Origin of the sequence: Mycobacterium gordonae (assembly GCF_001417955.2) — a bacterium.
GTDB lineage: Bacteria > Actinomycetota > Actinomycetes > Mycobacteriales > Mycobacteriaceae > Mycobacterium > Mycobacterium gordonae_B.
On the sequence record NZ_LKTM01000276.1, the window covers coordinates 1 to 55,811 of the forward strand.

Genomic DNA, 55,811 nt, shown 5'->3' on the forward strand with positions numbered 1-55,811 from the left:
GCCGGTGCCACCGGCGCCACCGATTCCGCCGGTACCGATCAGGCCGGCCGCCCCGCCCGCGCCACCCGCCTGTCCGGCAGCCCCGGACCCGCCGTTGCCGCCGTTGCCGAACAAAATCCCGCCGGCCCCGCCGGCGGCTCCGCTGCCCGGTGCTCCACTGACGCCGTCCCCGATCAGCGGGCGCTGAAACAGTGTTTGGGTGGGCGAGTTGATTGCACCCAGGATGTTCTGTCCGATCGACTGTAACGGCGCCGCGTTAGTCGCTTCTGCCAGCGCATACGCTGCGTCGGCCGTCCGCAGCGAAGCCACCAGCTGGTGGTGGAACTGCGTTGCCTGCGCGCTCAGCGCCTGATACTCGCTGCCAAACCCGCCGAACAACTCCGCGATCGCGAGAGACACCTCGTCTGCGGCTGCGGTCGCGATCCGAGTCGTCACGCCCGCGGCTGCTACGTTGGCCGCCCGCACCGCTGAGGCGATTCCGTTCAGATCGGCGGAGGCGGTGCCAAGGACTTCGGGCGCGAGGAAGACGAACGATGACAATTGGGGGCTCCAATACACGGCTGACCCCGGCAGGATCCTCGGGGTGATTGACCCGCAACGATATCGGGCCGCATTAGCAGCGCCGCCCCAATTTCTGCATGCTGATTCTATGGATCCTCATAAATTGCACCCTGATTTTATTGACGGTAACCGCGGTGAAACACGCTGTTAGAGAAGCATGTTGACCTTGCCGACCAAGACGCGCGATTGTCGCGGCAGATATGGTCGTAGGCCTTCTTCGATAAATGGGTTTTTACTCGGTGAATTGCTGGGCGGCCGGGTATTAGCGAGCTTTATTTCTTTCGATGAATTTTTGTCCGGGATCGGGGCTCCGGGGCGCGCCGTCGGGCCGGTGCGCGGATCGCCCGGGCGTCAGGGTCGGCCGATGGGTCCGGTCAATGACCGGCGAGCCCGAAGGGGGTTCAGGCGTTCCCCATTTCGCTGTGCGCGTAGAAGCACCGGGGCACCCTTGAGTGCTAGCACTCTCATGTATAGAGTGCTAGGTGGCATTCGGACGACCCCTGTGTCGGCACCCGCGACGACGGCGCGAGGGACCCGGACGATTGCCGAATCACCTGGTAATTCGGACGGTGCGGGGCAGCCCGGACCGACCGCCAACTCCGGTCAGGGCATACGCTCCGGACCCGATTCAACTAGTGGAGGGCTCCAATCGTGGCGAAGGTCAACATCAAGCCACTCGAGGACAAGATTCTCGTACAGGCCAACGAGGCCGAGACCACGACCGCATCCGGTCTGGTCATTCCCGACACCGCCAAGGAGAAGCCCCAGGAGGGCACCGTCGTCGCAGTCGGCCCCGGCCGTTGGGACGAGGATGGCGAAAAGCGGATCCCGCTCGACGTCGCTGAGGGTGACACCGTCATCTACAGCAAGTACGGCGGCACCGAGATCAAGTACGGCGGCGAGGAATACCTGATCCTGTCGGCACGCGACGTGCTGGCTGTCGTTTCCAAGTAACACTGGTCGTTTCCAAGTAACGCAACGTGTTCCGCCCCGGCGATCCCCGCACGCAAGCGCGGGTGATTTCCGGGGCGGCATGCGTTAGGCAGTTTGGCGAAGGAGCCTCATGAGCAAAATTATTGAGTACGACGCGACCGCGCGTCGCGCGATGGAAGCGGGCGTGAACAAGCTCGCGGACGCGGTCAAGGTGACGCTCGGACCCGGTGGCCGCCACGTGGTGCTGGCCAAGGCGTTCGGCGGACCGCAGGTGACCAACGACGGTGTCACCGTCGCACGCGAGATCGACCTGGAAGACCCCTTCGAGAATCTCGGTGCGCAGCTGGTGAAGTCGGTCGCCACCAAGACCAACGACGTCGCCGGTGACGGCACCACCACCGCGACCGTGCTGGCCCAGGCCCTGGTCAAGGGCGGGCTGCGGCTCGTCGCCGCCGGTGTCAACCCGATCGCCCTGGGTTCGGGCATCAGCAAGGCCGCCGACGCGGTATCCGAGGCGCTGCTGGCCGCGGCCACCCCGGTGTCGGGCAAAGAGGCCATCGCCCAGGTGGCGACGGTCTCCTCGCGTGACGAGCGGCTGGGCGACCTGGTCGGCGAGGCGATGAGCAAGGTCGGCCACGACGGCGTGGTCAGCGTGGAGGAGTCCTCGACGCTGGACACCCAGCTGGAGTTCACCGAAGGCGTGGGCTTCGACAAGGGCTTCCTGTCGGCCTACTTCGTCACCGACTTCGACGCCCAGCAGGCGGTGCTCGAAGACCCGCTGATCCTGCTCCACCAGGACAAGATCAGCTCGCTGCCCGACCTGCTGCCGTTGCTGGAGAAGGTCGCCGAATCGGGCAAGCCACTGCTGATCATCGCCGAGGACGTCGAGGGTGAGGCGCTGGCGACGCTGGTCGTCAACTCCATCCGCAAGACGCTCAAGGCCGTCGCGGTCAAGGCGCCGTTCTTCGGCGACCGCCGCAAGGCATTCCTGCAGGACCTGGCCATCGTGACCGGCGGCGAGGTGGTCAATCCCGACACCGGACTGCTGCTGCGCGAGGTGGGTCTCGAGGTGCTGGGGTCGGCCCGCCGTGTCGTGGTCAGCAAGGACGACACGATCATCGTCGACGGTGCCGGCTCCAAGGACGCGGTGCAAAACCGGGTCAAGCAGCTGCGCGGCGAGATCGAAGCCAGCGACTCCGACTGGGACCGGGAGAAGCTGCAGGAGCGGGTTGCCAAGCTGGCCGGCGGAGTGGCCGTCATCCAGGTCGGCGCCGCCACCGAGACCGCGCTCAAGGAGCGCAAGGAAAGTGTCGAGGACGCCGTCGCGGCGGCCAAGGCCGCGGTCGAGGAGGGCATCGTCCCCGGTGGTGGCTCGGCGCTGATTCAGGCACGGCACGTGCTGGAGTCGCTGCGCAATGAACTCAGCGGCGACGAGAAGCTCGGAGTCGACGTGTTCTCCGAGGCGCTGGCCGCTCCGCTTTACTGGATCGCCACCAACGCCGGTATGGATGGCGCGGTCGCGGTCAACAAGGTCAGCGAACTGCCCACCGGGCAGGGCCTCAACGCCGCCACCCGGACCTACGAGGACCTGGGTGCCGCCGGCATCGTCGACCCGGTGAAGGTGACCCGTTCGGCCGTGCTGAACGCCTCGTCGGTGGCGCGGATGGTGCTCAGCACCGAGACCGCCGTCGTCGAGAAGCCGGCCGAGGACGAAGACGACCACGGCCACGGTCATCACCACCACTGAGCAGTTCGACGAAACACCCCCGGCCCTGTTGGTCCGGGGGTGTTTTCGTCGCGGCAACTGTGCTCGCTTTCGCGAGACATAAACCACGCACACATTTCCCGGCGTGTCGTGTGCGTGGAGTCAGTGTCGCGCCCGGCTGTCGTGACCACAGCCGCGGAAGGCCCGGCTGACGCTTAGATCACTGCGACGTCGGCTGAATGGATACCAGTCGGAACCAGCTGGGGTACTCGTCGTCGGGTGTGAACCGCACGACCAGGACGTTCGGCGGGAACTGGGCGGCCAGGTCATTGAGAGTCCGGGGCAGGAACGCCCTGGACTTGGCGTCGCCGTACCAGTTGGGATTGTTCGGGTCGTAGGGTCCGACACTGTCGATCGCGGAATCCCAGCGCTGGATCGGGCCCGGGGGCGCAGCCCCGAATCCGGTCGACTTCAGGTACGCGTCGGCTTGTCCCGAGAGGGTGATCGCGGTCCCGCCGCCGACCGGCTTCCCGGTGATCGTTCCGTCGGTGACATTGGCCGTCACCGATGCCAACCGCACGGTACAGACGTTGTCGGCCACCGCCGGTGGCGTGCAGAAACCGGGTAGCGGTGCGCCGTGGGCTTCGGCGGTGTTCAGCACGGCCGGAACCGACAGGACAGATAGGGCGGCGGCGACGGTGGCTGCTGCACGACTGCGAGTCGACATCCCTGCACTGTATATAGGCTGCGGGCATGCAGTCATTGCCGCAGGCGCGCGAGGCGGCGGGTGCGCGATCGGCATCACTGTCACAGGGAGTCACCGCCTACCACGTCGACGGTGCCGACGGTCCATGGGTCGTGCTGGTGCACGGCCTGGTCACCCCGAGCTATGCCTGGGAGCCGCTCGCGGAAGTCATTGCGGCTCAGGGGTTTCGCGTCCTGCGCTTTGACCAGTACGGTCGGGGGCTCTCCGACCGGCCACCGATCAGGTATGACCTCGACGTGTATGTGCGGCAACTGCGTGAGTTGGTGGACACGCTGGGGATCGACAGCATGCATCTCGTCGGCTGGTCGATGGGTGCTCTCGTCGTGACTCGTTTCGCAGCCGAATCTGCCGACCGGGCCGCAAGCATCGCGCTGATTTCGCCCGGTCTTTATGCGGCAGGGTCACTGAAAATCCTCGCCCAGCGGTTGTTGCGCCTGCCCGGCGGCCAGAAGCTCATCGCCTCCCGCATCGGCGACGTAGTAGACCAGCTGGAAAACCAGCACCTGAGTCGTCCGGAACGATTCCCCGATTACAACCGACGCGCACGAGAACAGCTCCGGTTTCCGGGCATGGCAGAGTCTTTCGCATCGACCGTCGCACACTTCCCTGCCCGCGCCGGCGACCAGTGGGCCGCTGTCGGACGCCATCGACGTCCGGTGCTCGTGGTGTGGGGCACCGAGGACAATGTCACCCCCTACGCAAACAGGGAGCGCGTCTTGCAGTTGTATCCCCGCGCGGAGTTGCTGACGGTCCAAGGTGCTAAGCATGCTCCACATCTCGACCATGCTGAGGTCGTCCATCCGGCGATTCTGCGGCTGCTGGCGGCGGGAGAGCAGGAAAACCAGATCGGTTGAGGCGCCCGATGAATTTTCTTGTCGGGACGTGTCATATCCAGCGTGCCGTCTTCGTAGACATCATGACGGGCAGCCAGACCGGGCCGCCCGCGGAGTTCAAGGAGCATGTGATGCCGCAGTACTTCCTCGCCGTCAACCACGACGCCGCCGACACCGCCGCCATGGCGGAGATGACCATCGAACAGATGCAGCCGATCTTCGAGGCCGTCGACACCTTCAACAACAAGTTGCAGGCCGAAGGCGCCTGGGTATTCGCCGGTGGCCTGACCGCACCTGAGTCGGCCACCACCGTCGACAACACCGGCGAGAAGCCGATCATCACCGACGGCCCTTACGCCGAGTCCAAGGAGTACCTCGGCGGTTTCTGGATCATCGAGGCCGCCGACCTCGATGCCGCCCTGGACTGGGCGAAGCAGGGGTCCAAGGCCTGCCAGGGCCGGGTCGAGGTGCGGCCGTTCCAGGAGGGTTAGGCGGACGGGTGAACCCGATCGAGCGGGTGTACCGCGAAGAGTACGGGCGGGTGGTCGCCTCGCTGGTGCGCCGCTTCGGCGACATCGACGTCGCCGAAGAGGCGGCCGGCGAGGCGCTGGTGGTCGCCCTGCAGCGGTGGCCACAGGACGGGGTTCCACCCAACCCGGCCGGCTGGCTGACGCGGACCGCGGCCAACAAGGCCGTCGACCGGCTTCGGCGTGAATCGCTTCGACCTTCAAAACATCTGGCAGCAGACATGATTCGTGATGACACTGCGCACGAGCCGACGGGGCCCGTCGAGGATGACCGGCTGCGGTTGATTTTCACTTGTTGTCATCCGGCGCTCGCACCTGAGTCGCGGGTGGCGCTGACGTTGCGACTCCTCGGCGGGCTCACCGTCGCCGAGATCGCCGCGGCCTTCCTGGTGACCGAGACGACGATGGCGCAGCGGATCAGCCGGGCGAAAAAGAAGATCGCGGACGCGCACATCCCTTATCGCGTACCCGCGACCGACGACCTCGGCGAGCGGGTCGCCGCTGTGCTGGCCGTGATCTATCTGGTCTTCAATGAGGGTTACCTGGCGACCGGGGGATCAGAGGTGCGCGACGACCTGACGGCCGAGGCGATCCGGCTCGCCCGTATCCTCCGCGGGTTACTGCCTGAGGTACCGGAGGTGACGGGCCTGCTGGCGCTGATGCTGCTCATCCAGGCCCGCCGGGCGAGCCGGATCGTCAACGGTGAACTGGTGCCACTGCACGAACAGGACCGCGGTGGATGGGACCCGGCATTGATCGCCGAGGGGCATGCCCTGGTCCGCAACTGCCTGTCTATCAACAGGCCTGGCCGTTACCAACTGCTGGCCGCGATCAACGCGGTGCACACCGATGCACCGACTGCGGCCGATACCGACTGGTCCCAGATCGCGGCGTTGTACCGCCAGCTGCTGGCGTTTGATTCCGGCCCCGTGGTCGAACTCAACTACGCGATCGCCGTCGCCGAGCTCGACGGACCCGCTGTCGCCCTGGCCCGGGTCGACCGACTGCCGCCGGCTGCCATGCAGCGCTATCACCCGTTTCATGTCACCCGCGCCGAGTTGCTCAGGCGCCTCGGACGATCGGATGAGGCCCGCGCCGCCTACGAGGCGGCTCTCGCCCTCGTCGACAACCCGGCCGAACATGCCTACCTGGCACGCCGCCGGGATCAATTAGGTTCCCGCACCCGCTGATTCGGTTCAGAGTCCGACGGCCTGTTCCAGATCTTTGAGGGAGGTCTCCAGATGACCCAGCAGTCGCTGCAGGTGTGGGACCGCACGGCGGCACCCCACCAGGCCGAAGTCGAGGCTGTCGCCACTACCGACCAGAGTGATGTTCAGCGCCTGACCGTTGGCGGCGATGGACATCGGATAGCTGCCTTGCAGGCGGGCGCCATTGGCGTACAACGGGTTCCGTGCGCCCGGCACATTGGAGACGCACACGTTGAACGGCGGCGGTGTGGCCATGCCACCGGTCACGCCGCCCAGTACAACGGGCGACAGCAGCATCATGCCCATGGCGATCGCCTGGGCCCGGGGCAGGCCGGCCAGGACGGCCTTGCTCTTGCGCATGGATGAGTTGATCGTCGCGAGACGCAGTGCCGGATCGTCGACGTGCGTCGCCAGGTTTGCCAGCACGGCGGTGACCGCATTTCCTCCAGGACCTTCGTCGGCGGTGCGCAAGCTGACCGGAACCATTGCCACCAAGGGCTTTTCGGGGAGCGCGTGCTGTTCGCAGAGGTAAGCGCGCAATGCGCCGGCGCACATCGCCAGTACGACGTCGTTCACAGTGACGCCGGCGGCGTTCTTGACATCCTTGATCCGTTGCATCGGCCATGATTGCGCAGCACATCGTCGGGCACCGCCGATCGGAACGTTGAACATGGTGCGCGGCGCCCGGAACGGCAGCGTCAGCTGTTGTTCGAACAGCGCGGACCGGGCCAGTCCCAGCGTCGAGGAGCCAAGGCGCGGAATGGATCTGACTGCTTGAGCCAGCGCCTGCAATCGCGACGGCCCGTCGGCGTGATCCTCAGCGCCGGCCACCGTTGACCAGGGCGCCCGGATGTGTTCGTCGAGTGCGTCCGCGCTCAGTGCGCCCTGGAGCAGGTTGATCGCCGAGACCCCGTCGACGAGGGCGTGATGGATCTTGGTGTAGACGGCGAAGCGTCCGTCGGCCAGCCCCTCGATGACGTGGGTCTCCCACAGCGGCCGGTGCCGGTCGAGCATGGTGGAATGCAGCCGGGACGTCAATTCCAGCAGTTCCCGCACCCGGCCGGGACCGGGCAGTGCCGAGTGGCGCACGTGGTAGTCGAGGTCGATGTCTCCGGCGGAAGACCAGCCGAGGTTCAGTCCCGTCGGCAGGCTTGCCGGGTACCTGCTGAACAGGGGCGCTACGTCATCCCTGGACCGCAGTGACCGGTAGTAGTCGCCGGCGAACTCCGGCCCGGCGCCATCCGGTGTCTGGAACAGCTGCAGTCCGGCGACGTGCATCGGGTGTCCGGGTGACTCGGCAAGCAGCATCATCGATTCGATGGGTGACATCAGGTCCATGGCTTGTCCTCTGGTGCGTAGTTGTGTTCTGAGCGGTGTCGTCCCGCCGATCACCGCAAAAGCTAGGCGCTCAGCATCGGTCAGCGCTCGTCTCCGCGTGCCAAGGTCTAGTCCGGCGGTTGTGACGTGATCACAAATGCCCGCCGCCAAAATGGCCGATCCCGGTGGTTGCGGCGTCGCGACGGAGTATGTTCAGCCGCCATGAAACCCAGCTGGGAATCCTTTCGTGAGCCCGGCGCCGAGCGGCTCTGGGAGACGTTTCTGCGCCCTCTCGCCATCGAATTACGATCGTGTGCAACCGAATTCGCTGAACAGGCGGTGGCCCGCGTACAACACGAGATGCCGCTGCTGTTTCCGGACCCGCAGTCGGTGAAGGAAAACGTCGTCAGCACCGCGGCCAGCCTGCGCAATGTTGCCGACCTCCTCGACATCGGTGGCGACCCTCGCGAGGCCGAGTTGTCTGCGCCGACCCGGGCCGTTGCGCGTGCCGGGGTGAATCGTCAGATCCCGCTGGCCAGCCTGATGCGTTTCTATCGCGTGACCCACGAGCTGCTATGGCAGTGGATGTGGGACCGCATCACGTCCACCGGGGTGGATCAGGCGCAGCAGGCCGCGACGTTGCGACTGGCCACCAGCTGGATGTTCGGTTATGTCGATGCCGCCCAGAACCGCGCGGAGGAAGCCTACGAATCCGAACGGGAAGTCTGGCTGCGCAACGCGGCGGCCGCTCGGACCGGGGCCATCGAGGAGATCCTGACGCAGCGCGAACGTGACCCGCAGCGGGCCTCGAAAAGCTTGCGCTACGACGTCAACCGCCATCACGTCGGGGCGGTGGCATGGCTGGAAACGTTGGACGAGGACGTCGACGCGCAGTCGGTCTTGAGTGAGGCGCTGACCACGGTTTCACACGGGGTCGGTGGTGAAACCACCCTGATCCACCCGGCCGGCTCGCTGGTGGCATTCGGTTGGTTCAGTCGTCAAAGTGTTTTCAGCACAACTGATCTCGATGCGCCCGCGCTGAAGCTTGCGGCCGGCGTACGGGTCGGCATCGGTGAGCCGGGCTTCGGCCTGAAAGCTTTCCGCTGTAGTCATCTGGAAGCCTCGAATGCGCGCCGGGTCGCGGCGTTGCTCGTGTCCTCCGGCGGCACGGTGACCCGCTATCGCGATGTTGCGGTTGCCGCGCTGGCCAGTTGCAACGCCGAACTCGCTGAAGCGTTCGTTCACCGGGTGCTGGGCCCGCTGGCGGCCGACGACGAGGCGACGTTCCGGGTCGCCACGACCTTATCCGTTTACCTGCAGGAGAATCGGAGCCGGACCCGGACCGCGCGGCGACTCACCGTGCATCCCAACACCGTCAGCTACCGCGTCGATCAGGCGCAGACGATCCTCGGTCGCAGCATCGACACCGACAGCATCGACCTCGCGGTGGCACTGGCACTGCTGCCCACGTTGCCGGGTCTGACCCGGCAGTTGTGATCTCAGTACAAGCGGGGTGGCCAAGTCTGGTATCGGGCGCCAAGTAAATCGCGGGATTCCTCCCTACCGTCTCAGGCAGTTGGTCAACCGGCCATCAACCTGAAGAAGGAGACCCCGATGCAGACGATGCAAGAACTCGACGTCAACTACATGAGCGGCGCCGACAATCCCTGGATTCCGTTCACCCCGCTCAGCGACCAGGTCTTTCTGAAGTACTGGAAGGTCGATCCGGTCCGGGCCGAGATCGTCGTCTCGATGAAGTTCCCGGCCGGCCTGGAGCTGCCCCCGCACTACCACACGGGCATCGTGGTTGGGCACACCGTCAGCGGCGCGTGGCGCTACCAGGAGAACAACTGGGTCTCGCGCGCCGGTGACACCGTCTACGAGGTCGCCGGTTCCCGGCACACCCCGGAGAGCGTGGAGGACACCGAGGTGTTCTTCTTCATCGTCGGCGAGTTGCTGTTCATTGACGAGAACAACACCATCTTGTGGCAGGAAAACCACAAGACATCGGTTGAGCGCTACACGAATTACTGCGCCAGTCAGGGCATTCCGGCTCGCGACCTGACGAGTTGGGACGCGTAGCCGGCATTCGGCCCCAGGTTGAGAACCGTTCAAGATACGCGGTAAATGGTGCAAAACTGTCCACCGTCCGCATCGGCGGACTTAACCTGGGGACCGTGGTCTGGCAACGCCCGTCGCCGCGGGTGCGGGAACTGATCCGGCAGGGCGCCCGGATCGTCCTGGATGCACCCGCGGAGTGGCTCGAGGAATTCGATCGGGCGACGATGGCGGCCAACCCGTCGGTGGCCGAGGACCCTGTCCTCGCCGAAGCGGCCCGTCGCAGCGTCCGGTCCAGCCTGATGCACTGGGCCGCAGCGAATGTGAGCGATCCCGGTGCTCCGGTGCCGGCCAACCTCGGTGCGGAGCCGCTGAGCATCGCTCGTGACATGGTGCGCCGCGGCCTGGAGCCGTTCACCTATCGGCCCGCGCAGAGCGTCGGCTGGCAGATCTGGATGGACACCGTCTTCCGGCTCACGTCCGACGCCGAGGAGTTGCGCGAGTTGTTCGAGGTGTCGTTTCGGTCCATCAGCGAATTCCTCGACGCCACGTCCGACGGCATTGCCGACCGGATTCGGCAGGAGCGGGAGGAATTGCTGCGCGGCACCCACGCCGAACGCCGCGAAGTCACCGCCCTCATCCTCGATGGCGCCCCGATCAGCCGCTCGCGCGCCGAAAGCAGGCTGGGTTACGCCATGAACCGCAGTCACACGGGCGCTGTCATCTGGTGCGACGAACCCGACGGTGACCTCGGCCGGCTCGACCAACTCGCCGACGCGCTCGGCCGTGCCGCCGGGTTCGCGCGTCCACTCACCGTGACCGCTGCCGCGGCCAGCCGCTGGGTGTGGATTCCCGACGCGACCGTGGACATCGAGCGCGTTCAGCGGGCGGTGGAAGCTGTCCCGGGAACGCGAATCGCCATCGGCACCGCTGCTGTCGGGATCGACGGCTTCCGGCGCACCCACCTCGAAGCGCTCACCGCGCAGCGCATGGTGGCCGGGTTGCGTTCGGCGCAGCGGGTGGCGTTCTTCGCCGAGGTGCAGTTGATCGCGCTGATCAGCCAAAACCCGCAAGCTGCAGACGATTTCATCAAGAACGTGTTGGGCGATTTCGAGTCGGCCAGCCCGGAGTTGCAACACACGGTACTGACCTTCATCAACGAACAGTGCAGCATCGGACGTACCACCAAACGCCTTTACGCGCACCGCAATACGCTGCTGCGCCGGCTCGACCGGGCCCAACAGCTGCTTCCGCGACCCCTCGAGCACAGCAGCGTGCACGTGGCCGTCGCGCTCGAGGCCCTGCAGTGGCGCGGCAGGCCGACCAGCTAACCGCGTCCCATCCCGCCCATGTGGCCACTGGCCATGCTGGGTCCGCCGAATCCACCCGGTCCGCCGATGCCACCGATCTGGCCGGGTGAGCCGATGCCGCCCGGGGTTCCGGGAGCTCCGGACTGGGGTCCGAACGGGCCGTACAGTTGGCCGGGTGCCGGAGGTCCGCCCGGTCCACCTGGCCCACCCAATCCGCCAGGTCCGTAGAGTCCGCCCGGCGTGCCGGGTGCCGGGGGCAGGGCGGGTGCAGAAGGTGTGGCGGGGCTCTCGACGCACTGCTCCAGTACGGCGTTCCAGACCGTGTCAATAGGGCAGGGCTCGTCCGCGTGGCTGATTGCCGGCAGCCCGATTCCGATCGCGGGCATCAACTCGAGCCCGAGCGCGACCGCGGCGGCTGCGGCGCCGTTCCGGAGCAGGTTCCTCATCGTCAGACCTCTTTCTGTGGAGTGGGGTAGCTCCATAGTCGAGGCCGAGGCAACCCTTCCCAAGGGCGTATTTGCCCATATATGCGGACAAAGTGGTGCAGAAGTGTGCAGCTCTGAGCTCAGCCGCCGGGCGCAGTGGTCACCGTCTTGGGTGCCGTCGACGTCGTGGTCGGCGTGCTGCTGACCGTCACGGTGCTGGTGCTGGTGCTCGTGCTGGTAACCGGTGGCGGTACGGCGACCGTGGTGGTGACCGTGCTGACGCTCGTCGTCGTCGTGGACGAGGTGGTCGACGACGTCGTCGTGGCGGACGCCGCTGCGATGACGCCGCACGCCACCCGCTTGCCGGTCTCTTCCGCCGAACTCTCGCCGAAGCTGCCCGGGTCTGCGGAGATGACCAGCGAGGTGCCGGAACTGTTTCTCAGGTCGGCGGCGGTGAACCCGCTGGTCGTGGTGACCAGTTTGGCCGAGCCGTCGGGCCGCACCTGCAAGGCGGTCAACTGGCCGCTGGCGGGATAACCGGTGTGGCCGGACGCCTGGTACACGCTGCCGGCGGACTCGAAGGCGGCCGGCTCGCAGCTGCCCACCGCGTGGACCGCAAGGCCGTGAAAACCAGGCGTCAAGACCGAATTCGGGCCGGCCTCCACCGTCACCGTCGCAAAACCGTTCGCGAAATCGAAGGTAGCCGTGGCGATTTGGCTGCCGTCGGTGCCCTTGAGCTGAGTGGTCATCTTCTCCGCGCCACTCTGCCCGCCGGACGTGGACGAGGTGCCACTCTGGCCGCCCTGCTGCGTCGAGCAGGCGGCTAACGGTGCAATGGTCGTGGCCAGTGCCGCGACAGCGAAGGTTACGCCCTTGTTCATGACGCGTACCTACCCCGATTCATCCAGGTCAAAACGCTCCGGATGCGGGGTGCGGCGCGGCATGTGTCAATGGGAGGGCGCATTACCGCGGATAGCCGAAAAAGGAGCATCCCGTGTCCGAAAAGACGCCCGACGACATCTTCAAACTCGCCAAGGACGAGAACATCGAATATGTCGATGTCCGATTCTGTGACCTGCCAGGCACCATGCAGCACTTCACAATTCCGATGTACGCCTTCGACGAGAACGTGTTCGAGGAGGGCCTGGCCTTTGACGGATCCTCGATTCGCGGATTCCAGTCGATTCACGAGTCCGACATGCTGTTGCTTCCGGATCCGGAGACCGCGACCATCGATCCGTTCCGCAAGGCCCCCACGCTGAACGTGAATTTCCACGTGCACGACCCGTTCACGCTGGAGCCCTACTCCCGCGATCCCCGTAACGTCGCCCGCAAGGCCGAGAATTACCTGATTTCTTCGGGTATCGCCGACACCGCCTATTTCGGACCCGAGGCCGAGTTCTACATTTTCGATTCGGTGAGCTTCGATTCGCGCACCGACGGCGCGTTCTACAAGGTGGACGCGACGTCGGGTTGGTGGAACACCGGGGCCGCGACGGAGGTCGACGGCAGCCCGAATCTCGGCTACAAGGTCCGTCCCAAGGGTGGGTACTTCCCGGTCGCTCCGACCGACCACTACGTAGACCTCCGCGACGAGATGCTCAGCCATCTGACCAACGCCGGCTTCGCCCTGGAGAAGGGCCACCACGAGGTGGGCAGCGGCGGCCAGGCCGAGATCAACTACCGGTTCAACACGCTGCTGCACGCGGCCGACGACCATCAGATGTACAAGTACATCGTCAAGCAAACCGCTTGGCAGGCAGGCAAAACCGTGACGTTCATGCCCAAGCCGTTGTTTGGCGACAACGGCTCCGGCATGCACTGCCACCAGTCGTTGTGGAAGGACGGCGTTCCGCTGATGTACGAGGAGGACGGTTACGCCGGGTTGTCTGACATCGCCCGCCACTACATCGGCGGGTTGCTGTATCACGCCCCTTCGCTGCTGGCCTTCACCAACCCCACCATCAACTCCTACAAGCGACTGGTGCCCGGCTACGAGGCGCCCATCAACCTGGTCTACAGCCAGCGCAATCGCTCTGCGTGCGTGCGCATCCCGATCACCGGCAACAACCCGAAGGCCAAACGGCTGGAGTTCCGCTGTCCGGACGCGTCGGGCAACCCGTACCTGTCGTTCGCCGCCATGCTGATGGCCGGCCTGGACGGCATCAGGAACAAGATCGAGCCGCCCCCGCCGATCGACAAGGACCTCTACGACCTGCCTCCCGAGGAGGCCGCGGACATCGCGCAGGCCCCCACGTCGTTAGCCGCGGTGATCGACCGACTGGAGGAAGACAGCGAATACCTCACCGAGGGAGGCGTTTTCACCCCCGACCTGATCGAGACGTGGATCAACTACAAGCGCGACTATGAACTGGCGCCGTTCAACCTGCGGCCCACGGCTTTCGAGTTCGCGCTGTATTACGACGTCTAGACTTCGACGTCCTGTGCCCACCGTGGTGGGCGGACGTCCGGCCTGCGCGCGGAGGCCAACGTCGTCGTCCGCTCGCCGTTGATGGCGGTCAGCGGGGGCGGCTGGCCCTTGCGCAGCGTCGCGATCAGCTCCCGGTAAGGGCCGATGAGGTAGACGGTGTCGCCGGCCTTGAGACGGGCATCGCGCCGTGGGCGCAGCCGTATCGGACCCTCCGGGCGGATGATCGCGATGACGCGGGTCTGGGTGGACAGCTCCAGCATCAGCAGTCCGTCCAACTCGCTGCCGGCCGCCACCAGCATCGCGCCGACCATGAAGGAGCGCTGACCGACCCAGAACGTGCCCAGCACCTGCAGGCCCATCGCCGCCCCGATAAACCACGGAGCCGCCAGGTCGACGATCGACCGCACATTCTCGAAGCCGAATCGCCGGTTGATCGCGGTGCCCAGCGCGCGCCCCTGCACACGCATCACGATCGGCACCTTGGTGTCGGAACCCAGGATCTCGAGCAGCACGATCCCGGTCTCGATGTTCTCCATGTCGTCCTTGGTCACCACTGCCACTCCGCGGGCGTGATCGACCCGCGCGGACTCCAGCGTCTGGCGCATCGTCGAATCACCGAAGATCACCGGCACGTCCAGCTCGGCCACCGTCTGCAGGAACGGGTTGTTCTCGTTCTGCTCCACCACCAGGACGTCGTAACCCGCGGCGGTCAGATCGGTGACCACACGGACGCCGATCGAACCGAGTCCGATTACAACGACGTGGCCGCGCATGTGCCGGGCCCGCAGCCGTCCGGTGGTGTTGACGAAACGCCGCGACAGCAGCAGGTCCGCGAGGAACGCGGTGAGGACCGCGGTGATGATCACGCCGCCGAACATCAGGCCGACGGCGAACAGTCGCAGGAAGGGGGATTGGTAGGCGAAGCTGAAATCGCCGTAGCCCACGGTCGTGATGGTCTCCGAGGCGAAGTAGAGGGCGTCGAGCCAGGAAAGTTCCGGGTTGTGATGACCGAGGCGCACCACGACCGTCGAGCCGAGCGTCAGCAGCAGGGTGAACACCAGCGATGGGTACACCATCGGGTTGAGGTCGTCGAGCATGGCGCGCACCGCATCGATCGCGCGGCGCATCCGGGAGTGGCGTGAGCGCGTCGCGTCCGCCGGCGGCGCGGTGATGCCGCGGGCCTCCAACTCGTCTTTGACGCCGATCATCGAGGTCCAGTCGCCGGTGTAGACCTGCTGATCCCGCCCCGGGCATGGCACCACCTCGCCGGGCACGGGCGAGTTCTTGCCGTGCACCACCGCCACCGGTGCCAGGTCGGCGTATATTTCGCGCAGCGTTCCGTCATGCGGCGCCTCGGATCCCCAGACCACGAAATCGATACCGGCGGCGGCGAATTGGTGGGTGTTGCGGGACAGAACCGCCTCGACGATGGAGGGTGTCGCAAGGTCTGCGAGGTCCAGGATGGCGCCAGGGCCGTTGACGCCGGCCACCCCTCTGCGCAGCACCTCGTTGGCCAACCGCGCCACCACACGCACATTCGGGCTGAATTCCCGTGCCAGCAATGCGATTTCGAGGTTCACCGCATCATTGGGCCCGGCGCAGACGACGGCGCGGGCGCGATGCACGCCTGCGGCCCGCAGATCGGCGGCGGTGTTGATCTTGATGATCCGCGCGCCGGCGCCCCTGAGTTCCTCGGCGATCGTCTTCGACAGCGGGTCGTCACCGCTGACGATGATCTCACGATGAAACTGAAAAACCTCACCCATGCCCATTCCTATGCAGTCCCTATGACTATCGGTCACGGGATCAATAAGTGCCACCGGAAGCGGACGTCCTGTTTCGCGAATAGCTCTGGCGCGCAAGCACTGTCGCGAAAGTGCAACGAGATCGACTTGAGCCGGTCACGCACCCGCAACGTTCGCGGAGACAATGCCCCGGGCCCCAGCGAATCCGGTGAGTCCGGGATTTAATCGCGGCCCGCCGTGGTTACACCACAACATGACCATTCGACTCGGATTGCAGATTCCCAACTTCTCCTACGGCACCCCGGTCGCCGAACTCTTTCCCGCCGTGAAAGCCCAGGCCCAGGAGGCCGAGAGCGCCGGCTTCGACACCGTGCTGCTGATGGATCACTTCTACCAATTGCCCGGACTGGGCGAGCCCGACGAACCCATGCTGGAGGCCTACACCGCGCTGGGTGCCCTGGCCACCGCCACCGAGCGCGTCCAGTTGTCGACGCTGGTGACCGGCAACACCTACCGCAATCCCACGTTGCTCGCCAAAGAGGTCACGACGCTGGACGTGGTGAGCGCCGGCCGCGCCATCCTGGGCATCGGGGCCGGCTGGTTCGAGCTGGAACACCGGCAGCTGGGCTTCGACTTCGACACGTTCACCGAGCGGTTCGAGAAGCTCGAAGAGGCCTTGCAGATCATCCTCCCCATGTTCCACGGTGAACGGCCCAGCTTCTCGGGTAAGTGGTACCGCACCGAGAACGCGGTCAACGAGCCCCGCTACCGCGACCACATCCCGGTCATGCTCGGGGGCAGCGGCGAGAAGAAGACGTTCCGGCTGGCCGCCCGGTACGCCGACCACCTCAACATCATCGCCGACATCGACGACCTGCCGGCCAAGCTGGATGTGTTGCGCCGGCGCTGCGCCGAAATCGACCGCGACCCGGCCACATTGGAGACCAGCTGTCTGTTGACGGTGGTGCTCGACGGCTACGGCGCGTCGAGCGACATCGGCGAGGCGCGTGGTGGGCGGGCCGTCACCGGGACGGTCGAGCAGGTAGCCGACGAGATCAAGCGCCGGGTGCTCGACGCCGGCATCGACGGTGTGATCGTCAATCTGCCGACCCACCGGTACACCCCCGGGGTCATCACGGCGGTGGGCGAGGCGCTCGGGCAGCTGGTTGACGCCGGCTGATTCGTGCGGAAGTAGCTGGATCAGGGGCACCGACAGAACACAGGCCCGGGGTACTCCACCCGGGCCTGCGTCGTCTCGAGTAATCAGGCCGAGCGGCGGATTCCGCGGTTGCGTCCGAGCGAGCCCTTGAGCAGCATGTCGCGCTCGGACTCTGAAAGGCCACCCCACACCCCGTACGGCTCGCCGACGTCCAACGCGTGGGTCCGGCACTCCTCGATCACCGGGCAACGCCGGCACATCTCCTTGGCCCGCTGTTCGCGCTGCATCCGCGCACGGCCACGCTCTCCGTCGGGATGGAAGAACATCGACGAGTCGACACCGCGGCACAACCCCTGCAACTGCCAGTTCCAGATGTCGGCGTTGGGTCCAGGTAGCTGTTCCGGCTGTGGCATTGCTGATTCCCTCTCTGCACGGCACACCTGAGTGGGCAGGCTCGCGAACGAGGCGAGTTGTGCAACTGAATGGCAGTGGCGTCACCGATGACTACACCGAACACGGTAGACGCTAGGTGGGCTATCGAAATTCAGTCAATAGGCGCACGGTGTGGCGAAATACGTGCCTGTTGTTTGAGAATTAACTCCGCGTTCATCTGTGACGCTATTGCCGAAGGCTAGATGTGCTAACCGGATCGCCATGCTCTGCCAAACTCCCAGTTCAGAGGGGTGATGTGAGCTACCTGTAATTGGCGTCAAAGCCACTGTGGGTAATATTTCGGTAACACACAGCGCACAAACTTTTTACCAACTGCGCGCAGATATCACGATGATTGAAACCCGCCTCCGGGTGCGAGTTCGTGAGGAGTCCCACGACCGGTCCGGGCGCATCCGCCGACCGGCCCGACGGCTCGGCCGGTCGCGGTCGCCGCCCGACCCGGCTCCGCGTTGCGTGCCGGAGTCGCAGTTTGCTGTCACCTTCACCCGCGCCGTCTCGTTGGCGTGAGAATTCGAATAAGTTTTTTGGTGGCGTGCCGCCGCCGCCACTGCGCGGGAAGCGGGGAATTCTCGCGGTGTCGATGGCGTCGACAATTGCGGTGAGTTGATTCAGTCGAATCCCTGTACAAAATCGAAGCTGGGAAACCGGCTGTGCAACCACGGGCACGGCGGCCACCGGAGACACTGCGTCAGGCCGGGTTTGACACTGATCGGGACGGCGCGCCCAGTTGTTCGAGGGATGTGGGCATCGATCCGATCGCACCGAAATCACGGCGGCTGAGCGTTGTCGAATGCGCCAATTTCAATTTCAGTCCTCGGCGCAGCTCAGGAGATTCACCCGTAGCGTGCAGTAATCTTTCGGCAAGATTTGTCGAAGCATCGGCCGGCGGGGGCGAAACGATCACTGTGAGCGAGGCTGCGGACGTTGCTGCTCTCGACAAGGCATTCGAAGATGCCGCGTTCGGAGGTCGCTCGGCGGACTGGCCGTTGGCGACGGCGACGGCACCGCGTCAGCTGTGGCTACGAGCCGTCGCCGCCGGGGGACAGGGCCGCTACGCCAGCGCCTACGCCGACCTGGCCACGCTGCGCCGGCGGGTCGGCGCCGGACCGCTGGCATCGCTGGCGCACAGCACCCACGGATCCTTTCTGCGCCAGCTGGGTTGGCACACTCTGGCGCGCGGCTGGGACGGGCGGGCTTTCGCGCTGGCGGGCGACGACCCGGAGGCCCGGGCCGACGCGCTGGTCGGACTGGCCGCCGACGCGCTCGGCGTCGGTCGTTTTGCTGCGGCGGCGACGCTGCTGACCCGCGCGGACGCCGCGCTGGACGGGGCCCCGTTGGCGGCGCCGACGGCGGACCGGCTCGCGGTGCGCCGGGGCTGGGTCGGCGCCGAGCTGGCGATGGCCTCCGGCGACGGCTCGACCGCGGTGCGCCGCGCGGAAGAGGCGGTCGAAAAGGCGCGCGACATGGCCGGCGGATCGGCGCGGCACCGCGTCAAGAGCGATGTGGTGCTGGCCGCCGCCCTGTGCAGCGCAGGGGCCGTCGAGCGGGCCCGGGCCGTCGCGCAAGCGGCATTCGAGACCGCCGCGCCGTTGCGGCTCATCCCGCTGCGCTGGGCCCTCGCTTGCTTGCTGATTGATACCGGAAGCGTCACGGTTAAAGCACAGGGGCTGCCCGAACTCGTTCAAATCCGGGATATTTGCGCAGGTGAGGTACAACGCGCCGGTGGGACCTGGCGCACCGCCTGAGATCCTGTCCGCCCGTTATTGTCGCTCAGCGAGTTAGCCCGGGATGAGTCCCGTCCGTGACTTTGGAGAAACCACCGTCGATGACAATGCAGGGAGAACGTCTCGACGCTGTGGTCGTGGAGGCCGCCGCAGGGGACCGGAACGCGCTTCGGGAGGTGCTGGAGACCATCCGTCCGATCGTCGTCCGATACTGCCGAGCGCGAGTCGGCACCGTCGAACGGGGCGGACTGTCCGCAGATGACGTGGCCCAGGAGGTGTGCTTGGCGACCATAACGGCGTTGCCGCGCTACCGGGACCGTGGGCGCCCTTTCCTGGCCTTTCTGTACGGCATCGCGGCACACAAAGTGGCGGACGCCCATCGTGCCGCCGGCCGCGACCTGGCTTACCCGGCCGAAGAGGTGCCGGAGCGCCGGTCATCGGACGCGGGGCCGGAGCAGCGGGCCATCGAGGCCGACTCGGTGACCCGGATGAACGAATTGCTTGAGATCTTGCCGGCCAAACAACGCGAGATCCTGATCCTGCGCGTGGTGGTGGGTCTGAGCGCCGAGGAGACCGCTGCGGCTGTGGGCAGCACGACGGGCGCGGTTCGGGTGGCCCAGCACCGCGCACTTCAACGGTTGAGAGACGAGATCGTCGCGGCAGGTGAATATGCGTAGTTCTGATTTCGGTAATGATCGGCCGGCCCTGGACGAGGTGGCCCGCACCGACCTGCTGCTCGACGCGCTGGCAGCACGCACCGAGGGCGCGTTCGGCGATCCCATCGGGTTCGAAGACGAGGCGCTGACGGCGCTGCTGGGCGAGTGGCGCGACGACCTGCGCTGGCCGCCGGCGAGTGCGCTGGTGTCGCAGGACGAAGCCGAGGATGCGCTGCGCGAGGGGATGATGGACAACAACCGCGGCCGGCGCGGCCTGGCCGCGGTCGGCTCGGTGGCCGCGACCCTGCTGATGCTCAGCGGCTTCGGTGCGGTGGTGGGCGACGCCCGGCCGGGCGACCTGTTGTACGGCCTGCACGCCATGATGTTCAACGAACCGAGGGTCAGCGACGACCAGATCATGTTGTCCGCGAAGGCGGATCTGGCCAAGGTGGAGCAGATGATCGCGCAGGGCAAATGGGACCAGGCGCAGACCCAGCTGGCCGAGGTCAGCAGCACGCTGCAGGCCGTCAACGACGGTGGCCGCCGGCAGGGCCTGCTCGACGAGGTGAACCAGCTCAACACCAAGGTGGAAAAGCGCGATCCCAATGCCATGACGCGGCCCGCCTCGCCACCCACCACCGAGCTGGCGGTCCCCAGTGCCCCGGCGAACTCGCGGACTCCGCAACCGCTGGCGCCCGCCACCGAACCTTCACCTCCGGTGGCGGTCGAAGCGTCGACGTCCCCGGAGACACCCGAACCGGTCGATTCCACCACCCCGACACCGACTCCCACGACCACGCCACCGGCGTCCACCACCACGGCGACCAGCACGTCCCCGACTCCGTCGACCACCAGGCCCAAGGCGTCCACCACCACGCCGACCACGAAACCCGGAACCACCACGCCGACCACCACGGCCAAGCCCAAGTCGAGTACGTCGGTGTCGCCCAACTCACCGGCCGCGGGACCGGGTTCGCGGGCGCCGTCGACATCGTCGGGGCAATTGTGGGACACGACATCCGGGCCGGCTACGCCGCGAACATCGTTCCCGACCAGCACCCGGCCTTAAATCAGGCCCTTAAATCAGAGATCGCGCCTCAGAGGTGGCGACGGAACCCGTCCGCGTCTGACGTCGCTTCGTTCAGCGAGGCGTCGGCATACCCGCGGCAGTAGTCCCACGTGACGTAGGCGTCCGGCTCGGGGTCGTAGGCCGGCTCGTGCGGACGTACGGTGCCGTCGATGAGCAGCTGCAGCAGGTTCGCCCGCAGCATGTCCCAGTCGTGGTAGTGATCCTGCTGGCACTCGTCACAACAGACCACCAGGCCGCGGATCCCGCGGTGTGCCAGCAACGCCTCGTAGACCGCCAGGTCGGCCAGGTCCGCTTCGACGGCCATCCGTTCCTGCTGATCCAGCGGCTGCCCGGGCTCGACGGCCTCCAGAGCCGCCGACGGGTCCATGGGGTCGTCGGCGAAGGGATCGGGCGGCAAACCCGGCGGGAGGTGGTCACGCACCCCCATAGCCTACGCAGCCCGGCAGCGATAACGCCAGAAATTGCCGGGGCGCGCCCCGCTCCACCGCGATGACACCGTGGCGCGTATGCGCCACTACCGCGATGACACCGTGGCGCGTATGCGCCACTACCGCGATGACACCGTGGCGCGGCTGCGCCACTACCGCGATGACACCGTGGCGCGGCTGCGCCACAACCCAGAGGACACGGCGAAGTCGCGAGTCGGGCTGTCCCCGGAAGCCGATAGGATGATCTTTCTTACCCCAGCCTGCATTTGGAGGGCCCCGCCGATGTCCCGTGGCATGTCCGGCCTCGAAGACAGCTCCGACCTGGTCGGCAGCCCGTACGTGCGCGTGGGCGGCCTGTCCGAGGACCCGGTGCCCACCGGAGGCGACGACCCGCACAAGATCGCGATGCTGGGCCTGACCTTCGACGACGTGCTGCTGCTGCCCGCTGCCTCCGACGTGGTACCGGCCACCGCGGACACCTCCAGTCAGCTCACCAAGCGGGTACGCCTGAAGGTGCCGCTGGTCAGTTCGGCGATGGACACGGTCACCGAGTCCCGGATGGCGATCGCGATGGCCCGTGCCGGTGGCATGGGCGTGCTGCACCGCAACCTGCCGGTCGCCGAGCAGGCCGGTCAGGTGGAGATGGTGAAGCGCTCGGAGGCCGGCATGGTCACCGATCCGGTCACCTGCCGCCCGGACAACACGCTGGCCCAGGTCGACGCGCTGTGTGCGCGGTTCCGGATCTCCGGTCTTCCCGTCGTCGACGACGACGGTGCGCTGGTCGGCATCATCACCAACCGCGACATGCGGTTCGAGGTTGACCAGAACCGGCAGGTCGCCGAGGTGATGACCAAGTCGCCGCTGATCACCGCCCAGGAGGGCGTCAGCGCATCGGCGGCGCTGGGCCTGTTGCGCCGCAACAAGATCGAGAAGCTGCCCATCGTGGACGGCCACGGCCGGCTGACCGGGCTGATCACCGTCAAGGACTTCGTCAAGACCGAGCAGCACCCGCTGGCCACCAAGGACAGCGACGGCCGGCTGCTGGTGGGGGCGGCCGTCGGCGTCGGCGGCGATGCGTGGGTGCGCGCGATGATGCTGGTCGACGCCGGGGTGGACGTGCTGGTGGTCGACACCGCCCACGCGCACAACCGCCTGGTGCTGGACATGGTCAACAAGCTCAAGCTCGAGGTCGGCGACCGGGTCGACGTGGTCGGCGGCAACGTGGCAACCCGCTCGGCGGCCGCCGCCCTGGTCGACGCCGGAGCCGACGCGGTGAAGGTGGGCGTCGGGCCCGGTTCGATCTGCACCACCCGGGTGGTCGCCGGTGTCGGAGCACCGCAGATCACGGCGATCCTGGAAGCAGTGGCGGTCTGTCGTCCTCATGGCGTGCCGGTGATCGCCGACGGCGGGTTGCAGTACTCCGGTGACATCGCCAAGGCGCTGGCCGCGGGCGCGTCGGCCGCCATGCTCGGCTCGCTGCTGGCCGGCACCGCCGAAGCGCCCGGTGAGCTGATCTTCGTCAACGGCAAGCAGTACAAGAGCTACCGGGGCATGGGGTCGCTGGGCGCCATGCAAGGTAGAGGGGGAGCCAAGTCCTACTCCAAGGACCGCTACTTCGCCGATGACGCGCTCTCCGAGGACAAGCTGGTGCCCGAGGGCATCGAAGGCCGGGTGCCGTTCCGCGGCCCGCTCGGTTCGGTGATCCACCAACTGACCGGCGGTCTGCGAGCCGCGATGGGGTACACCGGTTCGCCCACGATCGAGGTGCTGCAGCAGGCGCAGTTCGTCCGGATCACCCCCGCTGGTCTCAAGGAAAGCCACCCCCACGACGTCGCGATGACCGTCGAAGCACCGAACTACTACGCGCGCTGACGGTGACCATGGTTGAGATCGGCATGGGCCGCAGCGCCCGTCGTACCTATGAACTCAGCGAGATCAACATCGTGCCGTCGCGGCGCACCCGCTCGTCGCAGGATGTGTCGACGGCGTGGCAGCTGGACGCCTACCGGTTCGAGATCCCGCTGCTGGCCCACCCGACCGACGCCCTGGTGTCCCCGGAGTTCGCCATCGAGTTCGGCCGGCTGGGCGGGCTGGCGGTGCTCAACGGGGAAGGGCTGATCGGCCGGCACGCCGATGTGCAGGGCAAGATCACCCAGCTGATCGAAGCCGCGACCAAGGAGCCCGAACCCTCGGCGGCCATCCGGCTGCTGCAGGAGTTGCACGCGGCCCCCCTGAACCCTGACCTGCTCGGCGCGGCGGTGGCCCGCATCCGCGAGGCGGGCGTCACCACCGCGGTACGGCTCAGCCCGCAGAACGCTCAGGCGCTCACCCCGGTGCTGCTGCAGGCGGGCGTGGACCTGCTGGTCATTCAGGGCACCATCGTCTCGGCCGAGCGGGTCGCCAGCAACGGCGAGCCGCTGAACCTCAAGACCTTCATCTCCGAGCTGGACATCCCCGTCGTCGCCGGCGGCGTGCAGGACCACCGCACCGCGCTGCACCTGATGCGCACCGGCGCGGCCGGCGTCATCGTCGGCTACGGCTCCACCAGAGGGGTGACCACCACCGACGAGGTGCTGGGCATCAGTGTGGCGATGGCCACGGCGATCGCCGACGCCGCCGCCGCCCGGCGCGAATACCTCGACGAAACCGGCGGCCGCTACGTGCACGTGCTGGCCGACGGCGACATCCACACCTCCGGTGAGCTGGCCAAGGCCATCGCGTGCGGGGCCGACGCGGTGATGCTGGGCACGCCGCTGGCCGAATCGGCCGAGGCACTGGGCGAGGGCTGGTTCTGGCCGTCGGCCGCCGCGCACCCGTCGTTGCCCCGCGGAGCACTGCTGCAGATCGCCGTCGGCGAGCGCCCGCCGCTGCAGCGGGTTCTCAATGGCCCGTCCGATGACCCGTTCGGCACCCTGAACCTGGTCGGCGGTCTGCGCCGGGCGATGGCCAAGGCCGGGTACTGCGACCTCAAAGAGTTCCAGAAGGTCGGTCTGACGGTCGCCAGCTGAGGGGCCCGGTTCTGTCGCGAGCAGACATGAAATCGCACGGTATAGCGCCAAAACACGCGATTTTGCGTCTGCTCGGCAGACTGCTTGACGTGCCCGATGTAAAGCGGGTCATACTGCTCCGATGAAACCGGACTTTGACGTCTTGATTATCGGTTCAGGCTTCGGCGGCAGTGTCAGCGCGCTGCGCCTGACGGAAAAGGGCTACCGGGTCGGGGTGCTCGAAGCCGGCCGTCGGTACGAAGACAAAGACTTCGCCAAAACCTCGTGGGATCTGCGGAAGTTTCTCTGGGCGCCGAAGCTGGGTTGCTATGGGATCCAGCGCATCCACCCGCTCAAGAACGTCATGATCCTGGCCGGGGCCGGTGTGGGCGGCGGTTCGCTGAACTACGCGAACACGCTCTACATCCCGCCGGACCCGTTCTTCAACGACCAGCAGTGGAAACACATCACCGACTGGCGCGACGAACTGATGCCGCACTACCAGCAGGCGCAGCGCATGCTCGGCGTGGTCTACAACCCGACGTTCACCGATGCCGACCGCATCTTCAAAGAGGTCGCGGACGAGATGGGCTGCGGTGACACCTGGGTGCCCACTCCGGTCGGGGTGTTCTTCGGTCCCGACGGCACCCAGACGCCGGGGAAGACGGTGCCCGACCCGTACTTCGGCGGCGCGGGACCGGCGCGCACCGGCTGCATGGAATGCGGCTGCTGCATGACGGGTTGCCGGCACGGCGCCAAGAACACACTGCTCAAGAACTACCTGGCCCTGGCGGAATCCGCTGGCGCACAGGTCATTCCAATGACCACGGTCAAGGGGTTCGAGCAGCGGGGCGACGGGTTGTGGGAGGTCAAGACGGTCCGTACCGGCAGTTGGGTGCGCCGTGACCGCCGCACCTACACGGCCTCACACCTGATCCTGGCCGCCGGCACCTGGGGGACCCAGCACCTGCTGTTCAACATGCGCGACAAAGGCAAGCTGCCGCGGTTGTCCGAGCGACTCGGGGTCTTGACCCGGACCAACTCCGAATCCATCGTCGGCGCGGCGACGTTGAAGGTCGATCCCAAGCTGGACCTGACCCATGGCGTGGCGATCACGTCGTCGATCCACCCCACCAGCGACACCCACGTCGAGCCGGTCCGCTACGGCAAGGGATCCAACGCGATGGGCCTGCTGCAGACGCTGATGACCGACGGCTCCGGACCGCAGGGCACCGATGTGCCGCGCTGGCGCCAGCTGCTGGACCAGGCCCGGGCCAATCCGCGGCTGATGCTGCGGATGCTCTACCCCAGGCAATGGAGCGAGCGGACCACGATCGCGCTGGTGATGCAGCATCTGGACAACTCGATCACCACGTTCACCAAGCGAGGCAAGCTCGGCGTCCGCTGGTTCTCCAGCAAGCAGGGCCACGGCGAGCCGAACCCCAGCTGGATCCCGGTGGGCAACGAGGTGACGCGGCGCATCGCGGAGAAGATCGACGGCGTGGCCGGCGGCACCTGGGGTGAGCTGTTCAACATCCCGCTGACCGCCCACTTCCTGGGCGGCGCGGCGATCGGCGACAGCCCGTCCAACGGGGTCATCGACCCCTACCACCGCGTCTACGGCTACCCGTCGCTGTTCGTCGTCGATGGCGCGGCCATCTCGGCCAACCTGGGCGTGAACCCGTCGCTGTCCATCGCGGCCCAGGCCGAGCGGGCGGCGTCGCTCTGGCCCAACAATGGCCAGAACGACCAGCGGCCGCTGCAGGGAGACGCATACCGGAGGCTGGACCCGATCGAACCAGAGCACCCGGTGGTGCCCGCCGACGCGCCGGGAGCGCTGCGGTGGCTGCCCATCGACCCGGTCAGCAAGACCAAGACCGGCTGACCGGGTCGCCCGTCAGCTCACCAGAGCCAGCGGCGCCCCGCTGATCACCCGGCTGCGCTGCCCGTGCACATCGACGGGCACGTCGCCCATCAGCGTGATCCGGTTCATCAGCCGGTACTGGTCGTCGTAGTCGTCGACGGCGCGGTGCTGGGTGGCCCGGTTGTCCCAGATAGCGACGTCGCCCGGCTGCCAGTTCCAGCGAATGGTGTTCTCCGGCGCGGTGATCCGGTTCTGCAGCAACTCAAACAGAGCGCTGGATTCGCGGCTGTCCAAGTCGACGAAGCTGCGCACGAAGTCGCCGGCCACCAGGGTGCGTTCCCCGGTCTCGGGGTGTACCCGCACCACGGGGTGCTCGGTCCGGAAGTCGGGCATCTCGAATGCCTGCCGGAACGCGCGTTGCAGATCCGTCATCGGCTGCTGCTGGACATAGTCGTAGCGGTTGGTGTGCACCGCCCACAGGTTGTCGACCAGGTGCTTCAACGGGTCCGGGAGGTCGGCGTACGCCGTCGCGGTGTTGGCCCACAGTGTCGAACCGCCGTAGCTGGGCAGGGTGACCGCCCGCAGGATCGACGCGGCCGGGTAGTTGGCGGCGAACGTGACGTCGGTGTGCCAGCGGTTGGCCTTGCCGAGCTCGGAATTGATCGGGGTGATGACCGGGGCGTCCGGGGCCAGGGCGGTGGCCGCCGGGTGACCGATCGGGGTGCCGAGCAGCGCGGCGAAGGCGAGTTGCTCACGGTCATCGAGGTGGTGCTGGTTGCGGAAGAAGATCACCTTGTGAGTCAGCAGCGCCGCGCGGATCTCTTCCACCGCATCGGGGGAGAGGTCGCCACTGAGGCGGAGGCCGTCGACCTCCGCGCCGATGCGGCTGCCCAACTTGTGTACTGCTACCAGGTTTGTCATCGCTGTTCCTTCTGCGAGAGGGTGTAGTCAACTGACTACATAACAGCGAGTGTAGTCAGCTGACTACGCCACGGCAAGGGGGGTGCCACTGATCACCCGACTGCGCTCGCCCCGGGCGTTGACCGGCACGTCGCCGAGCAGTGTGACGCGGTGCATGAGCCGGTGCTGGTTGTCGTAGTCGTCGACCGCGCGGTGCTGGGTGGCGCGGTTGTCCCAGATGGCCACGTCACCGGACTCCCAGCTCCAGCGAATGGTGTTCTCCGGCTGTGTGATTCGACGCTGCAGCAGTTCGAAGAGGACGTCGGAGTCATGCGGGTCCAGTCCGACGAAGCTGCGCACGAAGTTACCGAGCAGCAGCGTGCGTTCGCCGGTTTCCGGATGCACCCGCAGCACCGGGTGCTCGGTGCGGAAGTCGGGTTGCTGGAATCCGGTCACCATGGCCCGCTGCGCCTCCGTCAACGAATTCAGGTCGGACTCGCTGATCGCGTAGTCGAACTTGTTGGTGTGCAGTCCCCACAGGTTCTCGACGAGGTGCTGCAGCGGTTCGGGCAGTGCGGCATAGGCCGCGGCGGTATTGGCCCACAGGGTCGTCCCGCCGTAGCTCGGCAGGGTGATCGCGCGCAGGATCGAGGCCGCCGGCGGGTTGGCGGCGAAAGTCATGTCGGTGTGCCAGGACGTCGCCTTGCCCCACTCGGAGTTGATCGGGGTGATGATGGGGCCCTTCGCCCCGAACGCGGCCGCTGCCGGGTGGCCGACCGGGATGCCCAACAACTCGGCGAACGCGAGTTGCCCGTCATCGTCCAGGTGGTGCTGGCCGCGGAAGAAGATCACTTTGTGAGTGAGCAACGCCTGGTGAATCTCGTCGACGGTGTCCTGGTCCAGGTCGCCGCCCAGCTGCACCCCGTCGAGGCGGGCGCCGATCCGGCTGCTCAGCTTGGTGACGGTTACCGCGTGTGTCATCTCGTGTTCCTTTTCCGGACGATCTGTGTAGTCAGTTGACTACCACGTTAACGTAGACACGTGACTACACGGGCGGCAAGCGTTTCGCGCGGCGCGATTCCCACCGGCCGGGAAGAGGTGGCGGCCGCGGTGCTGCAGGCGGCTGCTGAGCTGTTCGCCGAGCGCGGACCCGCCGCGACCTCGATCCGTGACATCGCCGCAAGGTCAAAGGTGAACCACGGCTTGGTGTTTCGTCACTTCGGCACGAAGGAGAAATTGGTCGGCGCGGTCCTCGACCACCTGAGCACGGCCACCACCACGGCGCGCCAACACGGGGCCTCGGACGCAGAAGTCGAGCAAGCCATGGAGCGGCATCTGCGGGTGATAGCCCGCACCTTGCTGGACGGCTACCCGGTCGGGCAGCTGCAGACGCATTTCCCCGGCATGTCGCAGCTGCTGGAGGCGGCGCGACCGCATTTCCCCGACGATCGCAGCGCGCGGCTGGCGGTGGCCAACGCCGCTGCCCTGCAATTCGGCTGGCGGCTGTTCGAGCCGTTCCTGCGGGCTTCGACCGGACTGGATGACTTGTCCGACGATGAGTTGCGGCAGTCCGTGATGGCCGAATTGGCCCGCATGGTCCAACCGCACTGACTCCCGAGAGCCGCGCTGCCTGCGGCGCAGGAATTCCGCAAGGTTTTCCCATGGATCGGGCCAGTGGGCCGGCCGATCCTTTGCACATGAAGACGAAGGCAGCAAGGCAGTTAAGTTTGGCTGGGGCGCTGGTCGCGCTGGCCACCGCGGGACTGATCACGTTTCCCGCTGCGGCACAAGCTAATCCGGGTGGCGGTGCCGGCCGGATGTATGGCGACCCCGCGGCGGCGGCACCGTTCTGGCGCCGGCAGGCCGACAACAGGGCCTGCGCACTGGTCGCGGTGGCCGATGTGGTCGGTGAGATCACCGGCAACGAACCCACCGAGGGCGAGGTCAAGGCGGTGGCTTCCAACACCCCGAACTCGGCTGGGACCGGACCGATCTTCAACGGCAACGGCACCGACCCTTGGGACGTAGCGGTTCTGCTGGGGCACTACGGTATTGCGACCAACAGGGGCCAGTTCACCATCGGGACGCTGGCACCGGAGTTGGGTGCGGCGCACAAAGTGCTCGCCGCGGTCAACGGCGAGACGCTATGGAATCAGCCTGGTGACCATGCCCACGAGGACCACTTCGTCGTCGTCACCGGCATCGATACCGCCGCAAATGTGGTGCACCTCAACGACCCCGGCGTCGACTACGGCCGCGACGAGGTGGTTCCCTTCGCGGTCTTCGAAGCATCGTGGGCCACCGGCGCCCACTTCGCCGTCATAGCCAAGTGATCGGGCCGCACTGATCGTCGCGGTGGGCCGTGCCGTACGGTGGGCCCGTGCGGGGGCGGGCATGACAACTCTGATCCTCACCGACAACGTCCACACGCACGCGCTGGCTGTCGAATTGCAGGGACGGTACGGCGAGAGTGATGTCTACCAGTCACTGATCGGCCAACTGCCGGGCGTGCCGCGCATCGACGTCAAGGGCAGTGTGGCGGAGATCTGTCAGCGCTATGACCTGGTCTTCTCGCTGCACTGCAAGCAGATCTTTCCGGCGGCGTTGCTCGACGGGGTCAGATGCGTGAACGTCCACCCGGGGTTGAACCCATACAACCGCGGGTGGTTCCCGCAGGTCTTCTCCATCATCGACGGACAGCAAGCCGGCGTGACGATCCATGAGATGGACGACCAGCTGGACCACGGCCCGATCATTGCGCAGCGGGAATGTCCGATCGCCTCCTGGGACACCTCGGGCAGCGTGTATGCCCGGTTGCTGGCTATCGAGCGGGAGCTGGTGCTCGAACACTTCGCCGCGATCCGCGACGGAAGTTATCGGGCGGAGCCGATGGCCAAGGAGGGCAACCTCAACCTCAAGAAGGACTTCGAGCGGCTGCGGCAATTGGACCTGGACGAGCACGGGTCGTTCGGGCAGTTCCTGGATCGCCTCCGGGCGCTGACACACGACGAGTTCCGCAACGCCTGGTTCGTCGATTCGTCGGGTCGGAAGGTATTCGTCCGTGTCGTACTCGAGCCCGAAGAGCAGCCCTGACCAGGCCGCCTAATTATGTTAGGCTGCCCTAACTCGATGGCTTGCGGGACGTCCCGCTGATTCTGGAGGCGGGGGTCATGCTGCGCGACAGCGCTGTGCTTCCCGTACCCGCGTTCGACATCGTGTTCATCGGAAGCGGTATCGCGTGCTCGATGACCTTGCTGGAGATGGCCGAGGTCCTCGTGCGTCGCCCGGCGCCCGCCAAACTCCGCATCGCGGTGGTGGAACGTGACGAGCAGTTCTGGTGCGGGATCGCCTACGGACGGCGGTCAAGTATCCGCTCGCTCGCCATTCAGAAGCTCGACGAGTTCGCCGACGAACCCGAAAAGGGTGCCTACTGCGGCTGGCTGGAGCGGCACAAGGACGCCTGGTTGACATTCCTGCGGCAGGAGGGGGGCGAGGCCGCGGCCCGCTGGCTCGACGACAACCGCGACGCGCTGAGCCAGAACCGGTGGGGCGGGGTCTACCTACCGCGATTCCTGTTCGGCGGGTTCATCTCTGAGCAGATCGCCACCACCATCGCTGATCTCTGCGGCCGCGGACTGGCCGAGATAACGACTATTCACGCCGAAGCCGTCAGCGCGGATTTGGTGGACGGGCATTTCGTCGTCGGCTTGGTCCCGTCGGCCGGCGGCGGTCCCGCGGAGATCCACGCACAACGGGTGGTCGCGGCTATCGGCAGCCCGCCGGCCAAGGCGATCGTCGATGGTGATCGCGAGCCGGCATTCACCTACATCAACGACCTTTACAGCCCCGACGGTGAGAGCAACGTGCAGCGGTTACGCCGGGCGCTGGACGGTGTCCCGGTGCGGGAACAGCGCAACGTCCTGGTCGTGGGATCCAACGCCACCTCACTTGAAGTGCTTTACCTGATGCACCACGAGCCGGCCATCCGCGAACGAATCGGCTCCATCACCGTCATCTCGCGCTCCGGGATGTTGCCCCACATGATCTGCGACGAGCCGCTCGAGTTCGAATTCCCGCGACTCGGCGAGTTGGTGGCGGCGCAGACGGTCAGTGCCGCCGCGTTGATGGACGCCATCCGCGCGGACCTGCGAACCGCCGCGGAACGGTCGCTGAACCTCGCCGATCTGTACCACGACGTCGGCGCGCTGATCGGTGCGGCGTTTCGCAGGATGGGCACAGAAGAGCTGGAAGAGTTCTTCTGCGTCCACGGCATGGACTACACGAAGCTGGTCCGCCGTGCTGGACGCGACTGCCGACAGGCGGCAGCGGAGTCGGCCGCCGAAGGCACCTTGACCATGGTTGCCGGAGAGGTGCTGGGGGTGGAACCGTGCGCCTCCGGCGGGCCCTTCGCCCGGGTGCGCTACCGGGCGCAAGGCATCGAGCAGACGTACCCCGAACAGTTTGCGGCAGTGGTGAATTGCGGCGGTTTCGAAGACCTGGACAGCTGTTCGGCACCATTCCTGGCCAGCAGCCTGCGCAACGGTCTGTGCCGGCCCAACCGCACCAACCGGGGTGTCCTGGTGAACGACGAATTCGAGGCCAGCCCGGGATTTTTCGTCATCGGTCCGCTGAACGGTGGCAATTTCAATCCCCGCATCCGTTTCTGGCATGTCGAGAGTGCGCCCCGCATCCGCTCCCTGGCGAAATCGCTGGCCGCCGTCCTGGTTTCGTCGGTGCAGCCGAGCCTGGTCGAGAGAGCCGGATGAACGCCCGAGACGCCGAGCGGCTCATCCGGAGCCTGATTTTCCGGGGTCCTGGTCGATGCAATCTCTGCGGCAAGAAGGTCCGCTTCAAAAGCATCAGCCGCACCTTGGGCCGGACCCTGGCTGAGCGTGAATTCCCCTACTCGCTGGACGAATTCGAGACGTTGAACCATCGCCGGTACCTGTGCCCGGTGTGCGGGTCCACCGACCGGGACCGGCTCTACCAGCTCTATGTCGAGCGGTTCCTGCCGCCCGGCGGGTTGCGCCGGGTGGTTGAGTTCGCCCCCACGGCGGCACTGTCTGCATATCTGCGTGGCCGGGACGACTTCCAGTACCGATCCGCCGACCTGATGATGCCCGGCGTCGATGACGTGGTGGACATCACCGATATGCCTCTTTACCAGGATGATTCGCTTGACTTCTTCATCTGCTCCCACGTACTCGAGCACGTCACCGATGATGGCCTGGCGCTGGATGAGCTGTACCGGATCCTGGTACCCGGCGGGCGCGGCATCATCATGACACCGGTGACGCCGCAGGGCAGTTTCGACGAGGACCCCGCGGTGGCCGACGAACGTGAGCGATGGCGCCGGTTCGCCCAGGGCGACCACGTGCGGCTCTACGACCGCGCCACCCTCTGCTCGCGGATTCGCCGGCACGGTTTCGGCATCGATGTGCTCGACTCGCGCGACTTCGGCCGAGACACGTTCTCCCGGCACGCTATCGGCTTTGGTTCGGCTCTCTACGTGGTGCGGAAGCCGTTGTCAGTCGGCGCTTGACGCGCGACGAGTACAGATACGCATGCTTGCGAACACTCGCCACGTCGCCGGAGAGGCGATGCTCGATCCGTCGCCAGCGCGTCTGCGTCCACCGGTGTTGCAATGAGAGCATCGTTATCCGCGGGTGGTCGGCGACCGAATTCAGCAGTGCGGCGCGTCCTTTGGGGCCCGGCACCTTGGCGATCTCGCCGAGTACCCAATCGGCCACCTTGCCGATGATCTTTTCGCGTGCATGGTCACCGGGGAACAGGTCCGCCATCGCCTCGAGCGTGGCCACCACCCCGTAGCCGCGTGACTGCCAGAACTTCTGCCGGTCGTGATCCGACTCGTACCAAATCCCTTGCGGGTGGCGCCGATACACCGCCATCGTGTCGGGCAGCATCGCGATCTCACCATTGATCGCATGCCGCACATGCAGGTACCAGTCGATCGGCATGATGTTGCGGGGGATGTCGTCATAGCGCTGCTGGCGACGGTAGACGACCGAATTGGTCTGGATGAAGTTGCGTGCCAGCAGCGCTTCCAGGCTCATGTCGCGACGCCAGCCGACCGGGGGGAACTCCGCGTCGGGTGCATCGTCGTGGATGACCCGCACCGGGTGGAAACACACGCTCGTGCGCGGATTCCGGTCCAGAAACTCCACCTGCTTGCTCAGCTTGAGCGGATCGGTCCAGTAGTCGTCTCCCTCGCACAGCGCGAGGTACTCGCCTCGGGCCGCGGACAGGCTCGCGACGAAATTCGCGTGCACGCCGATGTTCGTGGACCTGAAAATCGGGCGAAAGAGCTGCGGGTGGCGGTCGGCGTAGTCCCGGATGATCGCCGGCGTGGAGTCGGTGGATGCATCGTCGGCGATGACGACCTCGACGGGGAAATCGGTTCGCTGCGCGACGAAGCCGTCCAGTGCCTGGCGGATGAAGTTCTCCTGGTTGTAGGTGATCGACACGACGCTCACCTTCGGGTAGTCGCTCGGTGCGGCCGGCCGGGTGGTCACGCTTCCCGCACCGCCGCGACCACCCGCGCGACATCCGCTGAGGCCATGTGGTCGTGCACCGGCAGCGACACTATCCGTGAGCAGATGTCTTCTGTGACAGCCAAATCGGTCGACTCGAGCAATTCGTCGTTGGCAACGAAATACGGATGCCGATGTTGGGCCGGGTTGTAGTAATCGCGCGCCCGGATGGCGTTCTGGTGCAGGTTGGCGAGGACGGCGCTCTTGTGGTCGGGTGTCGTGCAACACGCGCTGGCAAAGCAGAGCGCGGAGGAGTCGGCGTTCTGCTGGAACCGCATCCCGGTGTCAGCCAGTCCGGAGCGGTAGCTGGCGAGCACCGCGCGGCGGCTTTCCAGGCGGTGATCGAGTCCCGTCAGTTGGCGCAGGCCGATGGCGGCGTTGATCTCCTGAAGTTTCGCGTTCATCCCGAAATGGCCCGCCTCGCGGGAGTTTCCGAATCCGAAGTTCGCGAACCGGTAGGTCTGCTCGACCACGCGTGGGTCGCGCGAGACCAGAGCGCCACCCTCGCCGACGGCGAACGGTTTGGTCGCGTGCAACGAGAAGATCTCGCATGTTCCGCGTCCGCCGACGCGGTCGCCAGCTGGGTACGTCGAACCGAAGCCGGCTGCCGAGTCGATGACCATGGGCAGATCCCATTCGGCGGCAAGCTCTTCCCAAGCCCCGATCTGAGGGTTGCCGACCCCGAAGGCATTGGCGAGCACGATGCCCGCGATCCGGTCGCGGGCGCGCTCCAGAACGGCGCGGGCGGATTGGGCGCATGGTTGCCATGAATCGGCATCGATGTCGATGAACCACGGGCGGTACCCGTTCCACAGTGCCGCCTGGGCGACGCCGACGAACGTGAACGACGGCATCAGCACGTAGCGATCCCGGTCACCGGCACCGAAGGTGACGTGCATCGCGGCGATCAGCGCCATCGTGCCGTTCGCGAGGGTGGCAACATGCAATTCCGGTCCCAGGTATTCGCTGAGGGCGTGGGCGAACTGGCGCTCCTTGGGGCCGAAATTCGTATACCAGTTGGTGTGGGCGATCCGCCGGAAGTCCTCCGCCAGCTCCGCCGGTCCGGGGAAACTGGGGCGGATGAAGGGGATCTCGCCCGTGGCCGTGTCGCCGGCCCCGGAGCTGGTCCTGGCTCTGTGCGGCGAAATACGTGCCGATGGCCGTTCCAGCATCGAGCCATGGAACGTGCGGAACTTCATGAACGCGGAAGTCAATGTCGGCCTACCAGGGCTCCGGGTGATCGGGGAGTTATGAGGTTAGCCTTACCTCCATCCGCTTGTCACGCCGGGGTCGGTCGTTCAGGCCAACGGCATAGACACCACCGCTAAGGCGGGACGACGGGCCGAACTACGTCGCGGGCGCCATTCTGGCCAGGCTCCTGCGGTGGATCGGCTCCCGGCCCGGCGGCTGCGGCGGCGGCGGCAGCAACGCCTCGCGCGGGCGCACCGCGATCGTCGAGGGCTCTTCGGTGCTCAAGGTGAGATCCTCGCCAGCGTGCTTGATGACCAGCTCACCGCCCGGACCGTCGCGCAGGGTGTAGGTGACGTTCTCGTGGTCAGCGTCCACCGTCACGCGAAAACCACGCCAGCGCAACCGGAATCGCAACCGGGAGATGCCGTCGGGCAGCTGTGGGTCGATGGACAGCACGCCCTCGTCGTCGCGGAGTCCGCCGAAGCCCGCGACCAGCGCGGTCCACGCCCCGGCCAGCGACGCCATGTGCAGACCGTCGCGGGTGTTGCGGTGCAGATCGCGCAGATCGATCAGTGCAGCCTCATACGCATAGTCGTGGGCCAGCTCCAAGTGGCCGACCTCGGCGCACATCACCGCCTGGGTGCAGGCTGACAGCGACGAGTCGCGGACGGTCCGCCGCTCGTAGTAGTCGACGTTGCGGGCCTTCTGTTCGGGGGTGAACTCATGGCTCTGCCACTGCATGGCCAGGACCAGGTCGGCCTGCTTGATCACCTGCGCCGGATAGAGCCGGACGTAGGCCTCGTGCATCAGCAGGGGGTAGGTGGCGTTGGTCTGGAAGTCCCATTCGGCGAAAGTGGTGAATCCTTCGCACTGTTGGTGGACGCCCAACTCCTCGTCGTAGGGGATGTGGGCGGCATTGGCCGCGTCGCGCCATGCGGCCATCTCCTCGGTGGTGACGCCCAGGGCCCCGGCCTTGTCGGGGTGGCGCTTGGCGGCATCGGCGGCGATGCGCAGGTTGTTGGCCGCCATCAGGTTGGTGAAGACGTTGTCCCGGACGATCGCGGTGTACTCGTCGGGGCCGGTGACCCCGTCCAGGTGCCACACCCCGTGGCGGTCGTGGTGCCCCAGCGACATCCACAGCCGGGCGGTCTCGATCAGCACCGGCAGGCCGCACTCTTCTTCCAGGGAATTGTCGCCGGTGACCAGGCGGTAGCGCTCGAAGGCCATGGCAATGTCGGCATTGATGTGCCAACCCGCGGTGCCGGCCGGCCAGTATGCCGAGCACTCCTGACCCCGGATGGTGCGCCACGGGAAGGCCGCGCCGTCCAGGCCCAGCTCTGCCGCTCGTTCCTTGGCCAGGTCCAGCGTCGAGGCACGCCAGCGCAGGGCGTCGGCGACCGCGTGCGGCACCGTGTAGGTCAGCACCGGCAGCACGAATCCCTCGGTGTCCCAGAAGGCATGGCCGTCGTAGCCGGTCCCGGTGAGGCCCTTGCTGGGGATGGCGCGGCGCTCCGCGCGGGCGCTGGCCTGCAGCAGGTGGAACATCCCGAACCGCACCGCCTGCTGGCTTTCCGGATCCCCCTCGACCTCCACGTCGGCCGCGTCCCAGAACAGATCCAGGTAGGCACGCTGTCCGTCGAGCAGACCCTGCCAGCCGCTGTAGCGGGCGCTGGACAACGCCGCGGCCGCCTGGTCCCGCAACCCCGGACGGGACCGCAGGCTGGACCAGCCATAGGCCAGGTATTTGACGATGCGTAGCTTCTGGCCGGGCCGCAGACCGCAGATCACCGTGGTGCGCGCCAGGTCAGCGCGGACGTCGGTGCTGATCTCACACCGGCCTGGAACCTCGACCTCGTGATCCATCGCCGCAGCCATCATCAGCGCGCTGCTGCGGGTGCGATGCATGAGAAGCGCTCTGCCCTCGGTGATTTCGTGATCGACGGCCTCCAGCGGGTTCTCCAGGATGGCCGACACCCGGGGGTCGTCGGAGGTTTCCGGCTGGTCTTCGTTGGTGACGAGTTCGGACTGCACGGTGACCCGGGAGAAGTCGTCGATGGCTTCGACGACGTACTCGATGGCGGCGACGCTGCGGTGGACCAACGACACCAGCCGGGTGGATGTCACCTTGACCTGCTTGCCGGTGGGGGAGCGCCAATGTGCGCAGCGGGTCAGCGTTCCGGCGCGCAGGTCGAGAATGCGCTCGTGGTCCAGCAGTTCGCCGTAGCGGACGTCGAACGGCTCGTCGTCGACCATCAATCGGATGATCTTCCCGTTGGTGACATCGACGACGGTCTGACCGGCTTCGGGATAGCCGTATCCGGCCTCGGCATACGGCAGTGGCCGGATCTCGTAGAAGGAGTTCAGATAGGTGCCCGGTAGCCCGTAGGGCTCGCCTTCGTCGAGGTTGCCGCGTAATCCGATGTGCCCGTTGGACAATGCGAACAACGACTCCGACTGGGCCAGCAGGTTCAGATTCAGCCGGGTCTCGCGAATCTGCCACGGCTCAACTGGAAACGCTTCCTCAGAAATCATGTTGTTTCCCCGTCATCGTCATTCAGCAGTTCGGCGAGATCGGTCACCACCACGTCGGCGCCGTTGTCGCGCAGTTCTTCGGCTTGACCGACCCGGTCGACACCCACCACGAGTCCGAAGTTACCGGCCCGGCCGGCCTGGACGCCGGAGATTGCGTCCTCGAAAACCGCGGCGGCATCCGCCTCGACACCGAGCAGTTCCGCGCCGCGCAGGTAGGAGTCCGGCGCCGGCTTGCCGGCGATGTCTTCCTCGCGCAGTGTGACTCCGTCCACCCGTTGTTGCACGAACCGGTCCAGCCCGGTGATCTCGAGGACGTCGCGGGTATTGGCGCTCGACGAGACGACCGCGATTTTCAGCCCGGCCTTCTTGACCGCTTCCAGGTAACGGCGCGAGCCGTCGAACACCTTCACGCCGTCTTTGTGCAGAACCGCTTGGAACGCATCGTTTTTCCGCGTGCCCAGGCCGTGGATCGTCTCCGCGTCAGCGGAATCGTCGGGGCCGCCGTCGGGCAGTTCGATGTCCCGGCTTTCCAGGAATGACCGGACTCCGTCCTCGCGTTTCTTGCCGTCCACGTACTGGCGGTAGTCGGAGTCGGCGTCGAAGGGAACGAACTCTTCTCCTGACTGCTCGGCGCGCTGCTTCAGGAAGGCGTCGAACATCTCCTTCCAGGCCCTGGTGTGCACGCTTGCGGTGTCGGTGAGCACACCGTCGAGGTCGAACAGGCAGGCGTGCACTTTCTCAGGCAGACCGAGCGCAGATACCACTGGCGCAACCCCGCTTCCATGTAGTTGGCGATGTAGTTGGCAACACCCCTCCACATGCCCGGTGAGGCGCAGGCGGCAAACTATGAATCTATTAAGCCGTGTTTGCGGGCCACCTCTTCAAAGCTGCTGCGCACCGCCAGGATCTGCTGAGCATTCAGTGCTGGAGTTATGTGCAATAGCTTCTCGGTAATTGTCTGACGGAATTCTTCGGGCGAAAGCACGTCGAAATATTCATCGCCGGCCACTGACGGGTCGTCGTCAACGGGCCCGGAAGCGTTCGACAAACGTACTTCGCGCGCGAATTTTCCCCGATTTCCCTCGTCGATCTCAAAAGACACCTGCGCACCGCGCACAGCCCGGTTTTTCTCCACTTCCAGGTCGTTGACGTGCAAAAACACGTCTTCACCACCGATGTCGGGGGTGATGAACCCGTAACCACGAACCCCGTCAAACCGCACAATTCTGCCCGTGACCCGCACGCCTTTTACCCCTGATCGATCCGTCGCCTGCTCCGGCGAGCATACCGCCGGGCAGCGGTCCGACGATGCGGGAGCGATTCAGGTTCCGGCAGCGGCCAGCAACTGTAAGGACGACCGATCGAAGTAGACGTCATTTCGTGCCAGTCGGTCACCGTGAGCCAGCGCCAGGTCCATGCCGTCAATTTCGACTTGCGAGTCGGCGCCGGTGAGGCAGAAGGTGGCGCGCCACAGGACGCCGGCGCCATCCGCGTCGCGCAGCGGGTACGCCTCGCGCAACGCCCAGTGCATCTGCCAGCGGTCGAAAAGCTTCTCCAGATAACGCGACATCGCATCGGCGCCCTCGACGAAGCCGCGGGTGTTGGGATCGCGGTAGCGGACGTCGTCGGTGTAGCAGTCGACGACGCGCTTCACTTCCTGGGTGTTCCAGGCTTCGAGGAGTCGTTCGGCCATGGCGGTGGCGCGGTGGTGGTCCATTGTTGCCTCCTAGAGCAATACTCCAATATTATGGAGTGATAGACTAGCAGCGTGGCCGGCTCCCGTACAGCCCTCCGTGCCGGCGCCGACCGCCGATCGGCGATCATCGGTGCGGCGTTGAATCGTTTTCTCGCACAGGGCATTAGCGCGACATCGCTGCGGCAGATTCAGCGCGACGCGCAGGCCAGCAACGGCAGCTTCTTTCACCACTTTCCCAGCAAAGAATCGCTGGCGGGCGCGGTGTACGTCGACTGCGTGACGACCTACCAGCGCGATTTCCTGACCGAACTCGCCCGGCACGCCGACGCGGAGGCGGGCGTGCGGGCGATGGTGGCCATGCACCTGCGGTGGTGTACCGATCACCCGGAAATGGCGCGATTCCTCATCACGATGACCGAGCCGGCGGTCCTCGCGGCGGTGGCGACCGAGCTGAAAGAGCTCAACGAGCGCTTCGCCGGCACGCTTCAGGCGTGGTGGCGTCCACACGCTCACTACGGGACATTGCGGCCGCTGGGGCTGGCGCACAGTCAGGCGCTCTGGCTGGGTCCGGCTCAGGAGTTGGTGCGCGCCTGGCTGTTGGGTGTGCTGGCCGATCCGCCCGACACCGAGGATGCCGCCGTGCTTGCCGAGGCAGCATGGCTCTGCCTGCGCGCCAACGGTTTACAGCAGTCCAGCGACATCGGCGACGATCGACTTGGCCGCGCCGTAGTAGGCATAGGCGAGGAAGAAGCTCAGGAAGGTCAGTAGTCCGGTGTCCGCGGCGACGGGATAGCCGATGGCGTTGACGATGCCGGCGGGATCTCCTTCGACGGCTTGCCTGATGCCGTCCAGGAAGAGGTTCAGGTCATAGGACGGCAGCGAGACGGCGATGGCAGTCAAGGTGTCCACTGTCGGCAGCAGGGTGGAGTACGCCGACGCCGCGGCATGCGTGGCGGCGGTGGTGATAGTGGTGTTCGCCGTCTGCAAGCCGTGGATGAGGCTCTCGACCGTAGGTGGCGTGAATGCCGGCAGGGTCAGGTGCGGGAGGCCTGACGGTGAGACGTTCGGCAGCGACGGTAGGTGCCAGGAGCGGAGGTCGGCGGCGGCGGCGCTGATGCCCTGCTGCGTTCCGCTGACCAGGTCGTTGCAGACTGTCCCGGGGCTGACGTCCGGGAAGAGCCCGAACGGGGTGGGGACGTTGGCCGGCCCGGTCGAGTATCCGTAGTCGGGGTCGCCGTAGCCCAGGTTCACGATCACCTTCAGGTCGGGCTGAATCAGATCGGCGATCGTGTTGCCCAGGAACGACGTCCGCAACGGCTCCAGCAGCGGCAGATTGTGGGTGGGGATCATGTAGTACTTCGTCATCGTCGGTCCCGCGGTGGGCAGTTGGACGGCGGTGGCGACCTGCTCCGCGGTGAGGGTGGGATACAGCGGGTGGACGTAGAGCGCGCCGAGCATGGCGTTGGCGTCAGCGACGATGTTGAGCGGATACCGCGGGAAGTCGGCGAAGCCGTCGTACTCGATCGTGTACATGACGGTCGGATAGTCATTGGCGGGTGTGGACCCCGGAAACGACTTGCCCAAACTCGGCAGGGTCAGACCGTCGAAGCGCGAATACAGCCCACCGTTGGGATTCATCGGGTTTCCGACCAGTGCGAAGCTCACGGCGTCGCTCGGCACCCCGGCGGCCTTCAGGCTCGCCATCTCCAGCGACGCGATACCGGCTCCCTGCGAGAAGCCCTGCACGACAACGGTATTGCCCGATGTCAACTGTGCGTGGATCGCGCTGTCGAGAATAGTCAGCCCCTGGGCCCAGGATGCGTCCTCGGTCAGGGTCTTGATGCCGGTGATCCAGTACGACTGCGCGGGAGTCAGCAGAGCCTGGGCGTTGGTCACGGTGAAGGCGGGGAAATTGGGTGTGACGTAGTTGGCCATCACGGAGTTGACATAGCTCTGCGAGGGCAACGGGAATCCGCTGCCGCCGATGACCAGGGTGACGTCGGAGGCCGCCGCCGGGGCCGTCGGAGTGGCCTGCCACGGACTGAGCCGGGCGACCGCGGCCGCGGCGCCGGCGTAGTAGTCCGACATGGCAACCACATCCTGGGCCCACATCCGCTCATACTCGGCCTCGGCGGCAGCTATCGCGGGTGCGTTGAGCCCCAGGATGTTTGACACCGCGAGCGAGATCAACTGCATCCGGTTGCCGGTCAGCGCCTCCAGTGGGACGGTGGCGGCGAGCGCCGCGTCGTAGGCGGCAGCCGCGGACGCCGCATGGCGGGCTGCGTCGGCGGCGTTCGTCGCCGCGTCCCGCAGCCAGCAGGTATGCGACAGCGCCAGTTCGGTCATGGCTGTCGCCGAAGGTCCCTGCCACGGCGATTCCGTCAGGCTCGATACCACCGACGAGAACTCGTTCGCCGTGGCCGCCAGGTCTTCCCCCAGGCCCGCCCACGCCGACGCCGCGGCCAGCAGCGACCCCGGTCCCGGCCCATTCGCGATGCGTGCGGAAGTTATCTCCGGCGGTGAGACCAGAAAATCCACCCAAACCACCCGCCCATTCAAACTGTCAACGTAAGTAGACGATCGAACGGACTATAGGAGCGCTTCGTTATTTCCGTCAACTTGGGTTGACAACCATGGAGTCCGCCACATGGCTAAACTCGGTCCCCGTGGAATCAGCCTCCCCGCGGCCCGTGTTGGTGGTCGACTTCGGTGCTCAGTACGCCCAGTTGATCGCCCGCCGGATCCGCGAAGCGCGGGTGTACTCGGAGGTGATTCCACACACCACCTCGATCGAGGAGATCCGGGCCCGCGACCCGCGGGCGCTGGTGCTGTCGGGGGGGCCGGCCAGTGTCTACGCCGAGGGTGCTCCACAGCTGGATCCGGCGTTGTTCGACCTCGGCCTGCCGGTGTTCGGCATCTGCTACGGATTCCAGGCCATGGCCCAAGCGCTCGGTGGCACCGTCGCGCACACCGGAACCAGCGAGTACGGCCGTACCGAATTGAAAGTCCTTGGCGGTGAGCTGCATTCAGATCTTCCCGGCGTGCAGCCGGTGTGGATGAGCCACGGCGACGCGGTCACCGCGGCGCCGGAGGGCTTCGAGGTGGTGGCCAGCAGTGCGGGGGCGGCGGTGGCCGCTTTCGAAGCCCGTGAACGTGGGCTGGCCGGCGTGCAGTATCACCCGGAGGTGATGCACACTCCGCACGGACAACAGGTGCTCAGCCGGTTTCTGCACGAGTTCGCCGGGATCGGCGCGGAGTGGACACCGGCCAACATCGCCAGCGCGCTGATCGAGCAGGTGCGCGAGCAGATCGGCGACGGCCAGGCGATCTGCGGCCTGTCGGGTGGGGTGGATTCGGCGGTGGCGGCCGCGCTGGTGCAGCGCGCCATCGGCGACCGGTTGACATGCGTCTTCGTCGATCACGGGTTGTTGCGGGCCGGTGAGCGTGCGCAGGTGGAGCGCGATTTCGTGGCCGCCACCGGAGCCAATCTGGTGACGGTCGACGCGGCGCAGACCTTCCTCGAGGCGCTCTCGGGCGTCAGCAATCCGGAGGGCAAGCGCAAGATCATCGGGCGGCAGTTCATCCGGGCGTTCGAGGGCGCAGTGCGGGATGTGTTGCACGGCAGCCAGATCGACTTCCTGGTGCAGGGGACGCTGTATCCGGACGTGGTGGAGTCCGGCGGCGGCAGCGGCACCGCCAACATCAAGAGTCACCACAACGTCGGCGGTCTGCCCGACGACCTGAAGTTCAAACTCGTCGAACCCTTGCGACTGTTGTTCAAGGACGAGGTGCGTGCGGTCGGCCGGGAACTGGGGCTGCCGGAGGAAATCGTTGCGCGCCAGCCGTTCCCGGGGCCGGGGCTGGGCATCAGAATCGTCGGCGAGGTCACCGCTTCGCGTCTGGACACGCTGCGGCGCGCGGACCTGATCGCACGGGAAGAGCTGACGGCGGCGGGTCTGGACAACCAGATCTGGCAGTGCCCGGTGGTGCTGCTGGCCGACGTCCGCTCGGTGGGCGTGCAGGGTGATGGGCGTACCTACGGGCACCCGATCGTGTTGCGGCCGGTCTCCAGCGAGGACGCCATGACCGCCGACTGGACCCGGGTGCCCTATGAGGTGCTGGAGCGCATCTCGACCCGCATCACCAATGAGGTCCGCGAGGTCAACCGGGTGGTGCTGGACGTCACCAGCAAACCGCCCGGCACCATCGAGTGGGAGTGATTCTGATCGGCCCCGAACGCCGCTGACCCGGGATACGATAGCGCGATGATCGGGAGCCTTTCCGCTGTTCAGGCGGAGCGTCGCGAGTTCTGGGGCGAGCTGTGCCCGGGAATGTCGATCGAAGGTGGCGGTTATGCCAGACCGGCCGCGGTCGGCGAGATCGACCCACTACTGGCCAATTTGAAGCGCGAGGGTTACGTCCAGATACCCGATGCGTTGTCGGAAGGGGCCATCGCACCGATCCGCTATGCCGTGTCGACACTGTTCCAGCGCGGCATCCCACTGGCTTTCGCGTTCGTCTACGACGAGCCGTGGCTTGCGTTCCAAGGCCTTTCGCGATTCCTGACGTCCGTCCTGGGCGAGGGTTACCAGGCGCTGCCCGACTTCTGGGTCTGGCACGTCAACCCCAACGAGAACGCGCTGGGCTGGGGCCCGCACCGGGATCGGGTGATCCCGACCCTCGATGCCGACAACTCGCCGCACACGCTGACGGTCTGGCTGCCGTTCACCGACGCCACCCCGCTCAACGGGTGCATGTACATGCTGCCCGCCCACCTCGACGACCGGTTCCGGCAACGCCGGTGGGACGGTGAGAACAACACCGTCGTCTACAACCCGCAGGACATCCGGGCGTTGCCGGCGACGGCCGGATCGGTGCTGGCCTGGAACCAGGCCGTGCTGCACTGGGGCGGGCGCGGCAGCCGGCTGGGATCCGCGCCGCGGATCAGTGCCGCCTTCGAGTTTCAGCGGGCCGACCGGCCGCCGTTCAACAACCCGCTGCTGGATCCGGCCCGGATGCCGACCTTCCAGGAGCGGCTCGGGCTGATCGGCAAGCAGGTGCTGCAGTACCGCCATATGTATCCGCTCAGCGATGAGGTCTCGGGGATCGCCACCTCGCTTTTTCAGCGGTTCATGCCGGGCGTGCCGATCCCGACCCCGTTTCCGGTGCCGACGGGCGTCGCGGCCAACTAGCTGCTACCGGACGATCTCGCGGTCGCCGAACGCGATGACGGCGGTGGCCCAGTCGCCGCCGGACGCCTCGACCAGCCGCTGGGCGATGTCCAGATCGGCTTTGCGCGCGACCAGGATCAGCGTGGGCTCGGCTGTGGTGACCGATCCGCCGAGCAGTCGGCGGTGTGCGGTCCCGTCGGCGGTGAACGCGTCGCGGAAGCGGGCGAAGTCGATGCCGGACACCGTGATGATGGCCGCCTGCGAGTCGCGCGCAGCCTCGGCCGGGTAGTCGAAGGTCAGCACCGCTTGCTGGTCGAATTGACGGCGCAGTGCCTCGGCGGCGGTGTGCAAGGTGGGTTCGTCGACGACGCACAGATGGAACTGGCGTGCGCGTTCGACGGTGACCTGCTGGCCCTCGTCGGACCAGAACACTCCGTCCAGGAGAACCGAACCCGTGGCCGGTGCGCTGTTGAGGGCGAGCGTGGCATCGGCCTGGATCTCGAACAGTCGTAGCTCGTCGATTCCGCTCGAGTCACTGTTGTCGGTGGCGAACAGCTCCGCCGGGTGGCACGCGGCTGAGTCGGCGTTTGCTGACCCAGGTGCCACAGCAGTGCCACCGGCTATCAGCAGCCACATCAGCACCAGGGCATTTCGGCGGTCGCGAACCGGGCGTCCCCGCCCGCGCCTTGACGCTGTCGGGGGGTGGGTGTTTACTCGAATCGAATCGAACATACTTTCGAAAAAATCTGGTTGGGAGGCTGGTCATGACTGCGGCTTTTGCCTCCGATCTACGCCAGGAAAACCGTGTTGAGCAGCTTAAACAGCTGCGTCAGAAGATCGCCGCATTATCTGGCAAGGATACCGCCCCCGCCGAAGAGCTGGTGCCGTCGGGTCCGGCGCTGCTGCCCCGCGGGACGGTGGCGGTGCTGTCTGGAGCGCGGTCGCTGGTGCTGCGCATGGTGGCCACGGTGACGGCGGACGGGGGCAATGCGGTGATCGTCGGGCAGCCGGACATCGGGTTGCTGGCCGCTGTCGAAATGGGGGCGGACCTGAGCCGGATCGCGGTGGTGCCGGATCCGGGAAACGATCCGGTGGAGGTGGCCGCGGTGCTCATCGACGGCATGGATCTGGTGGTTCTCGGCCTAGGGGGCCGGCGGGTGACGCGGACCCGGGCGCGGGCGGTGGTGGCTCGCGCCCGTCAGAAGGGGTGCACGGTGCTGGTCACCGACGGCGACTGGGAAGGAGCGTCGACGCGCCTGGAGGCCCGCGTCTGCGGCTATGAGTTCGCCGGTGGTGGCCGTCCCGGGGTTGGGCGCATCAGCGGGGTCCGGCTGCAGATCAGCCGGTGCGGACGGTCGGCCGACCGGTCACGAACCGGCTGAGTCTGATGTCTTCCCGCGTTTTGGCGATCTGGTGCATGGACTGGCCCGCGGTCGCGGCGGCGGCGGCCGCGGACCGGTCGGCGACGGATCCGGTCGCGGTCACCCTGGCGAACCGGGTGATCGCCTGTTCGGCGACTGCCCGGGCGGCCGGGGTCCGGCGCGGGCTGCGGCGGCGGGAGGCCGCGGCACGGTGTCCGGAACTGCACATCGTGGCCGCCGATGTGGACCGCGACGCCCGCTTCTTCGAAGGGGTGATCGCCGCAGTGGAGGATCTGGTGCCCCGCCCGGAGGTGTTGCGACCCGGTCTTCTGGTGTTGCCGGTGCGCGGCGCGGCCCGATTCTTCGGATCTGAGCAGCAGGCTGCTGAGCGGCTGATCGATGCGGTGGCCGCCGCCGGAGCCGAATGCCAGATCGGCATTGCCGACGGGTTGTCCACTGCGGTCTTCGCCGCCCGCGCGGGTCGCGTGGTGGAGCCGGGAGGGGATGCGCGGTTCTTGTCGGCACTGTCGATCCGCCAGCTTGCCACCGAGCCCAGCCTGTCCGGACCGGGCCGGGACGAGCTGGCAGATCTGTTGTGGCGGATGGGAATTCGTACCATCGGACAGTTCGCCGCGCTGTCCCGCACCGACGTCGCTTCCCGGTTCGGAGCGGATGCGGTGACTGCGCACCGGTTCGCCCGCGGTGAATCGGAACGGGGGCCTTCCGGGCGGGAACCGCCACCAGAACTCGGCGCTGTGCTGGACTGCGATCCACCGATCGACCGGGTCGACGCCGCGGCATTCGCCGGGCGCTCACTGGCTGCCGCGCTGCATCAGGCGCTGCTGGCCGCCGGCGTGGGGTGCACCCGGCTGGCCATCCACGCCGTCACCGCCACCGGTGAAGAGTTGAGCCGGGTGTGGCGGTGTGCCGAACCGTTGACCGAGGACGCCACCGCCGACCGGGTGCGCTGGCAACTCGACGGGTGGCTGAGTCATCGGATGGCGCGAGGCCGCCCCTTGGACGCGCCGGTGACGCTGTTGCGGTTGCAGGCCGTCGAGGTGGTTTCGGCCGGGGCGCTGCAGCTACCGCTCTGGGGTGGTCTGGGGGAGGAGGACAGGCTACGGGCCCGACGGGCGCTGGTGCGGGTTCAGGGATTGCTGGGCCCGGAGGCGGTGCAGGTGCCGGTGCTGTCCGGAGGTCGGGGGCCGGCCGAGCGGATCACGATGACCCCGCTGGGTGACGAACCGGTGCCGCGGGCCGATCCCGCTCAGCCGTGGCCCGGTCAACTGCCTGACCCGTCGCCGGCGGTGCTGGTCGACGATCCGGTGGAATTGCTTGATGCTCAAGGTAATCCGATTCGGGTGACCAGCCGGGGGGTGTTCTCGGCCGACCCTGCCCTTCTCGCCGTCCGGGGACGGGACGACCGGCTGCGCTGGTGGGCCGGGCCGTGGCCCGTCGACGAGCGGTGGTGGGACGACCGGTCTGAAGCCGGTCAGCGGGCCGGTCGCGTCGCTCGCGCCCAGGTGCTGCTGGAGAGCGAGCGTGCGCTGTTGCTGTGTTACCGGCAGAGGAGGTGGTTCCTGGAAGGCATCTACGAGTAATTCGCGCGCTGATCAGCGGAAATGCCGGGGATTTACCGCCGGGTAAAAAATCAGCGGTTCGGGCCGGACTCGCCGATGCGGCAAATCCGTTGCGTTGGTGAGAGATTCATCGAACAGAGCCGTAGCGTCGGCCGCGTCTGTAACAGAAAAGTAATGATGACCGCTGGCTCGGTCTACCCGACGGAGCGGGACTTGCGCTTGTTCAAGAAGCTCGACCACGACACCACGTCGGGGTTCTCCTTGAGCAGGGCCCTGCGCTGACGTTCGGTCATGCCACCCCACACGCCGAATTCGACCTTGTTGTCGAGCGCGTCCGCGCCGCACTCCCGCAGCACCGGGCAGTGCCTGCAGATGGCTGCTGCCTGACGTTGCGCCGCCCCGGTCACGAACAGTTCGTCGGGGTCCTTCGTCCTGCACAGACCCTGCGATACCCAGGCTCGATCCCCGCCGTCTTCGGCGTGCTGGGTGCTGCTGACGGCGACAAGGTTCAGCCGCCGAGCGGCCGGGCGTGTTCCTGACACGAAGTGCTCCCCTTAACTATCCGGCCGCGATGTGCGGCCGCCTCCCCGCGGTGCAGACCAAGTTGTGACCAACGCTCCGTTGCTTTGTCGCCTCATACGTGATCTGAATCTCACCGTGCTTATAAGTTAGGGGGTCGGGGGCCAATTGCGCAACAGTTCAACGGTAATTTTTGGGACGCATGTGCCATACGGTCGGTATGGTTTCAGCTGTTTGACCTTGACTTTCGGTCTTCAGGCCAGTACTGGGTGGCTTTGACCAGACCCCGAAGACGCCGACCCGGGTCATTTCGTCCGGCGCGCGAAGGCCGCCACCCGCTGCGTGAACCGATCGAAGAACTCAGTCGCGTCAACATCAATGCCTATCTGTGCGTTCGGCTTTCGCGCACCCGACCAATCGGCGGTGGTCATCCCGGGGTTGCCCGACACCTCGACGTCCACCGTGGCGGGCCGGGTCCTGACCAGCTGCGGGTCCAGTGCCACGGCCGCGGCCAGTGGATCGTGCAGGTGCGCCAGGTATCCGAGGCCGCGGTCGCGGTACACCTCGAAGTAGAACCGCATCGCATCCTCGACGAACCGGGTCACCGGTGCGGGCCCCGGCAGGCCGTCGAGCATGTCCGGCGTCATGACCACCTTGCGGGTCAGGTCCAGCCCGCACACCACGGGTAGTCGTGGTCGGCCCGCCCAGGCCGCGAATACCTCGGCCGCCGCCTCCGCGTCCACCCGCACGTTCCACTCCGGCGGCCCCTGGCCATCGAAGACCCCGCCCATGATGACCAGTCGCCGCAACAGTGCCGGCAGCTCCGGTTCGATGCGCAGCGCCAGCGCCAGGTTCGTCAGCGGCGCGGTCGCCAACCCCACCAGCTCACCGGGGTGGGCGTGTGCCGCGCGCACCCAGGCCGTCGCGGCATCGTGGTCGGTGAGCCGCCGGGTGCTGGGCGCCAGTTCGGCGTATCCCACTCCGTTGGGGCCGTGGAAGTCCCCGCGCCGGGGACGCTCACCGTTCAACGGCCGATCGGCTCCGCGAGAGACAGGGATGGGGGCGGCCCGGCACAGATCGAGCAGGCCGAGATTGTTCGCACACACCTGGTCGACGGCGATATTGCCCCCCGTGGAGGCGATACCTATCAGGTCGGTGTCGCTGGCCAGCAAATAGATCATGGCAAGCGCGTCGTCGATGCCGGTGTCGACGTCGACGAACACGGCGCTCACCGGGGCCACGTTACGCTGTGCGGATGCCCGATGATCTGACCCCGCACTTCGACGAAGTTCAGGCGCATTACGACCTGTCCGACGACTTCTTCCGGCTGTTCCTGGACCCCACCCAGACCTACAGCTGCGCGTACTTCGAGCGCGACGACATGACTCTCGAACAGGCGCAGATCGCGAAGATCGATCTGGCGCTGGGCAAACTCGGGTTGCAGCCCGGAATGACCCTGCTCGACGTCGGCTGCGGCTGGGGCGCCACCATGATGCGCGCGGTGGAGCGCTACGACGTCAACGTCGTCGGGCTCACCCTGAGCAGGAACCAGGCCAACCACGTCGAGCAGCTGTTCGCGAAATCCGACAGCCCTCGCACGAAACGCGTTCTGCTGCAAGGCTGGGAACAGTTTGACGAACCGATCGACCGGATCGTCAGCATCGGCGCGTTCGAGCACTTCGGGCACGAGCGCTACGACGCGTTCTTTACACTCGCGCACCGCCTGCTGCCGGATGACGGAATCATGCTGCTGCACACCATCACCGGGCTGCACCCCCTGGAGATGAAGGAGCGCGGGCTGCCGCTGACTTTCGAGTTCGCCCGATTCGTCAAATTCATTGTCACCGAGATCTTTCCGGGCGGGCGGTTGCCGTCGATACCGATGGTGCAGGAGCGGGCCACCGCGAACGGATTCAACGTGACCCGCGTGCAGTCGCTGCAGCCGCACTACGCCAAGACCCTCGACATCTGGTCGGCCGCACTGGCGGCGCACAAGGACCAGGCCATCGCCCTGCAGTCCGAGGAAGTCTATGAGCGTTACATCAAGTACCTCACCGGTTGCGCCGAGATGTTCCGCATGGGCTACATCGACGTCAACCAGTTCACCTGCGAAAAGTGATCACCAGTGCACGCCCGGCACCAGCCGGGCCATCTGCTTGACGGGCCTGGGCACCCCCACCCGCGGCACCGCGCGTCCAGCCCGACTCGGGCGCCTGGGCCGACGGGGTTGTGCGGCAACGGGTTCGGCGGGTTCGGCAATCCCGCGCGCGGCAGCTGAGTCGGGATACCCCAGATAGAGCTGATGCAGAATGCGGCGGGACAGCCTGGGCGCGAACTGGTGACCGGCCTCGGCCAGGGTGCCCATCGGGGTGTCGATGCGCACCGGCTTCTCCACCAGGCCGCGCACCACCATGGCCGCCGCGCGCTCGGCGCTGATCGCAGGCACCGGGTTCAGCCGCTTCGACGGCGCGATCATCGGGGTCGCTACCAACGGCATGTGGATATTGGTGAAGGTGATGTGGTCGGACAGCGTCTCGGTGGAGACCACGTCGGCGAACGCGTCCAGCGCCGCCTTGGTGGGCAGGTACGAGCTGTACTTCGGGTTGCGGGCCTGCACGCCGGCGCTGGAGACGTTGACGACATGGCCGAACCGGCGCTCCCGCCAGTGCGGCAGCAGCGCCAACACCATCCGCACCGCACCGAAGTAGTTGACCGCCATGACCCGCTCGTAGTCGTGCAACCGGTCGGTGGAGTTGACCACCGAGCGGCGGATCGACCGGCCGGCGTTGTTGACCAGGTAGTCGACGTGGTCGAAGCGGCCCAGGATGTCTTTGACGGTGTGCTCCACCGACGCCGAATCGGTGATGTCGCAGGTGAAGGCGTACGCCTGCCCACCGCCCGCGCGGATCTCGTCGACCAGATCGTCTAGAGCCGCACCGTTGCGGGCCAGGGCGAACACGGTGGCGCCGCGCCGCGCCACGGCCAGCGCCGAGGCCCGCCCGATACCACTGGACGCGCCGGTGATGATGACGTGGCGGCCCACCAGCGCCCCGTTCGGGTCGTCGCGCCGGGCCCGATCGGGATCCAGGTGCTCGGCCCAGTATTGCCACAGTTTCGGCGCGTACGACGCGAACTCGGGGACCTCGATACCGGTGCCGCGCAACGCCTTCTGCGTCTCGTCGCTGACGAACGTCGGAGCCAGGTCGATCACGTCGAGAACCTCGGCCGGCACGCCCAATTGGGTGGCCGCCATGTTGCGCAGCACTTTCGCGCGTCCGCTCACCTTCAGCACCGAGGTGGCCATCGAGCGGGGCAGCGTCCCGCGCAGCGGGGGCAGTCCGGCGGCCCGCGCGATGCCGCGGTAGATGCCGCGCAGCCCCACAGTGGTGGGAGCGGTCAGGTGGAACGTCCGCCCGTCTGGAGAAGCCGAGCCGTCGGCATGCATCAGCGCCACCAGCGCGTCGGCCACGTAGTCGACCGGGACGATATTGGTGCGCCCGGTGTCCGGCAGCATCATCGGGGTGAACGACGGCAGGACGGCCAGCCTGGCCAGCACGCCGAAGAAGTAGTAGGGCCCGTCGATCTTGTCCATCTCGCCGGTGCGGGAGTCACCCACCACTACCGCCGGGCGGTAGATGCGGTAGCGCAGCCCGGTCGCGTTCCGTACCAGCGCCTCGGCCTCGAATTTGGTCCGGTGGTACGGCGTCGGCAGGCCTTGGCCGACGTCGAAGTCATCCTCGGTGTACTCGCCCCGGAAGTCGCCGGCCACCGCGATCGAGGAAACGTGGTGGAACGTGGCGCCGAGTTGTTGCGCCAGGGCGATGACGGCGCGGGTGCCCTCGACGTTGGCCGCGCGTTGTTCGGCCTCGCCGACGGTGATGTCGTAGATCGCCGCGCAGTGCACCAGATGGTCGACGTGCCCGAGTTCGGCGATCACCGGATCGGCTAGGTCCAGCTCGGGCAACTCGCCGACCAGCGGTTTCGCGCGCTCGTCCCAGTCCAGGGCGAGGCGCTCGAAGCGGCCCAGCGACGCGCGGCGGACCAACACCCACACCTGCGCATCGGGTTCGCGGTCGAGTAGACGGGAAACGATTCGGCGGCCAATAAACCCGGTACCGCCGGTAACGACATACCGCATGCAGCCCATCGTGGCGGCATACGGCTGCCCGCGTCAACCTCGACGCGCGGCCGAGTTCAGTTGAAGCTGCGCACGCCGTCCCAGTCGACCAATGTCCAGCCGGCTACCGGGTTGCCGGTGATCACCACACGCCCGACGTTGGGCAGCGAGTGGCTGTTCAGCAGGCTCAGCTTGGGGTTCTTGACGTTCATCAGCGTCCACACCATGATCGCCGTGCCCTGGGAGAAGACCGCGGGCTTGTTGTGGCCACTGTCGTAGATCTTGCGAATCGCGGCGCTGAACTGCGAATTGAAGTCGCTGCCGCTCAACGAGCCCGGGATGCTGGTGTCCACGTCGCCGTCCACCCAGCGCACCGGCGCCAGCATGTAGGTCGAGTTGGCCATCGACTCGGGCTTGCCGTTGTACCAGCCGGCGTTGATGGACTGCAGGCCCTGCAGGACCTCGACCTGCCGGCCGACCTCGGTGGCCAGTGGTCCGGCGGTTTGCTGATCCGCGGCCATGGGGGAGGAGTACAGCGCGTCGAACTCGGTGTGGCCGACCTGATGGGCGAGTTGCTGCGCCTGACCCTTGCCGTCGGCAGTAAGGCTGGGACCGGGCACCGCGGTGTCGATGACGCCGTCGGCGTTGGCCTGGGACTGAGCGTTGCGGATGAACGTCAGGGTGATGCTGCGGGCCTGCGGGCTGCTGCTGCAGGCCCCCACGATCACCGCCACGGCGGCCACAGCTACGAATTGGGAGGCCCTCCGGATCAATATGCGCTTCGCCATGGCGATAGCCTGCCCTGCCGACACCGTCGGTGGGAAGGGTTTGCGATGGTTACGTCACCGAAATTGCGGAATTGAAATCTCAGAGGAGACTCGCATGGCGATTGACCCGAGTGCCGTCGGCGCGGTGACCAAGCCGCACCTGTTCGAGTGGACCGACCGCGACACGTTGTTGTACGCGCTCGGAGTGGGCGCCGGGCTCGAGGACCTGTCCTTCACCACCGAGAACAGCCACGACATCCCACAGCAGGTACTGCCGACCTACGCGGTGATCTGCTGCCCGGCTTTCGGCGCGGCGGGCAAAGTCGGAACGTTCAACTGGGCCATGCTTTTACACGGATCGCAGACCGTCCGGCTGCACGCGCCGCTGCCACCGGCCGGCAAGCTGTCCGTGGTCTCGGAGGTGGTCGACATCCAGGACAAGGGCGAGGGCAAGAACGCGATCCTGATGCTGCGCGGCAAGGGGACCGATCCCGAGACCGGCGACCTGATCGCCGAAACGCTGACCACCCTCGTCATCCGCGGTGAGGGCGGCTTCGGCGGTGAGAAAGGGGAGCGGCCGGTGGCCCCGGAATTCCCCGACCGCGATCCCGACGTTCGTATCGAACTGCCCACCCGGGAGGATCAGGCGCTGATCTACCGGTTGTCCGGCGACCGCAACCCGCTGCACAGCGATCCCTGGTTCGCCACCAACCTGGCCGGATTCCCCAAGCCGATCCTGCACGGGCTGTGCACCTATGGCGTCACCGGCCGTGCGCTGGTGGCCGAACTGGGGCAGGGTGTCGCGGCCAACATCACCTCGATCGCCGCGCGCTTCACCAAGCCGGTGTTTCCCGGCGAGACGCTGTCGACGCTGATCTGGAAGACCGAACCGGGCAAGGCGGTCTTTCGCACCGAGGCGTCCGGCGCGGAGGGTCAGGGACCGCGGTTGGTGCTCGACGACGGTGAGGTGGAGTACGTGCCGCCGGCCGTTCGGTAGTAGTGCACATAGGCGATCGCCGGCACCACGACAAAGGTGAGCACGATCAACACGATCGAGTAGTAGTTGGGGCCGCCGTGCGGGCTGAGAATCAGGGTCCGGTAGTCGAAAGACACCGCGAGAGCCACCGAGATTGCCACCGCAGCTATCGGTAACACCTTGTCGGTGAAGGTATTTCGCCTGATCTCTGAATGCGGGCCGGTGCGGTCGCGGGCCAGGGCGATCAGTGCGATCGGGACGATGATGAACTGGATGAAGCGCGCGATGACGGCCAGGCCGGTCAGGGTTTCGTTGTCGAAGCGCAGTGCCAGCGGGAAGGCGAGCGCCAGCGCCGCGGTGATGGCGAAAGCCAGCATGGGGACGCCGAACCGGTTCTTGCCGGACAGGCGGGCGGGCAGGGTGTGGGTGTCCGCCAGTGCGGTCCACAGCCGCGGTGCGCCGAACGACGCCGCCACGTTGATGCCGAACATCGATACCAGTGCGCCCAGGATGACGATGCCGCGGAAGGCGTCGTTGCCGATGGCCGCCGCCAGTTTCACCGTGTCCGGCGATTGGACGATCTTGTCCGACCCCAACAACATCGCGACCGTGACGGCGAGTACGTAGACGGTGCCGACCGCCAGAATCGACAGCGGGATGGCCCGGGGCAGGTTGCGGTCTGGTTCTTCCATCTCCTCGGCGGCATTGGCGATCGACTCGAAGCCGGTGAACGCGTAGAGCGCGGCCACGGTGGCCAGGACCACGCCCGTCAGCGTGCTCTGTCCGAGTTGGACGAACCCGAATAAGGCGTACGGAGCCGGTTGGTAGATGCCGGGGGCGCCCGCTGTGTCGTAGTGGTCCACGTGCTGGCTCGTGATCACCCACAGACCGCCCCCGATGAAGACAGTCAGGGCGAAAATCTTGCCGGCGGTGGAGATTCCGTTGGCCCACTTGATCGCCCGGTTGCCGAACAGATTGATCATCAGGAGCACGGCGATGAACAGCAGGAAGGTCAACGTCTTCACGCTGAACAGGTGCGTTTCCTGAGCCCAATGACGTTGTGGGAAAAGAACATTGAGCAGTGTCGAGACGAAGAGTGAGGCCAGCACGCCCCAGGCGATGGAGGCGACGATGGCGTGGGTGACACCCACGTAGATGCCGATCCGCTGGCCGAATGCCGCGGTGGTGTAGGCATACGAGGCGCCGTTGGTCCTGACGTAGCGGGCGGCGGTGGCGAAGACGAGCGCCATGATGCCGGCGAACAGCCCCGCCAGGATGTAGGCGACCGGCGCCCAGGTGCCGGCGAGCCTGATCACCGCGCCGGGGGTCAGGAAGATGCCGGCTCCGATGACCGCGTTGACCCCGAGCATGACGATGCTCCAGAAACCGAGCTTGCTGATCGCGACGCCCTTCTGTCGGCCGGTGGGATTTTCGCGTCCACCATGTCATTGCCGACGAGCGGGCGTTGCAGCCCCCCGGGTCAGGGCGCGCCGTCGAGTCCGGTGCCGCCGTGCGCGCCGAACAGGATCCCGCCGGCGCCACCGGCAGCGCCGTTGCCCGCGGTGCCGTTGGCTGACGGGCCGGTTCCCGCCGCGCCCCCGTTTCCGCCGATCCCGCCATTTCCGATGTACTGGGCGGAACCGCCCACTCCGCCGCCGCCGCCGTTGCCTCCGACGCGGTTGGCGGTGCCGCTCTTGCCGGTGTTGACGCCGCCCGCCCCGCCGGTCCCGCCGCTGCCGCCGTTGCCGTAGAAGAGCCCGCCGGTTCCGCCGCCGCCTCCGGTGCCACCGTCACCGCCATTGGTGCCGGTCGTGCCGTTGTTCGGGCCGTTCGTGCTGCCACCGGCCCCGCCGCTGCCACCTGCGCCGCCGGCGCCGAGCAACCCGGCACTGCCGCCGGTGCCGCCTTGGCCGCCGAGGCCGCCGCTCCCGATGCTCGAGGCGGTATGGCTTCCACCGTTTCCGCCGGCACCGGCGTCCCCACCGTTGCCATACAGCCAGCCGCCGGTCCCGCCGTTGCCGCCGTTGCCGCCGTTGCCGCCGCGGCCGTTGCCCCCGGATTCGTTGCCGGCGAGCCCACCCTGGCCGCCGTGACCCCCGGTGCCGAACAACCCGGCGTTGCCTCCGTTGCCGCCGAGACCGCCGTCACCGGCGGCGCCGTTCACCTGGTTTTCGCCGCCTGACCCCCCGGCGCCGCCGGCCCCTCCGTCGCCCGACAGGTACCCGGCGCGACCGCCGGCCCCACCGGCGCCACCGGTGCCGGGCGGGTTG

General features: G+C 66.7%; 51 protein-coding genes and 1 pseudogene. 28 read left to right on the forward strand and 24 right to left on the reverse strand.

The features are described 5' to 3' along the window. Window positions 1-540, reverse strand: a 540-nt coding sequence (locus AO501_RS19020) for a PE family protein (RefSeq protein WP_156452677.1), incomplete at its 3' end; no start/stop codon positions are given. A 672-nt stretch (window positions 541-1,212) separates the two neighbouring features. Between AO501_RS19020 and groES the strand changes: the two genes are divergently transcribed. Together groES and groL are read left to right on the forward strand one after the other, a co-directional pair. Continuing rightward, entirely contained in the window at window positions 1,213-1,515 is a 303-nt protein-coding gene (groES, locus tag AO501_RS19025; RefSeq protein WP_011739140.1) for a co-chaperone GroES, read from the forward strand. A 109-nt stretch (window positions 1,516-1,624) separates the two neighbouring features. Next, window positions 1,625-3,241 carry a chaperonin GroEL gene (gene groL / locus AO501_RS19030; protein ID WP_055579189.1) on the forward strand — a complete coding sequence of 539 codons (1,617 nt, stop codon included), beginning with the start codon at window positions 1,625-1,627 and terminating at the stop codon, window positions 3,239-3,241. Between the two features lie 178 nt (window positions 3,242-3,419). Here the strand turns inward: groL and AO501_RS19035 are convergent, their stop codons facing one another. After that, window positions 3,420-3,926, reverse strand: a complete 507-nt coding sequence (locus AO501_RS19035) for a hypothetical protein (RefSeq protein ID WP_055579190.1) — start codon at window positions 3,924-3,926, stop codon at window positions 3,420-3,422. Window positions 3,927-3,961: 35 nt separating this feature from the next. On the opposite strand from AO501_RS19035, the gene AO501_RS19040 reads away from it, so the two are divergent. From AO501_RS19040 to AO501_RS19050, 3 genes are all read left to right on the forward strand, one after another. Beyond that, the gene (locus AO501_RS19040) at window positions 3,962-4,819 is read left to right on the forward strand and encodes an alpha/beta fold hydrolase (protein WP_197419895.1); all 858 of its coding nucleotides are present in this window, start codon (window positions 3,962-3,964) and stop codon (window positions 4,817-4,819) included. A gap of 110 nt (window positions 4,820-4,929) precedes the next feature. Then, window positions 4,930-5,289 (forward strand): YciI family protein, encoded by a 360-nt coding sequence (locus tag AO501_RS19045; RefSeq protein ID WP_055579225.1) that lies wholly within the window; start codon window positions 4,930-4,932, stop codon window positions 5,287-5,289. Between the two features lie 8 nt (window positions 5,290-5,297). Further along, window positions 5,298-6,515 (forward strand): RNA polymerase sigma factor, encoded by a 1,218-nt coding sequence (locus AO501_RS19050; protein WP_055579192.1) that lies wholly within the window; start codon window positions 5,298-5,300, stop codon window positions 6,513-6,515. Window positions 6,516-6,521: 6 nt separating this feature from the next. On the opposite strand, the gene AO501_RS19055 is transcribed toward AO501_RS19050, so the two are convergent. Next, window positions 6,522-7,871, reverse strand: a complete 1,350-nt coding sequence (locus AO501_RS19055) for a WS/DGAT/MGAT family O-acyltransferase (protein WP_055579193.1) — start codon at window positions 7,869-7,871, stop codon at window positions 6,522-6,524. 201 nt (window positions 7,872-8,072) lie between these two features. Between AO501_RS19055 and AO501_RS19060 the strand changes: the two genes are divergently transcribed. From AO501_RS19060 to AO501_RS19070, 3 genes are all read left to right on the forward strand, one after another. Beyond that, entirely contained in the window at window positions 8,073-9,347 is a 1,275-nt protein-coding gene (locus AO501_RS19060) for a PucR family transcriptional regulator (RefSeq protein ID WP_055579194.1), read from the forward strand. A gap of 117 nt (window positions 9,348-9,464) precedes the next feature. Next, window positions 9,465-9,932, forward strand: coding sequence for a 2,4'-dihydroxyacetophenone dioxygenase family protein (locus AO501_RS19065; protein ID WP_055579195.1), 468 nt, complete (start codon window positions 9,465-9,467; stop codon window positions 9,930-9,932). A gap of 95 nt (window positions 9,933-10,027) precedes the next feature. Continuing rightward, window positions 10,028-11,239, forward strand: coding sequence for a PucR family transcriptional regulator (locus AO501_RS19070; protein ID WP_055579196.1), 1,212 nt, complete (start codon window positions 10,028-10,030; stop codon window positions 11,237-11,239). Here AO501_RS19070 and AO501_RS40270 read toward each other — a convergent pair. Both AO501_RS40270 and AO501_RS19080 read right to left on the reverse strand, forming a co-directional pair. Further along, window positions 11,236-11,664 carry a hypothetical protein gene (locus tag AO501_RS40270; RefSeq protein WP_055579197.1) on the reverse strand — a complete coding sequence of 143 codons (429 nt, stop codon included), beginning with the start codon at window positions 11,662-11,664 and terminating at the stop codon, window positions 11,236-11,238. The genes AO501_RS19070 and AO501_RS40270 overlap by 4 nt on opposite strands. A 119-nt stretch (window positions 11,665-11,783) precedes the next feature. After that, window positions 11,784-12,524, reverse strand: coding sequence for a superoxide dismutase family protein (locus tag AO501_RS19080; RefSeq protein WP_055579198.1), 741 nt, complete (start codon window positions 12,522-12,524; stop codon window positions 11,784-11,786). A 113-nt stretch (window positions 12,525-12,637) separates the two neighbouring features. Between AO501_RS19080 and glnA the strand changes: the two genes are divergently transcribed. Then, a complete protein-coding gene (gene glnA / locus AO501_RS19085; RefSeq protein WP_055579199.1) occupies window positions 12,638-14,074 on the forward strand; it encodes a type I glutamate--ammonia ligase in 1,437 nt (478 codons plus the stop codon). Here the strand turns inward: glnA and AO501_RS19090 are convergent. Further along, entirely contained in the window at window positions 14,071-15,840 is a 1,770-nt protein-coding gene (locus AO501_RS19090) for an NAD-binding protein (protein WP_082658725.1), read from the reverse strand. The two genes, glnA and AO501_RS19090, sit on opposite strands and share 4 nt — an antisense overlap. A 232-nt stretch (window positions 15,841-16,072) precedes the next feature. Between AO501_RS19090 and AO501_RS19095 the strand changes: the two genes are divergently transcribed. Continuing rightward, complete coding sequence (locus AO501_RS19095; protein ID WP_055579200.1) at window positions 16,073-16,999, forward strand: LLM class F420-dependent oxidoreductase; 927 nt, start codon at window positions 16,073-16,075, stop codon at window positions 16,997-16,999. 83 nt (window positions 17,000-17,082) lie between these two features. Here AO501_RS19095 and AO501_RS19100 read toward each other — a convergent pair whose 3' ends face one another. Further along, window positions 17,083-17,391, reverse strand: coding sequence for a WhiB family transcriptional regulator (locus AO501_RS19100; RefSeq protein WP_055579201.1), 309 nt, complete (start codon window positions 17,389-17,391; stop codon window positions 17,083-17,085). Window positions 17,392-18,336: 945 nt separating this feature from the next. Between AO501_RS19100 and AO501_RS19105 the strand changes: the two genes are divergently transcribed. The 3 genes from AO501_RS19105 to AO501_RS19115 all read left to right on the forward strand — a co-directional run bounded on the left by AO501_RS19105 (window position 18,337) and on the right by AO501_RS19115 (window position 20,880). Next, window positions 18,337-19,176, forward strand: a complete 840-nt coding sequence (locus tag AO501_RS19105) for a hypothetical protein (protein ID WP_055579202.1) — start codon at window positions 18,337-18,339, stop codon at window positions 19,174-19,176. 80 nt (window positions 19,177-19,256) lie between these two features. Next, window positions 19,257-19,832 (forward strand): ECF RNA polymerase sigma factor SigD, encoded by a 576-nt coding sequence (gene sigD / locus AO501_RS19110; protein ID WP_055579203.1) that lies wholly within the window; start codon window positions 19,257-19,259, stop codon window positions 19,830-19,832. After that, window positions 19,825-20,880: an anti-sigma-D factor RsdA gene (locus AO501_RS19115; protein ID WP_055579204.1), complete on the forward strand. Its 1,056-nt coding sequence runs from the start codon at window positions 19,825-19,827 to the stop codon at window positions 20,878-20,880. Before sigD ends, AO501_RS19115 begins: the two co-directional genes overlap by 8 nt. 28 nt (window positions 20,881-20,908) lie before the next feature. On the opposite strand, the gene AO501_RS19120 is transcribed toward AO501_RS19115, so the two are convergent. Then, window positions 20,909-21,322: a DUF5319 domain-containing protein gene (locus AO501_RS19120; protein WP_055579226.1), complete on the reverse strand. Its 414-nt coding sequence runs from the start codon at window positions 21,320-21,322 to the stop codon at window positions 20,909-20,911. A 289-nt stretch (window positions 21,323-21,611) separates the two neighbouring features. Between AO501_RS19120 and guaB the strand changes: the two genes are divergently transcribed. The 3 genes from guaB to AO501_RS19135 all read left to right on the forward strand — a co-directional run bounded on the left by guaB (window position 21,612) and on the right by AO501_RS19135 (window position 26,201). Further along, entirely contained in the window at window positions 21,612-23,201 is a 1,590-nt protein-coding gene (gene guaB / locus AO501_RS19125; protein ID WP_055579227.1) for an IMP dehydrogenase, read from the forward strand. An 8-nt stretch (window positions 23,202-23,209) separates the two neighbouring features. After that, window positions 23,210-24,337 carry a GuaB3 family IMP dehydrogenase-related protein gene (locus tag AO501_RS19130; protein ID WP_055579228.1) on the forward strand — a complete coding sequence of 376 codons (1,128 nt, stop codon included), beginning with the start codon at window positions 23,210-23,212 and terminating at the stop codon, window positions 24,335-24,337. Between the two features lie 121 nt (window positions 24,338-24,458). Continuing rightward, window positions 24,459-26,201: a GMC oxidoreductase gene (locus AO501_RS19135; protein WP_055579205.1), complete on the forward strand. Its 1,743-nt coding sequence runs from the start codon at window positions 24,459-24,461 to the stop codon at window positions 26,199-26,201. Window positions 26,202-26,213: 12 nt separating this feature from the next. Here the strand turns inward: AO501_RS19135 and AO501_RS19140 are convergent, their stop codons facing one another. Beyond that, on the reverse strand, window positions 26,214-27,101 hold the full coding sequence (locus AO501_RS19140; RefSeq protein ID WP_055579206.1) for a TauD/TfdA dioxygenase family protein: 888 nt from the start codon (window positions 27,099-27,101) through the stop codon (window positions 26,214-26,216). A gap of 63 nt (window positions 27,102-27,164) precedes the next feature. Next, complete coding sequence (locus AO501_RS19145; protein ID WP_055579207.1) at window positions 27,165-28,061, reverse strand: TauD/TfdA dioxygenase family protein; 897 nt, start codon at window positions 28,059-28,061, stop codon at window positions 27,165-27,167. A gap of 60 nt (window positions 28,062-28,121) precedes the next feature. On the opposite strand from AO501_RS19145, the gene AO501_RS19150 reads away from it, so the two are divergent. The 5 genes from AO501_RS19150 (at window position 28,122) to AO501_RS19170 (ending at window position 32,622) form a co-directional block, all read left to right on the forward strand. Then, the gene (locus tag AO501_RS19150; RefSeq protein WP_082658722.1) at window positions 28,122-28,691 is read left to right on the forward strand and encodes a TetR/AcrR family transcriptional regulator; all 570 of its coding nucleotides are present in this window, start codon (window positions 28,122-28,124) and stop codon (window positions 28,689-28,691) included. Between the two features lie 50 nt (window positions 28,692-28,741). Next, window positions 28,742-29,413 carry a C39 family peptidase gene (locus tag AO501_RS19155; RefSeq protein WP_156452678.1) on the forward strand — a complete coding sequence of 224 codons (672 nt, stop codon included), beginning with the start codon at window positions 28,742-28,744 and terminating at the stop codon, window positions 29,411-29,413. A gap of 61 nt (window positions 29,414-29,474) precedes the next feature. Then, a complete protein-coding gene (locus AO501_RS19160; protein ID WP_055579210.1) occupies window positions 29,475-30,173 on the forward strand; it encodes a dTDP-4-amino-4,6-dideoxyglucose formyltransferase in 699 nt (232 codons plus the stop codon). Between the two features lie 77 nt (window positions 30,174-30,250). Next, window positions 30,251-31,846, forward strand: coding sequence for an FAD/NAD(P)-binding protein (locus tag AO501_RS19165; protein WP_055579229.1), 1,596 nt, complete (start codon window positions 30,251-30,253; stop codon window positions 31,844-31,846). Further along, complete coding sequence (locus tag AO501_RS19170; RefSeq protein WP_055579211.1) at window positions 31,843-32,622, forward strand: methyltransferase domain-containing protein; 780 nt, start codon at window positions 31,843-31,845, stop codon at window positions 32,620-32,622. The genes AO501_RS19165 and AO501_RS19170 overlap by 4 nt, the downstream gene beginning before the upstream one ends. Here AO501_RS19170 and AO501_RS19175 read toward each other — a convergent pair. The 6 genes from AO501_RS19175 to AO501_RS19200 all read right to left on the reverse strand — a co-directional run bounded on the left by AO501_RS19175 (window position 32,564) and on the right by AO501_RS19200 (window position 39,071). After that, entirely contained in the window at window positions 32,564-33,574 is a 1,011-nt protein-coding gene (locus AO501_RS19175) for a glycosyltransferase (protein ID WP_055579230.1), read from the reverse strand. The two genes, AO501_RS19170 and AO501_RS19175, sit on opposite strands and share 59 nt — an antisense overlap. Window positions 33,575-33,609: 35 nt before the next feature. Next, window positions 33,610-34,830: a DegT/DnrJ/EryC1/StrS family aminotransferase gene (locus tag AO501_RS19180; RefSeq protein WP_055579212.1), complete on the reverse strand. Its 1,221-nt coding sequence runs from the start codon at window positions 34,828-34,830 to the stop codon at window positions 33,610-33,612. A 148-nt stretch (window positions 34,831-34,978) separates the two neighbouring features. Further along, the gene (locus tag AO501_RS19185) at window positions 34,979-37,354 is read right to left on the reverse strand and encodes a glycoside hydrolase family 65 protein (RefSeq protein WP_055579213.1); all 2,376 of its coding nucleotides are present in this window, start codon (window positions 37,352-37,354) and stop codon (window positions 34,979-34,981) included. Continuing rightward, entirely contained in the window at window positions 37,351-38,118 is a 768-nt protein-coding gene (locus tag AO501_RS19190; protein ID WP_055579214.1) for a beta-phosphoglucomutase family hydrolase, read from the reverse strand. The genes AO501_RS19185 and AO501_RS19190 overlap by 4 nt, the downstream gene beginning before the upstream one ends. A gap of 80 nt (window positions 38,119-38,198) precedes the next feature. Continuing rightward, window positions 38,199-38,597 carry a cold shock domain-containing protein gene (locus tag AO501_RS19195; protein WP_055579215.1) on the reverse strand — a complete coding sequence of 133 codons (399 nt, stop codon included), beginning with the start codon at window positions 38,595-38,597 and terminating at the stop codon, window positions 38,199-38,201. A 78-nt stretch (window positions 38,598-38,675) separates the two neighbouring features. Beyond that, complete coding sequence (locus AO501_RS19200; protein WP_055579216.1) at window positions 38,676-39,071, reverse strand: nuclear transport factor 2 family protein; 396 nt, start codon at window positions 39,069-39,071, stop codon at window positions 38,676-38,678. 51 nt (window positions 39,072-39,122) lie between these two features. Here AO501_RS19200 and AO501_RS19205 point away from each other — a divergent pair, with 51 nt between their 5' ends. Further along, the gene (locus AO501_RS19205; protein ID WP_082658723.1) at window positions 39,123-39,818 is read left to right on the forward strand and encodes a TetR/AcrR family transcriptional regulator; all 696 of its coding nucleotides are present in this window, start codon (window positions 39,123-39,125) and stop codon (window positions 39,816-39,818) included. Here the strand turns inward: AO501_RS19205 and AO501_RS19210 are convergent. Further along, complete coding sequence (locus AO501_RS19210) at window positions 39,732-41,588, reverse strand: PPE family protein (RefSeq protein ID WP_055579231.1); 1,857 nt, start codon at window positions 41,586-41,588, stop codon at window positions 39,732-39,734. The two genes, AO501_RS19205 and AO501_RS19210, sit on opposite strands and share 87 nt — an antisense overlap. Before the next feature lie 95 nt (window positions 41,589-41,683). Here AO501_RS19210 and guaA point away from each other — a divergent pair, with 95 nt between their 5' ends. Together guaA and AO501_RS19220 are read left to right on the forward strand one after the other, a co-directional pair. After that, complete coding sequence (gene guaA / locus AO501_RS19215; RefSeq protein ID WP_055579217.1) at window positions 41,684-43,270, forward strand: glutamine-hydrolyzing GMP synthase; 1,587 nt, start codon at window positions 41,684-41,686, stop codon at window positions 43,268-43,270. A gap of 45 nt (window positions 43,271-43,315) precedes the next feature. Next, window positions 43,316-44,242: a phytanoyl-CoA dioxygenase family protein gene (locus tag AO501_RS19220; RefSeq protein ID WP_055579218.1), complete on the forward strand. Its 927-nt coding sequence runs from the start codon at window positions 43,316-43,318 to the stop codon at window positions 44,240-44,242. 3 nt (window positions 44,243-44,245) lie between these two features. Here the strand turns inward: AO501_RS19220 and AO501_RS19225 are convergent, their stop codons facing one another. Further along, window positions 44,246-44,953 carry a hypothetical protein gene (locus tag AO501_RS19225; RefSeq protein WP_055579219.1) on the reverse strand — a complete coding sequence of 236 codons (708 nt, stop codon included), beginning with the start codon at window positions 44,951-44,953 and terminating at the stop codon, window positions 44,246-44,248. A 32-nt stretch (window positions 44,954-44,985) separates the two neighbouring features. On the opposite strand from AO501_RS19225, the gene AO501_RS19230 reads away from it, so the two are divergent. Beyond that, window positions 44,986-45,603, forward strand: coding sequence for a hypothetical protein (locus tag AO501_RS19230; RefSeq protein ID WP_055579220.1), 618 nt, complete (start codon window positions 44,986-44,988; stop codon window positions 45,601-45,603). Between the two features lie 5 nt (window positions 45,604-45,608). Beyond that, entirely contained in the window at window positions 45,609-47,183 is a 1,575-nt protein-coding gene (locus AO501_RS19235; protein WP_197419896.1) for a DNA polymerase Y family protein, read from the forward strand. A 173-nt stretch (window positions 47,184-47,356) separates the two neighbouring features. Here the strand turns inward: AO501_RS19235 and AO501_RS19240 are convergent, their stop codons facing one another. Both AO501_RS19240 and AO501_RS19245 read right to left on the reverse strand, forming a co-directional pair. Next, window positions 47,357-47,704 carry a WhiB family transcriptional regulator gene (locus AO501_RS19240; RefSeq protein WP_055579221.1) on the reverse strand — a complete coding sequence of 116 codons (348 nt, stop codon included), beginning with the start codon at window positions 47,702-47,704 and terminating at the stop codon, window positions 47,357-47,359. A gap of 282 nt (window positions 47,705-47,986) precedes the next feature. Beyond that, window positions 47,987-48,922, reverse strand: coding sequence for a nucleoside hydrolase (locus AO501_RS19245; RefSeq protein ID WP_156452680.1), 936 nt, complete (start codon window positions 48,920-48,922; stop codon window positions 47,987-47,989). A 14-nt stretch (window positions 48,923-48,936) separates the two neighbouring features. On the opposite strand from AO501_RS19245, the gene cmaA1 reads away from it, so the two are divergent. Beyond that, window positions 48,937-49,800: a cyclopropane mycolic acid synthase CmaA1 gene (gene cmaA1 / locus AO501_RS19250; protein ID WP_055579234.1), complete on the forward strand. Its 864-nt coding sequence runs from the start codon at window positions 48,937-48,939 to the stop codon at window positions 49,798-49,800. Here the strand turns inward: cmaA1 and AO501_RS19255 are convergent, their stop codons facing one another. Both AO501_RS19255 and AO501_RS19260 read right to left on the reverse strand, forming a co-directional pair. Further along, a complete protein-coding gene (locus tag AO501_RS19255) occupies window positions 49,801-51,819 on the reverse strand; it encodes an SDR family oxidoreductase (RefSeq protein WP_055579235.1) in 2,019 nt (672 codons plus the stop codon). Window positions 51,820-51,875: 56 nt separating this feature from the next. Continuing rightward, the gene (locus AO501_RS19260) at window positions 51,876-52,586 is read right to left on the reverse strand and encodes a histidine phosphatase family protein (protein ID WP_055579222.1); all 711 of its coding nucleotides are present in this window, start codon (window positions 52,584-52,586) and stop codon (window positions 51,876-51,878) included. A 94-nt stretch (window positions 52,587-52,680) separates the two neighbouring features. On the opposite strand from AO501_RS19260, the gene AO501_RS19265 reads away from it, so the two are divergent. Next, window positions 52,681-53,562: a MaoC family dehydratase gene (locus tag AO501_RS19265; RefSeq protein WP_055579223.1), complete on the forward strand. Its 882-nt coding sequence runs from the start codon at window positions 52,681-52,683 to the stop codon at window positions 53,560-53,562. Here the strand turns inward: AO501_RS19265 and AO501_RS19270 are convergent. Then, window positions 53,499-54,941 carry an APC family permease gene (locus AO501_RS19270; protein ID WP_269435180.1) on the reverse strand — a complete coding sequence of 481 codons (1,443 nt, stop codon included), beginning with the start codon at window positions 54,939-54,941 and terminating at the stop codon, window positions 53,499-53,501. The genes AO501_RS19265 and AO501_RS19270 overlap by 64 nt on opposite strands. Before the next feature lie 80 nt (window positions 54,942-55,021). Next, window positions 55,022-55,811 (reverse strand): annotated as a pseudogene (locus AO501_RS38275) (PE family protein); the annotation flags it as partial.

What these genes read in the sequence shown, in the direction of transcription:
- AO501_RS19165 (WP_055579229.1), top strand. Translation starts at nt 30,251, where the DNA reads ATGCTGCGCGACAGCGCTGTGCTTCCCGTACCCGCGTTCGACATCGTG.
- AO501_RS19135 (WP_055579205.1), top strand. Translation starts at nt 24,459, where the DNA reads ATGAAACCGGACTTTGACGTCTTGATTATCGGTTCAGGCTTCGGCGGC.
- AO501_RS19170 (WP_055579211.1), top strand. Translation starts at nt 31,843, where the DNA reads ATGAACGCCCGAGACGCCGAGCGGCTCATCCGGAGCCTGATTTTCCGG.
- AO501_RS19035 (WP_055579190.1), bottom strand. Translation starts at nt 3,926, where the DNA reads ATGTCGACTCGCAGTCGTGCAGCAGCCACCGTCGCCGCCGCCCTATCT.
- AO501_RS19200 (WP_055579216.1), bottom strand. Translation starts at nt 39,071, where the DNA reads ATGGACCACCACCGCGCCACCGCCATGGCCGAACGACTCCTCGAAGCC.
- AO501_RS19080 (WP_055579198.1), bottom strand. Translation starts at nt 12,524, where the DNA reads ATGAACAAGGGCGTAACCTTCGCTGTCGCGGCACTGGCCACGACCATT.
- AO501_RS19155 (WP_156452678.1), top strand. Translation starts at nt 28,742, where the DNA reads ATGGATCGGGCCAGTGGGCCGGCCGATCCTTTGCACATGAAGACGAAG.
- AO501_RS19260 (WP_055579222.1), bottom strand. Translation starts at nt 52,586, where the DNA reads ATGGCGAAGCGCATATTGATCCGGAGGGCCTCCCAATTCGTAGCTGTG.
- AO501_RS40270 (WP_055579197.1), bottom strand. Translation starts at nt 11,664, where the DNA reads ATGAGGAACCTGCTCCGGAACGGCGCCGCAGCCGCCGCGGTCGCGCTC.
- guaB (WP_055579227.1), top strand. Translation starts at nt 21,612, where the DNA reads ATGTCCCGTGGCATGTCCGGCCTCGAAGACAGCTCCGACCTGGTCGGC.
- AO501_RS19160 (WP_055579210.1), top strand. Translation starts at nt 29,475, where the DNA reads ATGACAACTCTGATCCTCACCGACAACGTCCACACGCACGCGCTGGCT.
- sigD (WP_055579203.1), top strand. Translation starts at nt 19,257, where the DNA reads ATGACAATGCAGGGAGAACGTCTCGACGCTGTGGTCGTGGAGGCCGCC.
- AO501_RS19255 (WP_055579235.1), bottom strand. Translation starts at nt 51,819, where the DNA reads ATGCGGTATGTCGTTACCGGCGGTACCGGGTTTATTGGCCGCCGAATC.
- AO501_RS19055 (WP_055579193.1), bottom strand. Translation starts at nt 7,871, where the DNA reads ATGGACCTGATGTCACCCATCGAATCGATGATGCTGCTTGCCGAGTCA.
- AO501_RS19180 (WP_055579212.1), bottom strand. Translation starts at nt 34,830, where the DNA reads ATGAAGTTCCGCACGTTCCATGGCTCGATGCTGGAACGGCCATCGGCA.
- guaA (WP_055579217.1), top strand. Translation starts at nt 41,684, where the DNA reads ATGGAGTCCGCCACATGGCTAAACTCGGTCCCCGTGGAATCAGCCTCC.
- AO501_RS19235 (WP_197419896.1), top strand. Translation starts at nt 45,609, where the DNA reads ATGTCTTCCCGCGTTTTGGCGATCTGGTGCATGGACTGGCCCGCGGTC.
- AO501_RS19130 (WP_055579228.1), top strand. Translation starts at nt 23,210, where the DNA reads ATGGTTGAGATCGGCATGGGCCGCAGCGCCCGTCGTACCTATGAACTC.
- AO501_RS19115 (WP_055579204.1), top strand. Translation starts at nt 19,825, where the DNA reads ATGCGTAGTTCTGATTTCGGTAATGATCGGCCGGCCCTGGACGAGGTG.
- groL (WP_055579189.1), top strand. Translation starts at nt 1,625, where the DNA reads ATGAGCAAAATTATTGAGTACGACGCGACCGCGCGTCGCGCGATGGAA.
- AO501_RS19065 (WP_055579195.1), top strand. Translation starts at nt 9,465, where the DNA reads ATGCAGACGATGCAAGAACTCGACGTCAACTACATGAGCGGCGCCGAC.
- cmaA1 (WP_055579234.1), top strand. Translation starts at nt 48,937, where the DNA reads ATGCCCGATGATCTGACCCCGCACTTCGACGAAGTTCAGGCGCATTAC.
- AO501_RS19090 (WP_082658725.1), bottom strand. Translation starts at nt 15,840, where the DNA reads ATGGGTGAGGTTTTTCAGTTTCATCGTGAGATCATCGTCAGCGGTGAC.
- AO501_RS19095 (WP_055579200.1), top strand. Translation starts at nt 16,073, where the DNA reads ATGACCATTCGACTCGGATTGCAGATTCCCAACTTCTCCTACGGCACC.
- AO501_RS19140 (WP_055579206.1), bottom strand. Translation starts at nt 27,101, where the DNA reads ATGACAAACCTGGTAGCAGTACACAAGTTGGGCAGCCGCATCGGCGCG.
- AO501_RS19185 (WP_055579213.1), bottom strand. Translation starts at nt 37,354, where the DNA reads ATGATTTCTGAGGAAGCGTTTCCAGTTGAGCCGTGGCAGATTCGCGAG.
- AO501_RS19100 (WP_055579201.1), bottom strand. Translation starts at nt 17,391, where the DNA reads ATGCCACAGCCGGAACAGCTACCTGGACCCAACGCCGACATCTGGAAC.
- AO501_RS19145 (WP_055579207.1), bottom strand. Translation starts at nt 28,061, where the DNA reads ATGACACACGCGGTAACCGTCACCAAGCTGAGCAGCCGGATCGGCGCC.
- AO501_RS19220 (WP_055579218.1), top strand. Translation starts at nt 43,316, where the DNA reads ATGATCGGGAGCCTTTCCGCTGTTCAGGCGGAGCGTCGCGAGTTCTGG.
- AO501_RS19225 (WP_055579219.1), bottom strand. Translation starts at nt 44,953, where the DNA reads ATGTTCGATTCGATTCGAGTAAACACCCACCCCCCGACAGCGTCAAGG.
- AO501_RS19265 (WP_055579223.1), top strand. Translation starts at nt 52,681, where the DNA reads ATGGCGATTGACCCGAGTGCCGTCGGCGCGGTGACCAAGCCGCACCTG.
- AO501_RS19060 (WP_055579194.1), top strand. Translation starts at nt 8,073, where the DNA reads ATGAAACCCAGCTGGGAATCCTTTCGTGAGCCCGGCGCCGAGCGGCTC.
- AO501_RS19045 (WP_055579225.1), top strand. Translation starts at nt 4,930, where the DNA reads ATGCCGCAGTACTTCCTCGCCGTCAACCACGACGCCGCCGACACCGCC.
- AO501_RS19230 (WP_055579220.1), top strand. Translation starts at nt 44,986, where the DNA reads ATGACTGCGGCTTTTGCCTCCGATCTACGCCAGGAAAACCGTGTTGAG.